The 56,695-nt window shown below is 69.1% G+C and carries 53 protein-coding genes (1 of these 53 cut by a window edge); 31 read left to right on the top strand and 22 right to left on the bottom strand.

Annotation, left to right across the window (positions count from 1 at the left end):
• A protein-coding gene (locus AB0L97_RS17015) for an epoxide hydrolase family protein (RefSeq protein WP_364430289.1) crosses the window boundary here: on the top strand, positions 1-810 show its 3' portion. It extends 378 nt beyond the left edge of the window; only the last 810 of its 1,188 coding nucleotides appear in the window; its start codon lies beyond the left edge, outside the window; its stop codon occupies positions 808-810.
• 160 nt (positions 811-970) lie between these two features.
• On the opposite strand, the gene AB0L97_RS17010 is transcribed toward AB0L97_RS17015, so the two are convergent.
• Positions 971-1,645 (bottom strand): phosphotransferase, encoded by a 675-nt coding sequence (locus AB0L97_RS17010; protein ID WP_364430286.1) that lies wholly within the window; start codon positions 1,643-1,645, stop codon positions 971-973.
• A 76-nt stretch (positions 1,646-1,721) separates the two neighbouring features.
• On the bottom strand, positions 1,722-2,693 hold the full coding sequence (locus tag AB0L97_RS17005; RefSeq protein WP_364430283.1) for a WYL domain-containing protein: 972 nt from the start codon (positions 2,691-2,693) through the stop codon (positions 1,722-1,724).
• Between the two features lie 63 nt (positions 2,694-2,756).
• Here AB0L97_RS17005 and AB0L97_RS17000 point away from each other — a divergent pair, with 63 nt between their 5' ends.
• Positions 2,757-3,248, top strand: a complete 492-nt coding sequence (locus tag AB0L97_RS17000) for a pyridoxamine 5'-phosphate oxidase family protein (protein ID WP_364430280.1) — start codon at positions 2,757-2,759, stop codon at positions 3,246-3,248.
• 15 nt (positions 3,249-3,263) lie between these two features.
• Here the strand turns inward: AB0L97_RS17000 and AB0L97_RS16995 are convergent, their stop codons facing one another.
• On the bottom strand, positions 3,264-4,172 hold the full coding sequence (locus tag AB0L97_RS16995; RefSeq protein ID WP_364430277.1) for a LysR family transcriptional regulator: 909 nt from the start codon (positions 4,170-4,172) through the stop codon (positions 3,264-3,266).
• A gap of 106 nt (positions 4,173-4,278) precedes the next feature.
• Between AB0L97_RS16995 and AB0L97_RS16990 the strand changes: the two genes are divergently transcribed.
• Positions 4,279-5,016, top strand: coding sequence for an SDR family oxidoreductase (locus tag AB0L97_RS16990; protein WP_364430274.1), 738 nt, complete (start codon positions 4,279-4,281; stop codon positions 5,014-5,016).
• A 10-nt stretch (positions 5,017-5,026) separates the two neighbouring features.
• Here AB0L97_RS16990 and AB0L97_RS16985 read toward each other — a convergent pair whose 3' ends face one another.
• The 4 genes from AB0L97_RS16985 to AB0L97_RS16970 all read right to left on the bottom strand — a co-directional run bounded on the left by AB0L97_RS16985 (position 5,027) and on the right by AB0L97_RS16970 (position 8,143).
• A complete protein-coding gene (locus tag AB0L97_RS16985; RefSeq protein ID WP_364430271.1) occupies positions 5,027-6,271 on the bottom strand; it encodes an RNA polymerase sigma factor in 1,245 nt (414 codons plus the stop codon).
• Positions 6,272-6,610 (bottom strand): YciI family protein, encoded by a 339-nt coding sequence (locus AB0L97_RS16980; RefSeq protein WP_364430268.1) that lies wholly within the window; start codon positions 6,608-6,610, stop codon positions 6,272-6,274.
• Positions 6,611-6,624: 14 nt separating this feature from the next.
• Positions 6,625-7,209, bottom strand: coding sequence for a dihydrofolate reductase family protein (locus tag AB0L97_RS16975; protein WP_364430265.1), 585 nt, complete (start codon positions 7,207-7,209; stop codon positions 6,625-6,627).
• A gap of 124 nt (positions 7,210-7,333) precedes the next feature.
• Complete coding sequence (locus AB0L97_RS16970; protein WP_364430262.1) at positions 7,334-8,143, bottom strand: isocitrate lyase/phosphoenolpyruvate mutase family protein; 810 nt, start codon at positions 8,141-8,143, stop codon at positions 7,334-7,336.
• Positions 8,144-8,207: 64 nt separating this feature from the next.
• Between AB0L97_RS16970 and AB0L97_RS16965 the strand changes: the two genes are divergently transcribed.
• The 8 genes from AB0L97_RS16965 (at position 8,208) to AB0L97_RS16930 (ending at position 16,272) form a co-directional block, all read left to right on the top strand.
• Positions 8,208-8,915, top strand: coding sequence for a winged helix-turn-helix domain-containing protein (locus AB0L97_RS16965; RefSeq protein WP_364430259.1), 708 nt, complete (start codon positions 8,208-8,210; stop codon positions 8,913-8,915).
• Between the two features lie 148 nt (positions 8,916-9,063).
• Positions 9,064-10,122 carry an N-acetyl-gamma-glutamyl-phosphate reductase gene (gene argC / locus AB0L97_RS16960; protein ID WP_356968990.1) on the top strand — a complete coding sequence of 353 codons (1,059 nt, stop codon included), beginning with the start codon at positions 9,064-9,066 and terminating at the stop codon, positions 10,120-10,122.
• Positions 10,119-11,336 carry a bifunctional glutamate N-acetyltransferase/amino-acid acetyltransferase ArgJ gene (gene argJ / locus AB0L97_RS16955; RefSeq protein WP_355080694.1) on the top strand — a complete coding sequence of 406 codons (1,218 nt, stop codon included), beginning with the start codon at positions 10,119-10,121 and terminating at the stop codon, positions 11,334-11,336. Before argC ends, argJ begins: the two co-directional genes overlap by 4 nt.
• Positions 11,333-12,268, top strand: coding sequence for an acetylglutamate kinase (gene argB, locus AB0L97_RS16950; protein ID WP_364430254.1), 936 nt, complete (start codon positions 11,333-11,335; stop codon positions 12,266-12,268). The genes argJ and argB overlap by 4 nt, the downstream gene beginning before the upstream one ends.
• Entirely contained in the window at positions 12,265-13,467 is a 1,203-nt protein-coding gene (locus AB0L97_RS16945) for an acetylornithine transaminase (protein ID WP_356968995.1), read from the top strand. Before argB ends, AB0L97_RS16945 begins: the two co-directional genes overlap by 4 nt.
• Positions 13,464-14,408 carry an ornithine carbamoyltransferase gene (argF, locus tag AB0L97_RS16940; protein WP_364430250.1) on the top strand — a complete coding sequence of 315 codons (945 nt, stop codon included), beginning with the start codon at positions 13,464-13,466 and terminating at the stop codon, positions 14,406-14,408. The genes AB0L97_RS16945 and argF overlap by 4 nt, the downstream gene beginning before the upstream one ends.
• The gene (locus AB0L97_RS16935) at positions 14,405-14,905 is read left to right on the top strand and encodes an arginine repressor (protein ID WP_067808221.1); all 501 of its coding nucleotides are present in this window, start codon (positions 14,405-14,407) and stop codon (positions 14,903-14,905) included. Before argF ends, AB0L97_RS16935 begins: the two co-directional genes overlap by 4 nt.
• Before the next feature lie 377 nt (positions 14,906-15,282).
• Positions 15,283-16,272 carry a diacylglycerol kinase family protein gene (locus tag AB0L97_RS16930; protein ID WP_364430246.1) on the top strand — a complete coding sequence of 330 codons (990 nt, stop codon included), beginning with the start codon at positions 15,283-15,285 and terminating at the stop codon, positions 16,270-16,272.
• Here AB0L97_RS16930 and AB0L97_RS16925 read toward each other — a convergent pair.
• On the bottom strand, positions 16,240-16,695 hold the full coding sequence (locus AB0L97_RS16925; protein ID WP_364430243.1) for a phosphatase PAP2 family protein: 456 nt from the start codon (positions 16,693-16,695) through the stop codon (positions 16,240-16,242). The genes AB0L97_RS16930 and AB0L97_RS16925 overlap by 33 nt on opposite strands.
• 128 nt (positions 16,696-16,823) lie before the next feature.
• Here AB0L97_RS16925 and AB0L97_RS16920 point away from each other — a divergent pair, with 128 nt between their 5' ends.
• Both AB0L97_RS16920 and argH read left to right on the top strand, forming a co-directional pair.
• Entirely contained in the window at positions 16,824-18,026 is a 1,203-nt protein-coding gene (locus tag AB0L97_RS16920; RefSeq protein WP_355080705.1) for an argininosuccinate synthase, read from the top strand.
• A 513-nt stretch (positions 18,027-18,539) separates the two neighbouring features.
• Entirely contained in the window at positions 18,540-19,949 is a 1,410-nt protein-coding gene (gene argH, locus AB0L97_RS16915; RefSeq protein ID WP_364430240.1) for an argininosuccinate lyase, read from the top strand.
• A gap of 39 nt (positions 19,950-19,988) precedes the next feature.
• Here argH and AB0L97_RS16910 read toward each other — a convergent pair whose 3' ends face one another.
• Positions 19,989-21,254 (bottom strand): hypothetical protein, encoded by a 1,266-nt coding sequence (locus AB0L97_RS16910; RefSeq protein ID WP_364430237.1) that lies wholly within the window; start codon positions 21,252-21,254, stop codon positions 19,989-19,991.
• A gap of 121 nt (positions 21,255-21,375) precedes the next feature.
• Between AB0L97_RS16910 and AB0L97_RS16905 the strand changes: the two genes are divergently transcribed.
• Positions 21,376-21,699, top strand: a complete 324-nt coding sequence (locus AB0L97_RS16905; RefSeq protein WP_364430234.1) for a multidrug efflux SMR transporter — start codon at positions 21,376-21,378, stop codon at positions 21,697-21,699.
• 35 nt (positions 21,700-21,734) lie between these two features.
• On the opposite strand, the gene ilvA is transcribed toward AB0L97_RS16905, so the two are convergent.
• The gene (gene ilvA, locus AB0L97_RS16900; protein WP_364430231.1) at positions 21,735-22,955 is read right to left on the bottom strand and encodes a threonine ammonia-lyase; all 1,221 of its coding nucleotides are present in this window, start codon (positions 22,953-22,955) and stop codon (positions 21,735-21,737) included.
• Between the two features lie 30 nt (positions 22,956-22,985).
• Positions 22,986-24,155 carry a serine hydrolase domain-containing protein gene (locus AB0L97_RS16895; protein WP_364430228.1) on the bottom strand — a complete coding sequence of 390 codons (1,170 nt, stop codon included), beginning with the start codon at positions 24,153-24,155 and terminating at the stop codon, positions 22,986-22,988.
• 187 nt (positions 24,156-24,342) lie between these two features.
• Between AB0L97_RS16895 and AB0L97_RS16890 the strand changes: the two genes are divergently transcribed.
• The 3 genes from AB0L97_RS16890 to AB0L97_RS16880 all read left to right on the top strand — a co-directional run bounded on the left by AB0L97_RS16890 (position 24,343) and on the right by AB0L97_RS16880 (position 27,367).
• Entirely contained in the window at positions 24,343-25,065 is a 723-nt protein-coding gene (locus AB0L97_RS16890; RefSeq protein ID WP_355080789.1) for a GntR family transcriptional regulator, read from the top strand.
• 86 nt (positions 25,066-25,151) lie between these two features.
• Positions 25,152-26,639 carry an NCS1 family nucleobase:cation symporter-1 gene (locus AB0L97_RS16885; protein ID WP_364430224.1) on the top strand — a complete coding sequence of 496 codons (1,488 nt, stop codon included), beginning with the start codon at positions 25,152-25,154 and terminating at the stop codon, positions 26,637-26,639.
• Positions 26,639-27,367, top strand: a complete 729-nt coding sequence (locus AB0L97_RS16880) for an aspartate/glutamate racemase family protein (RefSeq protein WP_355080793.1) — start codon at positions 26,639-26,641, stop codon at positions 27,365-27,367. The genes AB0L97_RS16885 and AB0L97_RS16880 overlap by 1 nt, the downstream gene beginning before the upstream one ends.
• 7 nt (positions 27,368-27,374) lie before the next feature.
• Here the strand turns inward: AB0L97_RS16880 and AB0L97_RS16875 are convergent, their stop codons facing one another.
• From AB0L97_RS16875 to AB0L97_RS16855, 5 genes are all read right to left on the bottom strand, one after another.
• Positions 27,375-27,725: a hypothetical protein gene (locus AB0L97_RS16875; RefSeq protein WP_355080795.1), complete on the bottom strand. Its 351-nt coding sequence runs from the start codon at positions 27,723-27,725 to the stop codon at positions 27,375-27,377.
• Positions 27,726-28,022: 297 nt separating this feature from the next.
• Positions 28,023-28,598 (bottom strand): isopentenyl-diphosphate Delta-isomerase, encoded by a 576-nt coding sequence (gene idi, locus AB0L97_RS16870; RefSeq protein WP_355080797.1) that lies wholly within the window; start codon positions 28,596-28,598, stop codon positions 28,023-28,025.
• Entirely contained in the window at positions 28,595-29,467 is an 873-nt protein-coding gene (locus AB0L97_RS16865; RefSeq protein WP_355080798.1) for a geranyl diphosphate 2-C-methyltransferase, read from the bottom strand. Before AB0L97_RS16865 ends, idi begins: the two co-directional genes overlap by 4 nt.
• Positions 29,468-29,510: 43 nt before the next feature.
• Positions 29,511-31,079 (bottom strand): family 2 encapsulin nanocompartment cargo protein terpene cyclase, encoded by a 1,569-nt coding sequence (locus AB0L97_RS16860; protein WP_364430217.1) that lies wholly within the window; start codon positions 31,077-31,079, stop codon positions 29,511-29,513.
• A gap of 14 nt (positions 31,080-31,093) precedes the next feature.
• On the bottom strand, positions 31,094-32,500 hold the full coding sequence (locus tag AB0L97_RS16855) for a family 2B encapsulin nanocompartment shell protein (protein WP_364430214.1): 1,407 nt from the start codon (positions 32,498-32,500) through the stop codon (positions 31,094-31,096).
• 803 nt (positions 32,501-33,303) lie between these two features.
• On the opposite strand from AB0L97_RS16855, the gene AB0L97_RS16850 reads away from it, so the two are divergent.
• Positions 33,304-36,255, top strand: a complete 2,952-nt coding sequence (locus AB0L97_RS16850; RefSeq protein ID WP_364430211.1) for an AMP-binding protein — start codon at positions 33,304-33,306, stop codon at positions 36,253-36,255.
• A gap of 56 nt (positions 36,256-36,311) precedes the next feature.
• Complete coding sequence (locus AB0L97_RS16845; protein ID WP_355080806.1) at positions 36,312-36,911, top strand: class I SAM-dependent methyltransferase; 600 nt, start codon at positions 36,312-36,314, stop codon at positions 36,909-36,911.
• Between the two features lie 18 nt (positions 36,912-36,929).
• On the opposite strand, the gene rffA is transcribed toward AB0L97_RS16845, so the two are convergent.
• Positions 36,930-38,069, bottom strand: coding sequence for a dTDP-4-amino-4,6-dideoxygalactose transaminase (gene rffA, locus AB0L97_RS16840; protein WP_356969045.1), 1,140 nt, complete (start codon positions 38,067-38,069; stop codon positions 36,930-36,932).
• Positions 38,059-39,159, bottom strand: coding sequence for a glycosyltransferase family 2 protein (locus AB0L97_RS16835; protein WP_355080809.1), 1,101 nt, complete (start codon positions 39,157-39,159; stop codon positions 38,059-38,061). Before AB0L97_RS16835 ends, rffA begins: the two co-directional genes overlap by 11 nt.
• Before the next feature lie 269 nt (positions 39,160-39,428).
• On the opposite strand from AB0L97_RS16835, the gene AB0L97_RS16830 reads away from it, so the two are divergent.
• The 6 genes from AB0L97_RS16830 to AB0L97_RS16805 all read left to right on the top strand — a co-directional run bounded on the left by AB0L97_RS16830 (position 39,429) and on the right by AB0L97_RS16805 (position 45,924).
• Entirely contained in the window at positions 39,429-41,600 is a 2,172-nt protein-coding gene (locus AB0L97_RS16830) for a hypothetical protein (protein ID WP_364430622.1), read from the top strand.
• Positions 41,601-41,623: 23 nt separating this feature from the next.
• Positions 41,624-42,088 (top strand): GtrA family protein, encoded by a 465-nt coding sequence (locus AB0L97_RS16825; protein WP_364430619.1) that lies wholly within the window; start codon positions 41,624-41,626, stop codon positions 42,086-42,088.
• 71 nt (positions 42,089-42,159) lie between these two features.
• The gene (locus AB0L97_RS16820) at positions 42,160-44,406 is read left to right on the top strand and encodes a hypothetical protein (RefSeq protein ID WP_364430205.1); all 2,247 of its coding nucleotides are present in this window, start codon (positions 42,160-42,162) and stop codon (positions 44,404-44,406) included.
• Positions 44,403-44,957: a GtrA family protein gene (locus tag AB0L97_RS16815; protein WP_355080814.1), complete on the top strand. Its 555-nt coding sequence runs from the start codon at positions 44,403-44,405 to the stop codon at positions 44,955-44,957. The genes AB0L97_RS16820 and AB0L97_RS16815 overlap by 4 nt, the downstream gene beginning before the upstream one ends.
• A gap of 9 nt (positions 44,958-44,966) precedes the next feature.
• Entirely contained in the window at positions 44,967-45,197 is a 231-nt protein-coding gene (locus tag AB0L97_RS16810; protein WP_355080815.1) for a Trm112 family protein, read from the top strand.
• Between the two features lie 208 nt (positions 45,198-45,405).
• Positions 45,406-45,924 carry a L,D-transpeptidase gene (locus AB0L97_RS16805; protein WP_355080817.1) on the top strand — a complete coding sequence of 173 codons (519 nt, stop codon included), beginning with the start codon at positions 45,406-45,408 and terminating at the stop codon, positions 45,922-45,924.
• 25 nt (positions 45,925-45,949) lie between these two features.
• Here the strand turns inward: AB0L97_RS16805 and AB0L97_RS16800 are convergent, their stop codons facing one another.
• The 4 genes from AB0L97_RS16800 to AB0L97_RS16785 all read right to left on the bottom strand — a co-directional run bounded on the left by AB0L97_RS16800 (position 45,950) and on the right by AB0L97_RS16785 (position 49,712).
• A complete protein-coding gene (locus AB0L97_RS16800) occupies positions 45,950-46,585 on the bottom strand; it encodes a TetR family transcriptional regulator (RefSeq protein ID WP_355080819.1) in 636 nt (211 codons plus the stop codon).
• Complete coding sequence (locus AB0L97_RS16795) at positions 46,582-47,376, bottom strand: ABC transporter permease (RefSeq protein ID WP_356969053.1); 795 nt, start codon at positions 47,374-47,376, stop codon at positions 46,582-46,584. Before AB0L97_RS16795 ends, AB0L97_RS16800 begins: the two co-directional genes overlap by 4 nt.
• A complete protein-coding gene (locus tag AB0L97_RS16790; RefSeq protein ID WP_364430198.1) occupies positions 47,373-48,104 on the bottom strand; it encodes an ABC transporter ATP-binding protein in 732 nt (243 codons plus the stop codon). The genes AB0L97_RS16795 and AB0L97_RS16790 overlap by 4 nt, the downstream gene beginning before the upstream one ends.
• An 87-nt stretch (positions 48,105-48,191) precedes the next feature.
• Entirely contained in the window at positions 48,192-49,712 is a 1,521-nt protein-coding gene (locus AB0L97_RS16785; RefSeq protein WP_364430195.1) for a multicopper oxidase domain-containing protein, read from the bottom strand.
• Between the two features lie 244 nt (positions 49,713-49,956).
• Here AB0L97_RS16785 and AB0L97_RS16780 point away from each other — a divergent pair, with 244 nt between their 5' ends.
• The 6 genes from AB0L97_RS16780 to tyrS all read left to right on the top strand — a co-directional run bounded on the left by AB0L97_RS16780 (position 49,957) and on the right by tyrS (position 56,272).
• Positions 49,957-51,135, top strand: coding sequence for an FAD-dependent oxidoreductase (locus tag AB0L97_RS16780; protein ID WP_356969058.1), 1,179 nt, complete (start codon positions 49,957-49,959; stop codon positions 51,133-51,135).
• Positions 51,132-52,022: an RNA polymerase sigma-70 factor gene (locus AB0L97_RS16775; protein ID WP_356969060.1), complete on the top strand. Its 891-nt coding sequence runs from the start codon at positions 51,132-51,134 to the stop codon at positions 52,020-52,022. The genes AB0L97_RS16780 and AB0L97_RS16775 overlap by 4 nt, the downstream gene beginning before the upstream one ends.
• A gap of 25 nt (positions 52,023-52,047) precedes the next feature.
• Positions 52,048-53,193 (top strand): low temperature requirement protein A, encoded by a 1,146-nt coding sequence (locus tag AB0L97_RS16770; RefSeq protein WP_364430190.1) that lies wholly within the window; start codon positions 52,048-52,050, stop codon positions 53,191-53,193.
• Positions 53,194-53,385: 192 nt separating this feature from the next.
• Complete coding sequence (locus tag AB0L97_RS16765) at positions 53,386-54,027, top strand: DNA-3-methyladenine glycosylase (protein WP_364430187.1); 642 nt, start codon at positions 53,386-53,388, stop codon at positions 54,025-54,027.
• A 108-nt stretch (positions 54,028-54,135) separates the two neighbouring features.
• Positions 54,136-54,561 carry a DoxX family protein gene (locus AB0L97_RS16760; RefSeq protein ID WP_364430184.1) on the top strand — a complete coding sequence of 142 codons (426 nt, stop codon included), beginning with the start codon at positions 54,136-54,138 and terminating at the stop codon, positions 54,559-54,561.
• A 421-nt stretch (positions 54,562-54,982) separates the two neighbouring features.
• Positions 54,983-56,272: a tyrosine--tRNA ligase gene (gene tyrS / locus AB0L97_RS16755; RefSeq protein WP_364430181.1), complete on the top strand. Its 1,290-nt coding sequence runs from the start codon at positions 54,983-54,985 to the stop codon at positions 56,270-56,272.
• Positions 56,273-56,695: the final 423 nt, after the last annotated feature.

Genomic DNA, 56,695 nt, shown 5'->3' with positions numbered 1-56,695 from the left:
GGCGACCCGGCCGACGCGTTCCACGTGGTTGTGCCCTCGCTGCCGGGTTTCGCGTTCTCCACGGTGGCCCCGGACCCGGGTGCGGGCTCGACCGAGCGGTTCGCGGAGGTGGTCGCGGCACTTATGGCGCGTCTGGGCTACCACCGCTACGGCGTGCAGGGCGGCGACGCGGGGTACTTCGTCGCCGCCCAACTGGGCCATATCGACCCCGAGCATTTGGTAGGCCTGCACGTGAACGGCCCGATCACGATTCCATCCTGGGACGGCGACGCCGAAAACTCCGGCGGCCCGGACGAATACGTGGCTCAGGCGGAATGGTCCGCGGCGGATCAGGCGAAGCTGGACACGATGACCGGTCCGGACAGCTATGCCCGCTACGACTACGCGACCGTGCAGGCGAACCGTCCGCAGACGCTCGCGATCGGCCTCCAGGACTCACCCGCCGGGCTGCTGGCTTGGATCGCCGACCTGTTCCGGCAGTACACCAACCCGGCGATCGAGCTGCCCGACGACGCGGTGGACCGGGACGCGCTGCTGACCAACGTCAGCCTGTACTGGTTCACCGGAACCTTCGCCTCCTCGCTGCGGCTCTACAGCGAATCCGCGGTCTGGGGCGCGCCGACGCGGAAGTCCGATGTGCCGACCGCGGCGGCGATCTTCCCCGGCGACATGTCCGTCCGCAAACTCGCCGAAGACGCGCACAACATCGTCCGGTGGACCGAGTTCGACCGCGGCGGGCATTTCGCGGCGATGGAGGCGCCGGATCTGCTGCTCGCGGACGTGCGCGAGTTCTTCCGCACGCTGCGCTGATCCGGCCCACTCGTCCACAGGGCTGACCGGGCCGGACACCACCCGGCGGCCGCGCACGGCCGGTGAGTGGTCCATCCGTCGATGGACCTCGGCGGATCCGCTTGTCCCGCCGGGCTTTCCCGGGTCGAATGTCGGTGCGGCGGCACGCTCGAGACCCGGATCATCCGTCGTACCGGAGTGCCGCTTCGAAGGCGGCGCGGTGGGCGCTGGTGTAGGCCTGTTCCCGTTCGGACCAGGCGATGCGGGAGGCGACCTGCTCGGGGCTGGTGCCGCGATGGCCGGGGTCGGCCAGCTGTGCTGTCCACCAGTGGGCGTTGCGGATCTGGCGGTCGAGCATCGCGTCGACGACGTTGGCTCGCTCGGCATTGGTGAGGCCGTAGGCGTCGGCGAGGATTCGCACCTGGGCTGCCTGGGCGGGGGCGGGTGGTGCGTCGGGCTTCGAGGAGACGCACCACGTCCAGGCCAGGTATCCGAAGTCTTCGAGCGGGTCGCCGGGGGCGGCGGTGTCGAAATCGATGAAGGCGACCGGTCGGGCATTCCGGAAGACGGTGTTGTTGGGGCCGGGGTCGTGGTGGCAGACGACCGGCCTGCCTGCCGTGAGGCCGCTGTCGCGGGTCGCGTCGTGGAGCGAACGGAGCAGGGCCCCTGCCGCGGCGACCTGGGTGTCCGTCCAGCGCTGGAACCTGGCGGGCACCCATCCGGGCAGGTAGGTGAAGGTATCGCGGCCGGTGTCGTCGATTCCGAGATAACGCGGTGCGCCGGCGAAACGGACTTGCTGGAGGTGCGTGAGCAGTTCGGCGACGAAGGCCGACGAGGCGGTGGCGGGTCGTCGCACTGTGTCGCCGACGCGGACCACGCCGGGGGTGATTCGTCCTCTGGTCAGGGGATTTCGGCATCAGGTGACATAGGAACTACTTCCCGGAGTAGCGCGCGTGCATGGCGGCGGCGGTCGCCGCGAGTCGCGCGCGCAACTGCGGTGGGTCCAGAACCTCGACGTGCTCGCCGAGCGGCAGCAGGCCGTGGGCGAGCACGTCGTAGGACTCCGACGGAACCACCACCTCGACCCACCCTTCGGCATCGGGCGGTCCCGCCGAGGCCAGTGCCTCCGCGACCGCCGCCGGATCGTTCGTCAGCCGCAGCAGGCGCAGGTGGGTGGCGGCGATCCGGCAGCGCGCCCGCACGCGCAGCATCGAGCGCGCGAATTCGTCGGCGGCCTCGGACCAATGTGTGCGCAGATCGAATTGCGCTGGGCGGGAGAAGGTTTCGCCGGTCGGCTCGGCGGCGAGTATCCGGCCGACCCGGTACGAGCGCGGTGTGGACCCGCTGCGCGCCACCAGATACCAGGTGCCCGCCTTGAGCACCAGACCGAGCGGGTCGAGCAGGCGCTCGACCACTTTGTCGTTGCGGCGGTAGCGCACCCGCAGCCTGCGGTCGTGCCAGAGCGCGTCGGCGATCGTCGCGAGCATCGGCGTCTCGTCCGGCCGGTGGAACCAGCCCGGCGCGTCGACGAGCACACGTTCGGCGATGCGCGTCGCCCGCCCGCGCAGTTCCGGCGGCAGCGCGGCGAGCACCTTCAACTGCGCGGTGGCCAGCACGGTGCCGAGCCCGAGATCGGCGGCTGCACCGGGCAGGCCGGTCAGCAGCACCGCGTCGGCTTCGTCGGTGGTGAGGCCGGTGAGCCGGGTGCGGTAGCCGTCGACCAGCCGCACGCCACCGGCCCGGCCCGGCTCGCTGTAGACCGGGACACCGGCCGACGAGAGGGCCTCGACGTCGCGGTAGACGGTGCGCACCGACACCTCCAGTTCCCTGGCCAGTTCGGGCGCGGTGAGCCTGCCCCGCGTCTGCAACAGCAAGAGCAGCTGCACCAGTCGACTCGCTCGCACGTAGGCGACACTAGCCGGAAACCTGGACAGGAGATGGCAAGTATTCGCCGTACCGTCGCCGGTATGACCACTTGGAGCCGGTTCACCGAAGAAGCGCCGCACATCGCCGAGATCTTCCTGCGCAGGCACCGCGCGGCGGGCAATCTCTGCATGCTCGGCACCATCCGTTCGGACGGATATCCACGGATCAGTCCGATCGAGCCGCGCGTCTTCGATGGGCTCCTGGTGATCGCGGGGATGCCGGGCACGACCAAGTTCCGCGATCTGGCGCGCGATCCGCGCTTCTGCCTGCACACCGCCACGGTGGACACGAACGTTTCCGACGGCGACGCCAAACTCTTCGGCACGGTCGTCGAGCTTCCTGACCGCGACGTGCACGTTCGCTTCGCTCAGCACCTGTTCGACCAGACCGGGTTCGACATCAGGGGCCAACAGTTCGACCACTTCTACGTCGCCGATCTCACCGGCGCGTCGACAGTGGAGGTCGCGGGCGACCACCTCGACATCACCATCTGGAAACCGGGCGAAGGCGAACGCGTGGTGCGCAAGCACTGACCCGGCGCCGCCGCCTCACTCCCGTGCCGTCAACTGGACGGCGATCGGGCTCGGGACCGGGACACCGCGCCGGCGCAGGTCTTCCAGGAATCGGCGGACGAGAGGATCGCCCGGGGTGGCGGTGAGGCAGACGACCTCGCGCACCAGGGGCGGACGCAGGCTGCGGACGGCGCCGGAGAACGTGGCCGTCAGCGCGCTGGTCGGCACGAGTGCGGTGCCGAGTCCGGCGGCGGCCAGCTGGGCGGCGGTGGTGGCCTGCCGGGTCCTGGTGGACGCGGTCAGCGCCACGCCCTGGCCTGCCGCGATTTCGTCGAGCCAGGCGCCGAGACCGTTGTCAGAGTGGTAGTGCACTACGGGTTGCGTGGCGATATCGGCGAAAGTGACCGTTCCCGTGGGCTTTCCGGCAGCCTGCGGCGATACCGCGACGATCTCCTCGGTTCCGATCACCACGAGGTGGCCCTCCCAGCGGGACGGCCGCGGCCCGAGGGCGAGGTCGGCCGTCCCGGCGGACACCATCTCGGCCATGGCGTCCGCGCTGGACAACTCGGCCAGGACGAGGTGTACCTCGGGGCGGCGGCGGTGCCAGGCGCGCAGCACAGGCGCGAGCAGGCTCGCGGACATGCTGTCCGCGCAAGCGATCCGCAGCTGTCCTCGCGCGCCCGCTGCGACGGCGCGGCCTGCCGTGACCACCCGTTCGGCGGCGGACACGGCGGCACGCGCGTCCGCGGCGATCGCGCGGCCCGCCGCGGTGGCCCGCACACCGCGTGGCAGCCGCTCCAGCACCGGCGTGCCGAGTTCGCGTTCCAGCGCGGCGATCTGATGCGACAGCGCGGGCTGCGACAGATGCAGCCGGGCGGCGGCTTCGGTCACCGATCCGGAGTCCAGCACGGCCACCAGGCACTCCAGCGCGCGCAGCGTAGGCATTCGAGAATTTTATGGCAAAGCCACAAAAAATCGATATCACGACGGGATGGCCGATGGTCTCCCTGCTTGTTCCTTCTCGGTGGGGGACCTACCGAGGAGGCAACTCATGACAGGCACGATGCACGGCAAGAAACTCGTCATCGTCGGCGGCGCGTCGGGCATCGCGCGACAGATCGCGCGAGACGGCGCCGCCGAGGGCGCGGACGTGGTGCTCGCGGGGCGGGACGAGAACGCCGTCGCCGCCGCGCGGCGGCAGGTGGCGGACGAGACATGTGGTCGCGCGGCGATCCATGCCATGCGCATCGATCTCGGCGACGAGGACTCCGTCGTCCGGGCGGCCGAGGAAATCGGTGAACTGGACTATCTGGTGTCGGTGGCGGCGGCGCACGCGAACGGTCCCGTGGCCGAGCTGGACCGCGCGGCGGTCGTGCGGGCCTTCGACGCGAAGGTGATCGGTCCGATCCTGCTCGGCAAGCACTTCGCCGCCCGGATCAGGCCGGGCGGTGCGCTGCTGCTGTTCTCCGGGGTCGCCGCATGGCGGCCCGCGCCGGGCCGGACGGTGATGGCCGCGACCAACGGCGCGGTGCGTTTTCTCGCCGAGGCGCTGGCGGTCGAGCTGGCGCCCGTCCGGGTGAACGCGCTGTCGCCGGGCATCGTCGACTCGGGCGCCTGGGACGGTCTGGGCGAGCGGAAAGAGCATTTCTTCGAGGAGGTGGCGGCTCGCAATCCGGCGCGCCGGGTCGGAAGCACCGCCGACATCTCCGCCGCGGCGCTGTCGGCACTGACCAATCCGTTCATGACCGGGACGACCCTGCACGTCGATGGCGGCGGCCGCCTGGCGTGAGCGCGGGCCGTCAATCGCTCCGGCGTGGTTTTCCACCGAGGTCGGCGCGCCGACGCGCCAGGAAACCGCGCTCGGCGGCATTGTCGGTGCGGGCGATGGCGGCGTCGTAGGCGGCGGTGGCCTCCTCGGTGCTGCCGAGCCGGGTCAACAGGTCGGCGCGGATGGCATGGAACAGGTGGTACCCCGCCAGGGGCAGGGCGTTCACCTCAGTCAAGGCCGTTGCCGGACCGTGTATTTCGGCGACCGCCACCGCGCGATTGAGCGCGACGATCGGACTCGGCGCGAGTGCGGCGAGCTGGTCGTAGAGCCGCAGGATCTGGGTCCAGTCGGTGGCCGCGGCGGTGGGTGCGTCGGCATGCACCGCGTTGATCGCCGCCTGCAGCTGGTATTGCCCCGGCTGGTTGCGGCGCAGGCACTGCCGGACGAGTGCGTGTCCTTCGGCGACGAGGTCGCGGTCCCACCGGCTGCGATCCTGCTCCGCGAGTGGGACGAGAGAGCCGTCGGCTCCCGTGCGGGCGGCCCGGCGGGACTCGCTCAGCAGCATCAGCGCGAGCAGTCCGGTCACCTCGGGCTCGTCCGGCATCAGCTCTGCCAGCAAGCGCCCGAGGCGGATCGCCTCGGCGCAGAGGTCGGCCCGGACCAGCCGCGCGCCGGAGGAGGCGGTGTGCCCCTCGGTGAAGATCAGATACACGACGGCGAGTACCGCGCGCAGCCGGGCGGGCAGCTCGGCGTCGGCGGGCACCCGGTAGGGAATGCGAGCATCCCGGATCTTGCCTTTGGCCCGCACCAAGCGTTGCGCCATGGTCGCTTCCGATACCAGGAATGCGCGGGCGATCTCGGCGGTGCCCAACCCGCCGAGCAGCCGCAGGGTCAGTGCCACCCGCGCCTGTTGCGCGAGGGCTGGGTGGCAGCAGGTGAAGATCAACCGGAGGCGGTCGTCGCGCACGGCGCTCACGGGCTCCAATGGTTCGTCCTCGGCATGCAGGAGCCTGGCCTGCGCGTGCCGGTCCGCCCGGGAGGCATCGCGGCGCAGGCGGTCGATCGCCCGGTTGCGCGCGGTGGTGATGATCCAGCCGGGCGGGCTCGGCGGGACACCGTCGGCGGGCCAGCGCTGGACGGCGGCGGCGAACGCGTCCTGCACCGCGTCCTCGGCGACGCCGATGTCTCCGAACACGCGGATCAGGCTCGCCACCGCACGGCCGTAGTGCTCGGCGAACACCGCTTCGATCACCGAGCCGGTCACGGCCTCGCTCATCTATTCGTCTCGGATCGGACGGACTTCGATGGGCAGAGTGACGACGGCGGCGAGCCTGCGGCCCCACTCCATGGCCTCGTCGAGATCGGCGGCGCGGATGACGGTGAACCCGCCGATGTGCTCCTTGCCCTCGACATACGGACCATCGGTGATCAGCATGTCGTCGCCCTTGGCGTGCAGCACGGTGGCGGTGCTCGGCGCGTGCAGGCCCGCCGCGAACACCCAGGCTCCCGCCGCCCGCATCTCGTCGTTCAGTGCCGCGAGATCGCGCATGATCTCGTCCAGGTTGTCCGGCACGCCATCGTCGGGCTGGTAGATGCCGAGCAGATAGTTCTTCATTCCGTCGTCCTCCTTCACGCGCGCCGGTAGGTGGTGATGACGACACCGGTGCCGGTCACGACGGTGTCGACCGACCGCAGGCCGACCGGCCCCACGCCGTCGAACAGGCGGCGACCGGTGCCGAGCACCAGCGGGTGGGTCAGCAATAGGTACTCGTCCACGAGATCGTGACGCATCAGAGAGCGCAACAGGTCACCGCTGCCGAGTACCACCAGGTTCCGGTCCGGCTGCCGCCGCTGTATTCCGGGCACCGCCGTCGCCGCGTCGCCGCCGAGCCAGATCGAATTCTGCCAGGCCAGCGGCCCGCTTCCGGTGCGAGAGGCGACGATCTTCTCGGTCTTGTCCAGCGCCTCGGCCATCGGATCGCCGACCTGTCGCGGCCAGTATCCCGCGAAATCCTCGTAGGTGCGCCTGCCGAGCAGCAGCGCGCCGCGGTTGGCCGCCATATGCCTGCCCATGACCTCCGCCTGCACCGGGTCGTCGTGCCGGTGTGCCCAGCCGCCGTGGGCGAATCCGTCCCTGCTGTCCTCATCCGCCCGGCCGGGCGCCTGCATGACGCCGTCCAAGCTCAGATGCTCCACCGCGATGATCTTGCTCATCTCCGTTCCTTCCGCGACCGGCGCTGCGCCGGTCTCACCACGTACACGAACGGACGACCGGCGGATCGACAGCGAGCGCGGAATATTTTCCGCCCAATTTCCGGCACCGCGGCATCGGGCGGACTCACTTGTCAGGCAGCAGGCGTTGGATGTCGGAATAGCTGACGATGCCCGGCGCGACTGGAGCGTCGTGCCGCACGGCGCGGGCCACGTCCACCGCGGCCGACAGCGCGGCGCGGTAGAGCAGCGATCCGGTGCTGATCCGGCGGACACCCAGGTCTGCCAGCGTCGCGATGCCGGGGCCGGTGGCCGAATAGAGGACGTTCACCGGCAGCTCGGTCGCCGCGACGATCCGCTCGACGCGGGCCGGGTCGGCCACGCCTGGCACGAACACGCCGTCGGCTCCGGCCGCGGCGTAGCGCCGCGCACGCTCATGCGTGGAGCCGTGGTCGAGGCCGAGCCAGTAGGTGTCGACGCGGGCATTGACGAACAGCTGTGGCGTGCGGTCCTTGATCGCGCAGATCAGCGCTGCTTGGTGCCGTGGGTCGGCCAGAGCGGAACCCGCGCGGCCGTCTTCGAGGTTGATACCCGCGATCCCGCAGGCGGCGAGTTGTCCGGCGAAATCGGCGACCGCTTCGGGCCGCTCGTCGAACCCGCCCTCGATGTCGACGGTGATCGGGATGGGCAGCCGGGCCAGGCGCCGGGCGGCATCGAAGGTCTCCGCCTTCGTGACGCCCGCACCGTCGGCGAGCCCCGCCGCGGCGGCCACGCCCAGGCTGGTGGTGCCGATCGCCGGGAATCCCTCGGTCGCCAGCAACGCCGCCGAGGCGAAATCCCAGGCGTTCGGCAGCACCAGGGGCAGGTCGCGGTGGTGCAAAGCGCGGAAGATCTCGAACTTGGTCGGCGCGGGCGCCGCCGGAGAAGACGAAGTCATGCCGCGACCGTAGCCACGGGACGTTTCGGCGCCCGCCGAAACGACGACGCGCCATGATGAGGTGATGTCCGATCGAGGAGCCGAACTGGCGGGCCTGGCCGCTCTGCTCGCCGATCGCACCCGCGCCGACATCTGCCTCGCGCTGCTGGACGGACGGGCCTGGACCGCGGGCGAACTCGCGCGCCATACCGGTGTCGCGCCGTCCACCGCGACACAACACCTGGACCGGCTGCGCGACGGCGGGTTGGTGCTCGAGCATCGGCAGGGCAGGCACCGCTACCTGCGGCTGGCCGGGCCCCGGGTAGCGGACCTGCTCGAGGCCATGGTCGCCCATGTCGGCCCGCCCGCCGCCCCGGCGACCGGACTGCGCACCGCGACCGCCGCCGCCGCGCTGGCCCGTGGCCGCACCTGTTACGACCATCTCGCGGGCCGGTTGGGTGTGGCGGTCACCGACGCCATGACCGCGCAGGGCTTGTTGCGCGGCGACAGCGGGTTCGCGCTGACGGAGCCCGGCTCGGCGTGGCTCACCGGGCCGATGGGCGTCGACCCCGCCGCGCTGCGCGCCACGCGACGGCCGATCGTCCGGCCGTGTCTGGACTGGACCGAGCGCCGCGTTCATCTGGGCGGCGCGGCGGGCGCGCAACTCTGCCGCCGCATGATCGAGCTGGCGTGGATCAAGCGGATCGGTAGCGGGCGCGCCGTGCGCGTGACGGCGCGGGGCGAGGCCGGGCTGGCGGATACGCTGGGCATCGCGCCCGAACTACTGCGCTGACCTGCGGCGGAGCAATGCGCCGTTGCTCGCGGGACCGATACCGCGAGCTCGCCGTTTCGTGTGACGACGCGGCGGGTATCTGGTGGTCGTGAACCGCTCCCGGCGACCAGGCTGTGAATGAGCTTGCATAGTCATGCATAATCATCACATGGTTGATTCCTCGGGCGGACCCGCCGTGCGGGTCGCGGTAGCCGGTGCCAGCGGGTACGCGGGCGGCGAAGTGTTGCGTCTGCTGCTGGGGCATCCGGCCTACCGAACCGGGCGCCTCGTCATCGGGGCGCTGACCGCGGGCTCCAACGCGGGCACCCCGCTGGGGGAGCTGCAACCGCATTTGCTGCCGCTGGCCGATCGGGTGCTCGCGCCGACCACGGCCGCCGAGCTGGCCGGGCACGACGTGGTCTTCCTCGGCCTGCCGCACGGCCAGTCCGCGGCCATCGCCGCCGAGTTGCCCGAGTCCACCGTGATCATCGACTGCGGCGCCGACTTCCGGCTCACCGACCCCGAGGCCTGGGAGAAATACTACGGCAGCCCGCACGCGGGCAGCTGGCCCTACGGTTTGCCCGAGCTGCCCGGCGGCCGGGAGAAGCTGCGGGGCGCGACGCGGATCGCGGTCCCCGGCTGCTATCCGACCGTCGCGAGCCTCGCGCTGGCTCCCGCCGTCGCCGCCGGCATCGTTGAGCCCACCGTGCATGTGGTCGCGGTGAGCGGCACCTCAGGAGCGGGCCGCAAGCTGGACATCGGGCTGTTGGGGTCGGAGGTGATGGGTTCGGCGCGGGCCTACGGGATCGCGGGCGCGCACCGGCACACCCCGGAGATCGCGCAGAACCTCACGGCGGCAGGCGGCACGGACGTCACAGTGTCCTTCACGCCGGTACTCGCGCCGATGCCACGCGGCATCCTGGCCACCTGCACCGCACCGATTCGCGTCGACGCGGCGCAGGCGCGCGCGGTCTACGAAAAAGCCTATGCCGACGAGCCTTTCGTGCACCTGCTGCCGGAGGGCGCGCTGCCGCAGACCGGGTCGGTGCTCGGCTCCAACGCCGTGACCCTGCAGGTGGCCGTGGACGCCGACGCGGGCGTGCTCGTGGTGATCGGCGCGATCGACAACTTGACCAAGGGCACCGCGGGCGCCGCGGTGCAATCGATGAACCTGGCCCTCGGCTTCGAGGAGACCGAAGGACTTTCCACCGTAGGAGTGGCACCGTGACATCGACCGACACCGCCAGCGGCAAGCTGGTCCGCACCCAGGGCGTGACCGCACCGCTCGGCTTCCGCGCGGCGGGCATCGCCGCGGGCATCAAGGTCAGCGGCAAGCCGGATCTGGCGCTGGTGTTCAACGAGGGTCCGGAGTACCCGGCCGCGGGCGTGTTCACCCGCAACAAGGTGAAGGCCGCTCCGGTGCTGTGGTCGCAGCAGGTGCTGACCGGCAAGCGGCTGCGCGCGGTGATCCTGAACTCCGGCGGAGCCAACGCCTGCACCGGCCCGGGCGGATTCCAGGACACGCACAAGACCGCCGAGGAACTCGCCGCCGCGCTGAGCAACTGGGGCACCGAGACCGGAGCGGGGGAGATCGCGGTCTGCTCCACCGGGCTCATCGGTGACCGGCTTCCGATGGACAAACTGATCCCCGCCGTCACCGAGATCGTCCACGAGATGGGCGGCGGCCTGTCCGGCGGCGCTGATGCCGCGTGGGCCATCATGACCACCGACACGGTGCCCAAGGAGGCGGCGTTCCACCACCGCGACAAGTGGAACGTCGGCGGCATGGCGAAGGGCGCGGGCATGCTGGCCCCGTCGCTGGCGACCATGCTGGTCGTGCTCACCACCGACGCGGCGGTGACCGCGGATCAGCTCGACCGCGCGCTGCGCAACGCCACCGCGCGCACCTTCGACCGGCTCGACGTGGACGGCTCCTGCTCCACCAACGACACCGTCCTGCTGCTGGCCAACGGCGCGAGCGAGGTCAGCCCGAGCCAGGAGGAGTTGGACGCCGCCGTGCTCGCGGTCTGCGACGATCTGGCCGCCCAGCTGATGGCCGACGCCGAGGGCGTCACCAAGCGGGTGCTGGTCACCGTCGCAGGCGCGGTCACCGAGGACGAGGCCGTGGCCGCGGCGCGCACCGTCGCCCGCGACAGCTTGGTCAAGACGGCGCTGTTCGGATCCGACCCGAACTGGGGCCGGGTGCTCGCGGCGGTCGGCATGGCGCCGGTGACGTTGGACCCGAATCGGATCTCGGTGTCGTTCAACGGCAAACCGGTGTGCATCGATGGCGTCGGCGCGCCCGGCGCACGCGAGGTCGATCTGTCCGGCGCCGACATCGAGGTGCTGATCGACCTGAACGTGGGCTCCGCGCGTGCGACCATCCGCACCACCGACCTCTCGCACGGTTACGTCGAAGAGAACTCGGCCTACAGCTCATGACCAGCGATGTGCTGCACACGCTTTCGGCGTTGGACAAGGCGCACGTCCTGGCCGACGCCCTGCCGTGGTTGCAGAAGTTCCGGGACAAGATCGTCGTCGTGAAGTACGGCGGCAACGCCATGGTCGACGACGACCTCAAGCGGGCCTTCGCCGCCGACATGGCGTTCCTGCGCACGGTCGGCGTCCACCCGGTGGTGGTGCACGGCGGCGGCCCGCAGATCAGCGCGATGCTGAAAAAGCTCGGGCTGCAAGGCGAATTCCGCGGCGGCTTCCGGGTGACCACACCCGAGGTGATGGACGTGGTGCGGATGGTCCTGTTCGGTCAGGTCGGCCGCGAGCTGGTCGGCCTGATCAACTCGCACGGCCCGTACGCGGTCGGCATCTCCGGTGAGGACGCCCGGCTGTTCACCGCGACCCGCCGCACGGTCGAGGTCGACGGCGAGCCCACCGACATCGGGCTGGTCGGCGACGTCACCGAGGTGAACCCGGATGCCGTGCTGGATCTGATCGGGGCGGGCCGAATTCCCGTGGTGTCGACCATCGCCCCGGACGCGGAGGGCGTGGTGCACAACATCAACGCCGACACCGCCGCCGCGGCGCTCGCCGAGGGCATCGGCGCCGAGAAACTGGTGATGCTCACCGACGTGGAAGGCCTGTACACGAACTGGCCGGACCGTTCGTCGCTCACCTCCAGCATCGATACGAAAGCGTTGGCCGAGTTGCTCCCACGCCTCGATGCGGGCATGGTGCCCAAGATGGAAGCCTGCCTGCGCGCTGTGGCGGCCGGGGTGCCGACCGCGCATGTCATCGACGGCCGGGTCCCGCACGCCGTGCTGCTGGAACTGTTCACCGGAGAAGGAATCGGAACGATGGTGACGCCCGCCCCGCTCATCCCGAACGGGTCCGGCGCGCCGAACGGAACGAAACAATGAGCACAGCTGAACTGCAGCAGCGGTGGTCCGCCGCGCTGATGAACAACTACGGCACACCGAAGGTCGCGCTGGTCCGCGGCGCGGGAGCCGTGGTCTACGACGCGGACGGCAAGCGCTACGTCGATTTCCTCGGCGGCATCGCGGTCAACAGCCTCGGGCACGCGCACCCGGCGATTCTGGAGGCGGTCACCCAGCAGCTCGGCACGCTCGGGCACGTGTCGAATCTGTATGCCAGCGAGCCGGTCGTCGAGCTGGCCGAGCGGCTGCTCGCGCACTTCGGCGACGGCGAAGGCCGGGCGTTCTTCTGCAACTCCGGCACCGAGGCCGTCGAAGCGGCGTTCAAGATCGCACGGCTGACCGGGCGGCCCAAGCTCGTCGCCTGCGAGGAGGCCTTCCACGGCCGCACCATGGGCGCGCTCGCCCTCACCGGGCAGCCGTCCAAGCGCACCCCGTTCGAACCGATGCCGCCCGGCGTCGTGCACGTGCCCTACGGCGACGCCGCGGCGCTGGAGGCCGCGGTCGACGAGGACACCGCCGCGGTGTTCCTCGAGCCGATGATGGGGGAGAGCGGCGTGGTGGTACCGCCGTTCGACTACCTGGCCAAGGCGCGTGAGATCACCGCGCGCAAGGGTGCGCTGCTGGTGCTGGACGAGGTGCAGACCGGCATCGGCCGGACCGGGAAGTTCTACGCCCACCAGGCCGTCGGCATCGTCCCGGACGTGATCACCCTGGCCAAGGGTCTCGGCGGCGGACTGCCGATCGGCGCGGTGCTGGCCACCGGGCGGGCGGCCGATCTGCTCACCCCCGGCATGCACGGCACCACCTTCGGCGGCAATCCCGTGTGCGCCGCGGCGGCGCTCGCGGTGCTGCGCACGATCGATGAGACCGACCTGCTCTCGCACGTCGAGTCGGTCGGCAAGCGACTCAGCGACGGCATCGAACTGCTCGAGCATCCGCTCATCGATCAGGTGCGCGGTGCGGGCCTGTTGCTGGGCATCGTGCTCACCGACGAGGTGTCCGCACAGGTCGAGGCGCGGGCGCGGGAGGCGGGCTACCTGGTCAACCCGGCCAAGCCCGACGTGATCCGGCTGGCGCCGCCGCTGGTGCTCACCGAGACCCAGGCCGACAATTTCGTCGCCGACCTGCCCGGGATCCTCGACGCCGCGCTCGCTGACGCGAAAGGAGCTGCGGCGCAATGACTTCCGTGCGGCATTTCCTGCGTGACGACGATGTCAGCCCGGCCGAGCAGGCCGAGATCCTCGTCCTCGCGGCCGAACTCAAGAAGTCGCCGTTCGCGCGGCGCCCGCTGGAGGGTCCGCGCGGCGTCGGCGTGATCTTCGAGAAGAACTCCACCCGCACCCGGTTCTCCTTCGAGATGGGCATCGCCCAGCTCGGCGGGCACGCGGTGGTCGTCGACGGCCGCGACACCCAGCTGGGCCGGGAGGAGACGCTCGGCGATACCGGCCGGGTGCTGTCTCGGTATGTGGACGCCATCGTGTGGCGCACCTTCGAGCAGTCCCGGCTGGACGAGATGGCCGCCACCGCGACGGTGCCGGTGGTCAACGCGCTGTCCAACGAGTTCCATCCCTGCCAGGTGCTCGCGGACCTGCAGACACTCGCCGAGCACAAGGGCGACCTGACCGGTCGCGAACTGGCCTACTTCGGCGACGGCGCCAACAACATGGCGCACTCGCTGCTGCTCGGCGGCGCTACCGCGGGTCTGAACGTGACCATCGCCGCGCCCGCGGGGTTCGAGCCGCAGCCGTGGGTGGTGGAGGCCGCGCGCAAGCGGGCCGCCGAGACCGGCGCGACCGTCACGGTGACCGGCGACCCGGTCGCCGCCGCGTGGGGCGCCGACGCGCTGGTCACCGATACCTGGACGTCCATGGGGCAGGAGAACGACGGCCTGGACCGGGTGGGTCCGTTCCGCCCGTTCCAGCTCAACGCCGAGCTGCTCGCGCACGCGAAGCCGGACGCGGTCGTGCTGCACTGCCTGCCCGCGCACCGTGGCGAAGAGGTCACCGACGAGGTGCTCGACGGGCCGCACAGCGTGGTGTGGGACGAGGCGGAGAACCGTCTGCACGCGCAGAAGGCGCTGCTGGTCTGGCTGCTGGAGCGACGATACGGGGGAGGGGCGTGACCGAGGTCAGAAGCGGCCCCGCCATCGCGCGCACCCGCGCCGGGCGGCAGTCGCGCATCGTCGAACTGCTGTCGGCGCACGCGGTCCGCAGCCAGACCGAACTGGCGGCGCTCCTGGCGGCCGAGGGCATCGAGACCACCCAGGCGACGCTGTCGCGGGACCTCGACGAACTCGGTGCGGTGAAACTGCGCGCGGCAGACGGCGGCGCGGGCGTCTACGTGGTTCCAGAGGACGGCAGCCCCGTCCGCGGTGTCACCGGCGGCACCGACCGCCTGTCCAAACTGCTCGGCGACCTCTTGGTCTCCACCGACGCCAGCGGCAACATCGCAGTGCTACGCACCCCACCCGGCGCGGCCCACTACCTGGCCAGCGCCCTCGACCGCGCCGCTCTGCCGTACATCGTGGGCACCATCGCGGGCGACGACACCATCGCCGTCATCGCCCGCGAACCCCTGACCGGTGCGGAAGTAGCCGCGAAGATCGAACAACTAGCCTGATCCGTCCCCGACTCCGTGCCTGATTCGTCGAACCGCCAATGACCTTCTCTCGAACTGCGTGAGTAGGTCCATTGGTCCTCCCTCCCGAGGTGGTGGTACGTCGGCAGGGCTTCCGGGCAGCTGCTCGACGACTCCTGCACACGTGAGCTGAGGAATTCGCTGGTCAGGGGCACATTTCTTTCGTCGTCGTACCGGGTCGCCGTGGACCGAGACGTAAGATACGGAAGTGTCAGGGTCAGCAACCGCCAATGGGGACATGACGTGTCAGTCCGATGCCGACGAGCGGCCGACGATCCTTCGCGGAACCCGACCAGTGGAGTCTGCGAAGGCGGCCTGAGGTCGCCATCGGTAGCTGATAACAGTCGGGGGAAAGCTTCATGACCTTCCCCCTGATGCCCCGTCCGAGCAGCGGCCCGTCCGAGCAGGGACGTTGTGGCTGGAGTGCCGTGGACCCGCCGCTACGGCCGGTGTTGTTTGTCAACCCGAAATCGGGCGACGGGGCGGCCGGTCGCGCGAGGGTTGCTGAACGGGCACGGGATCTCGGGATAAAGGTGGTCGTTCTCGATCCCGGCGAGAGCCTCACCGAGTGCGTCGAGGAGGCGGTGAGGCAGGGCGCGGACGCGCTGGGGATGGCTGGTGGCGACGGCTCCCTCGCGGTCGTGGCAGCGGCCGCCGCCGCGCAGGGTGTGCCGTTCATCTGCGTCCCGGCCGGGACACGTAACCACTTCGCGCTCGACCTGGGAGTGAACCGGCAGGACGTGGCGGGCGGGCTCGACGCGTTCACCGATGGGGTCGAGCGCCGGATCGACCTGGCAGAAGTGAACGGCCGCGCATTCGTGAACAACGTTTCACTCGGGATCTACGGTGAGGCGGTCCGCCATCCGGCCTATCGCGACGCCAAGGTGCGCACTCTAATGGAGACGGCCGATCGGGTGGCCGGCCCCGGTGGAAGGACACCGGCGCTGCACCTCGTCGACGACGTAGGCCGGCAGCACGCTCAGCTCGCTGTTGTGCTGGTTTCGAACAACCCCTACGCCTTGGGCCCTCCTGTCCTGGGCAGTCGCCCGTCGCTCGAGAGCGGCCTACTGGGCATCGTCGTTCTCGACGCGCCGGATCCCGGGCGGCATCCTCCAGGGCGCGCTTGGAGCGCACCGGACTTCGAGGTCTTCGCCCCCGCGCCGGTGCACGCGGGTATCGACGGTGAGCCGGTGGTGCTGAACGCGCCGCTCAGGTTCGCCATTCGCCCGGCAGTGCTCCGCGTGCGCATCTCCTCCCGGCATCCTGGCGCCTCGCCCTCCGCTCGTCTGCGACCGGCACGGTCCCCGAGGAGCGCTTCACCGTCTGTCCGCCGGCAGGCGCCGGAGTAGTCGGCCGGGTACGACGCCTCTCCGCCTCGACGACCGATACCTGCGGTCGCGTACGCCCGCCACCATGGCCGACGTTCCGGCTCCGAGGACCGAGCCGAGCACGACGTCACCGGGGTAGTGCACGCCGGTGTGCACCCTCGAATAGGCCACCCCACTGGCGAGCAACCGGATCGGCACTGCCAGCGCCGGATAGCGTCGGCCCACCGAATAGGCGAACGCAAAAGCCGAGGCGGCGTGACCGGACGGGAAGGACGCGGACTCCAGCATCGGAACGAGACGGCCGACAGTGACCTCGATCCAGCTCACTTGTCGGTCGAGCTGAAGATACTGCGGCTGTACATGGGCACGGTTGATGGGTGCCGGCTCTCCAGCGGAGCGCGGAACCCGACCCCCGATTATGAATGAGCTTGCATCATCGTGCATAATCATTTGCAGAATGACGCAGGGCCTTAAGGCTGGTCGCGAGGGCGTCGGGGCCGGGCCGTTCCCACTGCTCGGACACCCGCCATACTGCTGATACACCTACCGAACCATCGAGGAGCACACAGAACATGTCCGAGCGCGTCGTACTCGCCTACTCCGGTGGGCTGGACACCTCCGTCGCGATCAGCTGGATCGGCAAGGAGACCGGCGCCGAAGTGGTGGCCGTGGCCATCGACCTCGGCCAGGGCGGCGAGGACATGAACGTGGTGCGCCAGCGCGCCCTTGACTGCGGCGCCGTCGAGGCGATCGTGGTCGACGCGCGCGACGAGTTCGCCGACCAGTACTGCCTGCCCACCATCCAGGCCAACGCGATGTACATGGGCCAGTACCCGCTGGTGTCGGCGATCAGCCGCCCCCTCATCGTCAAGCACCTGGTCGAGGCCGCCAAGTTCCACGGCGCGAGCACCGTCGCGCACGGCTGCACCGGCAAGGGCAACGACCAGGTCCGCTTCGAGGTCGGCATCGGCGCGCTCGCGCCCGATCTGAACGTGATCGCCCCGGTTCGCGACTACGCCTGGACCAGGGAGAAGGCCATCGCCTTCGCCGAGGAGAACGCGCTGCCGATCAACGTCACCAAGAAGTCGCCGTTCTCCATCGATCAGAACGTCTGGGGCCGCGCGGTGGAGACCGGGTTCCTCGAGGACCTGTGGAACGCCCCGACCAAGGACGTCTACGACTACACCTCCGACCCGACCGTCAACTTCGAGGCTCCCGACGAACTCATCGTCACGTTCGACAAGGGTGTTCCGGTGGCCATCGACGGCCGCCAGGTCAGCGTGCTGGAAGCGATCATCGAGCTGAACCACCGCGCCGGCCGCCAGGGCGTCGGCCGCCTGGACATGGTCGAGGACCGCCTGGTCGGTATCAAGAGCCGGGAGATCTACGAGGCTCCGGGCGCCATCGCGCTGATCACCGCGCACCAGGCCCTGGAGAACGTCACCATCGAGCGCGAGCTGGGCCGGTACAAGCGGCAGGTCGAGCAGCGCTGGGGCGAGCTGGCCTACGACGGCCTGTGGTTCTCCCCGCTCAAGCGCGCGCTGGACGCCTTCATCCTGGACACCCAGCAGCACGTCTCCGGCGACATCCGGATGGTGCTGCACGGCGGCTCCGCCGTGGTCAACGGCCGCCGCTCGGAGCAGTCGCTCTACGACTTCAACCTGGCCACCTACGACGAGGGCGACACCTTCGACCAGTCCCTGGCCAAGGGCTTCGTCCAGATCCACGGCCTGTCCTCCAAGGTCGCCGCCCGCCGCGACCTGAACCAGAAGTAAGCCTCAGGCGTGCCGGTGCCCGACCGAGCACCGGCACGCCGACGGCTCCCACGAGGGTGGCCTCGAACCAGAATTCGCGCTGCACCGCCTCGACTTCGGCGGCGGTGGGGTAGGAGTGTGGCTTCCCGTAGTCTCGAATCGGCGTTCGGAGTGTGCTGACAGGGCAGCAGTGCACCCCGAAAGCAACCTGCGTACGCCTTCGCCCCGGCGCTCGAGGCCCCGGCATATGGTTTCGAGCAACCACCGAAGCTGCGTCGAACAGGAACGACTCGACCTGTGCGCGCCGACGCAACAACTCCAACGGAACGACTGAGCCGCAAGTCGATGCACCAGTTGATCCCGCAAACCAACCCACAACTGTTCTCGCGAATCAACGCACCAACTGATCTCGCAAGAACATGGGTAACTCACCGGGTACGCCCAAAACCCGACCGACACCCAACGCAAGACCTGAACGCAAACCGACCACCCACCCAACTGGTACGGCCTGAATACCCGGAGAGGCGGAACAGCATGAGCACGAACCAAGGTGCGCTCTGGGGCGGGCGATTCGCCTCCGGACCGGCCGAGGCCATGGCCGCGCTGAGCAAGTCGACGCACTTCGACTGGGCGCTGGCCCCCTACGACATCCGCGCGTCGAAGGCGCACGCGCGTGTGCTGCACAAGGCCGGGCTGCTCTCCGACACCGACCTGTCCGGCATGCTCGACGGGCTGGATCGCCTCGCGGCGGACGTAGCGTCCGGCGCGTTCGGCCCCGCCGAGTCGGATGAGGACGTACACGGCGCGCTGGAACGCGGCCTGATCGAACGGGTCGGCGCCGAACTCGGTGGCCGGTTGCGGGCGGGGCGTTCGCGCAACGACCAGGTGGCCACGCTGTTCCGGATGTGGCTGCGCGACGGCGTGCGCCGGGTGGCCGCGGGCGTGCTCGCGGTGGTCGACGCGCTGGTGGAGCAGGCGGCCGCGCATCCGGACGCGGTGATGCCGGGCAAGACCCATTTGCAGGCGGCGCAGCCGGTGCTGCTGGCCCATCACCTGCTCGCGCACGCGCACCCGCTGCTGCGCGACCTCGACCGGCTGCGCGACTTCGATCGCCGCGCGGCGGTGTCGCCCTACGGTTCCGGCGCGCTGGCGGGCTCCTCCCTGGGACTCGACCCCGAGGCCATCGCCGCGGATCTGGATTTCGACGCGGCCGCCGCCAACTCGATCGACGCCACCTCGGCGCGGGACTTCGCCGCCGAGGCCGCGTTCGTGCTCGCCATGATCGGCGTCGACCTGAGCCGGATGGCCGAAGAGGTGATCCTCTGGAGCACACCGGAATTCGGCTATGTCACGCTGGCCGACGCCTGGTCGACCGGCTCGTCGATCATGCCGCAGAAGAAGAACCCCGACGTCTCCGAGCTGACCCGAGGCAAGGCGGGCAGGCTGATCGGCAATCTCACCGGCCTGCTGGCCACCCTCAAGGCGCAGCCGCTGGCCTACAACCGCGACCTCCAAGAGGACAAGGAACCTCTCTTCGACTCGGTGGCGCAACTCGAACTGCTGCTCCCGGCCATCGCGGGCTTGGTCTCGACGCTGACCTTCCACACCGATCGCATGGCCGAACTCGCGCCCGCGGGTTTCACGCTGGCCACCGATATCGCCGAATGGCTCGTCCGCCAGGGTGTTCCGTTCCGGGTCGCGCACGAGGCGGCGGGTGCGTGCGTGCGTGCCGCCGAGTCCAGCGGCGTCGGCTTGGACGAGCTCACCGACGAGGAGTTCGCCGCGATCGACCCGGCGCTGACCGGGAAGGTGCGCGAGGTGCTCACCGTGCAGGGCTCCATCGCGTCCCGCAACGCCCGGGGCGGTACGGCCGGTGTCCAGGTCGCGGCGCAGCTCGCGGAGGTGCGCGAGGCGGCGGCCGCGGCGCGAGCCTGGCTGGACTGAACCCGGGCTCCGCCCGCTGTCCGCGATCCGCGACCCGGCCTATCCGACGACGGTGATGTCGGCTCCGCTGAACAGCAGATCGCTGCGGCGCCGGGGACCCACGTCGAACCCTTGCGCCGGTTCGGCCTCCGGCGTCAGCTCGCGCAACTGCCGGAGAAACACCTCGACCGCCAGCGTGGCCATGCTCTTGCCGGGACAGACATGCCTGCCGAACCCGAAGGTCAACGGCAATTTGCCGGTCCGGTCCAGCGCGAGGCAGTCGGGAAACGCCTCCGGGTCGCGGTTCGCCGCGGCGAACATCACGAGCAACGGTCCGGCGGGCAGCCGCGTGCCGCTGGAGAGTACGACCGGTGTCCTGGCCCGACGCTTCCATGCCACCAGCCCCGGATCGAGTTGAAGGATCTTCGCCGCGACCCGTGCGCCGCCGTTCGGCTCGGTGAGCAGATCCCACCAGACGCGGTCCGGATCCCCGAGCAGTCGCTGGACGCCTTGCTGAATGCTGCCGCTCACCGTGTGCACGCCTGCGCCCAATGAATTCGCCATGGCGGATACCGCGATCCGATGGGACAGCCCGGCGTCGCGCAGTGTGCGGGCGAACCCGGTCGCCTCGCTGCCGCGGCCCGCGCGGACCGCTCTGCCGCTGACGGTGAACAGCCAGCCGAGCGCGCTCACCGCGTCGGCCAGTTCGCGTCCGCGCATCACCCGGCCGAGCAGTCCCGATTGCGCTCCGCTCCAAGCGGCCACGTTCGGCCAGTCCGATGCGGGCAAGCCGACCGCCGCACCGACGGTGCGGGCGGCATAACCGATCGACAACGCAGTCACGTCCAACGGCGAGCCGGGCCGGAATCCCGCGTCCCGCACCGCCGCGTGGAAGTGCTCGGCCATCTCGGCGGCCCGGGCGGCCCGATCGGCGGGGGAGATGGTGAAATGCCCAGAAGGCCCGGCCATGGTATTCCACACCCGCTTGTGCAACAGGTCGTCGGACAGGTTGGCGGTCGCCTTCGCGGGTGGCGGAACCAGGTGCCGGACGAAATGCGGGATGGCGCGGGGCGTCGCCGCGATGCGCGCGTAACCGACGAGGGGATCCAGCGAATTCGCGTTGGAGATGCCCGGTGTCGTCGCGTCCAGCACTTCGCGCACGTCGTCGTACTTCCAGATCACGCGCAGCCCGGACCGATGCGCGTAACTCGGTTCCGGCCACTCGTGCAAACGCCGGTACCTCTCATCGCGCTCGGCATACGGCAACTCGTTGCAGGTCACTTCGTCGAAGGGAAAACCGGTCACCGCAACGTTCGAGCTACGCATCGGCCGAGCGTATCGGCACCTCGGCAACGGTCGCCGGTCCGCGAATCCCCGGCACTGGGAGGGCCGGTGCCCACCGCTGCCGGGGCCGAGGCCGGGTCGCGGCTGTGACTAGGCTGCGAAAATGACCTTGTTGCTGCTCGCCTTGGCCATCGCCTCCGAGGTGACCGCGACCGTTTCACTGAAACTGTCCGACGGATTCACCAAGCTCGTCCCTTCGATCGTGGTGGTCGTCGGCTATTGCACGGCGTTCTTCTTCCTCGCCCGGGCGCTGAAGCGAGGGATGCCGATCGGGGTGGCTTACGGCATCTGGTCGGCGATCGGCGTCGCCGCGATCGCGCTGATCGGCGTGCTGTTCCTCAACGAGCGGCTGACCCTCGTGCAGGTCGGCGGCATCGGGCTCGTGATACTCGGCGTGCTCGCCTTGGAACTCGGTGGCGCGCACTGACTTCGGTTGCGAGGCAGCCCGCGAGTTGTCGCGGGTCAATCCGATACGCGGACCCCGTATCCCGCGTTCCCGAGGGCGGTGAGCACGTCGTCGCGATGAGCGGTACCTCGTGTCTCCAGGGTGAGCGCCACTTCCACCTCGTCCACCGCCAGCCACGTCCCGGTGCGGGAGTGTGCCACGTCGACCACGCTTGCGCCCGTCTTGCCGACCACCGCCAGCAGCGATCCCAGCGCGCCGGGGCGATCGGAAATCGTCACGCGCACGGCGAGATAGCGACCTGCCGCGCTCAGGCCGTGACCTATCACGCGGGTCAGCAGCAACGGGTCGATATTGCCGCCGGACAGGATCGCGCAGACCGGCCCCCGCAGGCCGAGTTCCTCGGGCGAAATACTCATCAGAGCGGCGACCGCCGCGGCGCCCGCGGGTTCGACGATCAGCTTCGCGCGTTCCAGGCACAGCAGCAGCGCCTGCGACAGCGCTTCCTCGTCCACCGTCACGATTCGTGAAACATGCTGGGCCACATGGCCGAACGGCACTTTGCCGGGCTGTCCGACCGCGATGCCGTCGGCCATCGTCGACATCCGCTCGACGCGGACCGGGTGGCCCGCCGCCAGCGAGCCCGGCCAGGCGGCCGCTTCCGCCGCCTGCACCCCGATGACGCGGACGTTCGGCGCCATATGCCGCAGCGCGACCGCGACTCCCGCCAAGAGCCCGCCGCCGCCGGTGGGCACGAGCACCGTGCCGACCTGCGGCAGCTGCTCCGCGATCTCCACGCCGGCGGTGGCCTGGCCTGCCACGATATCGGGATGGTCGAACGGATGGATCAGCGTCGCGTCGGACCGGTCGGCGAAATCCAGTGCGGCGTCCAGCGACTCGTCGATGGTCTCGCCCACCTGGCGGACTTGCGCACCGTATGCCCTGGTCGCCGTCACTTTCGGCAGTGACGCCCCGACCGGCATGAACACCGTCGACGCGATGCCGAGCGAGGCCGCCGACCACGCGACGCCTTGCGCGTGGTTACCGGCGCTCGCGGCCACGACGCCGCGCTCCCGAACCTCCTGCGGCAAATTCGCGATTCGGTTGTAGGCCCCGCGCGGCTTGAACGACCCGGTGCGCTGCAGGTTCTCGCATTTCAGCCACACTTCGGCGCCCACGCGCTCGGACAACACTCGCGAGGCCAGCAGCGGCGTGCGCCGGATCACCGGGTCCAGCAGCCGCGTGGCCGCCGCGATCCGCGGCATGTCGACGGTCTCCATAGCGCCATGCTGCCACTCGGGCAGGCGAGATCAGGCGGCTCTGGCGAGGTTGTGGGCCAGCGTCCCCAAGCGCGCCAGGCGCGCGTCGCCGAGCGGGGTGATCCGGCTGCCCAGGCGATTGGTGACGAAGCCGAGCGACATCCCGGTCGCCGGGTCGGCGAAACCGCCGGAGCCGCCGAGGCCGAAATGGCCGAAAGCCGAGATGGGTTCGGCCTTGGACGGCTTCATCGGCACGCCGTGGTAACCCAGCGCCCAGGGAATACGGAAGGCCAGCACGTAGTCGGGGGTGAACACCTGCCGCCGGGTGATCTGCTCGATGGTGTCCGGGCGCAGCAGCTGATACCCGTCCAGTTGCCCGCCGTTGGCGAGCGCGCCGTACACGCGGGCCAGCGCGCGGGCGGAGAAGACGCCGTTGAGGCCGGGCATCACCGAGTCGTGCAGGCGCGGATCGGCTACCAGCTCGGCGAAACCCACGGGGGTGGTGTCGGCGGCGGCCGCGAAGCGGGTGCGGGCGAGCATCCGCGAGCCACGCTCCCAGCTCATGCCCGCGACCGTCAGGCGCGGGAAATTGGTGGCGATACGCCCGCGCTCGGCTGCCGGGACCCGGAACCACAGTTCCTCGGCCGCGAGCGGTAGCGCGATCTCGGTGCGCAGCGCGTCGGTGAATTCCGTTCCGGTCACCCGGCGCACCAGCTCCGCGGCGAGGTGTCCGTAGGTGATGCCGTGATAGCCGCTGGTCACCTTGTGCCGCGGATCGGGCGCGGCGGCCGCGAGCGCCGCGGTGACCGCGGCGTCGTCGAAGAATCGCTCGACCGGTCCGGGCAGCAGCCCACGCAGCCGGTGCAGCCCGGCCCGGTGGGTCAGCATCGCCCGCACGCTGATGCGCTCCTTGCCCGCCGCCGCGAACTCCGGCCAGTAGGTCGCGAGCGGCTCGTCGTAGTCGATCAGGCCGCGCTCGGCCAGGCGATGCACCAGCGTGCTGGCGATCCCTTTGCCGGTGGAGAACGCCATCGCGACGGTGTCGTGCGCCCACGGGACATCCGGATGCGCGTAACCGGCCCAGACGTCCACCACCGGCTCGCCGTGCAGGTAGACCGCCAGCGCTCCGCCGCCGTCGGACGGACGCCGGAACAGCCGGTCGAACTCCGCCACCAATCGCGCGAAGCGGCGATCTACGAATTGTCCTGCCGAAACTGTCATCGAAACCTGTGCCTGTCTTTCAGCGCCTGCGGCGTCGCGAACAATCCAATGCTAGGTGTCTCGTTTCGCTCGAGACCGGTGGCCGGGACCCGCACCCACCACGCGACCGGTCGGTACTGTGAGAAGACGTTTCCTGACCGTCACACGGGTGACCGGGAACGCAACACGCTGCCCCTAGCGTGTTGTCATGCCCCCGAGACGACGTTCGGCGCTGCTCGCGAGGTTGGTCGTCGACACACCCGGCCGCCCGCAGATCATCCTCGGCGAACTGCGCCGGGTGATCCTCGACGGGGCGGTGCCGCCCCGTACCGTCATCCCGCTGCGCGAGGTGGCGGAACTGTTCGGCGTGAGCCATATTCCGGTGCGCGAGGCGCTCAAGACGCTGATCGGGGAGGGGCTGGTCACCCACGAGCCGCACGCCGGATACACGGTGGCGCAACTGACCGCCGCCGAATTGCGCGAGATGTACATCGTGCGGCAGACCTTGGAGACGGCCTCGCTCGCCGCGGCCGCCATGAACCACTCCGCCGCCGACCGCGCCGAACTGCTGGATGTGAACGAGGCCATGGAACAGGCGATACGCGACGACGACCCGGCCGCCTACCACCGTGGGTCGCGCACCTTCCATGTGGCGCTGACCCGGCCGTCACGCATGTTCCGGCTGCTGCACATGCTCGAAGCGGCGTGGAACGTCACCGAGCCGGTGCAGTCGATGGTGCACATCGGCCGGGCCGACCGAGTGCGGCTGCACACCGACCACGCGTTGATGCTGGACGCGTTCCTGGCCCGGGACGTCGAGCGCCTGCTGCTCGTCGCCGAACATCACCATCGCAGGCTGGAGTCCGTGATCGCGACCTTGCCCACCGATACCGGTCTGCTCGCCCCGGAAGATATATCTGCCGCGCAATAGCCGGGCAATAACCGCGCAATGGACGGGCAATAGCCGATTCCTACCGTCGTTTCGATCACAGTTTCACCCTTCGGATGGGAAACACCATGACCGAAACCATCGCCGCGGCACCCGCTCCCGAGCGGATCGCCCCCGCAGGCTATGACCCACGGCTCACAAACGACGATCTCGCGCCGCTGCGCAAGCAGAACTGGGGCTCTTACAACATCTTCGCGTTCTGGATGTCGGACGTGCACAGCGTCGGCGGCTATGTCACCGCGGGTAGCTTGTTCGCGCTCGGCTTGGCCAGCTGGCAGGTACTGGTGGCCTTGTTGATCGGGATCACTCTGGTGTATTTCTTCTGCAATCTGGTCGCCAAGCCGAGTCAGGCGACCGGCGTGCCGTACCCGGTCATCTGCCGCAGTGCGTTCGGCGTGCTCGGCGCCAATATCCCCGCGATCATCCGCGGGCTGATCGCGGTGGCCTGGTACGGCATTCAGACATTCCTCGCTTCGGCGGCACTGGATGTCGTACTGGTGAAGCTGTTTCCGTCCCTCGCGCCGTACGCGGTGGCAGGCGACTACGGATTCCTCGGTCTGTCGCTGCTCGGCTGGGGCAGCTACCTGACGCTGTGGGTGGTGCAGGCCTGCGTTTTCTGGCAGGGCATGGAGTCCATTCGCCGGTTCATCGACTTCTGTGGGCCCGCGGTGTACGTGGTGATGTTCCTGTTGTGCGGTTACCTGATCGCGAAGGCCGGCTGGGGCGCGATCGATCTGAACCTGGGCGCGGTGCGGTACACCGGATGGGATTCGGTGCCCGTGATGCTGGGCGCCATCGCGCTCGTGGTCTCCTACTTCTCCGGGCCGATGTTGAACTTCGGCGACTTCTCCCGGTACGGCAAGTCCTTCGCCGTGGTGCGCCGGGGCAACCTGCTCGGTCTCCCGCTGAACTTCCTGCTGTTCTCGTTGCTGGTGGTGATCACCGCCTCGCTGACGGTGCCGGTCTACGGCGAGCTGATCACCGACCCGGTCGCCACGGTGGCGCGCATCGACAGCACCTTCGCGATCGTGCTCGGCGCACTGACCTTCACTGTCGCCACCATCGGCATCAACATCGTCGCGAACTTCATCTCGCCCGCCTTCGACTTCTCGCACGTGAGTCCGCAGCGCGTCAGCTGGCGCGCGGGCGGCATGATCGCCGCGGTGGGCTCGGTGCTGATCACGCCGTGGAATCTCTACAACAACCCGGAGGTCATCCACTACACGCTGGAGGTGCTCGGCGCCTTCATCGGCCCGCTGTTCGGGGTGCTCATCGCCGATTACTACCTGGTACGCAAGCAACGCGTGGCGGTGGACGACCTGTTCACGATGTCCAGCAGCGGACGCTATTGGTATCGCGGCGGATACAACCCGGCCGCGGTGATCGCGACGGTCGTCGGCGCGCTGGCCGCGGTGATGCCGGTGCTGGCCAAGGATGTCACCGGTATGTACACCGCGGCACAGTACAGCTGGTTCATCGGTTGCGGCCTCGGCTTCGTGGCCTACTACGTCCTTGCCACACGCACCTGGCCGGCGATGCGGGAGAGCGCGGCCTGATGCATATCCGTGTGGTCAACCCCAATACCTCCCGGGCGATGACCGACACGATCGAGCGGTGTGCCAGGGCCGTCGCTGGTCCTGGCACCCTGCTCGACGCGGTGACCTCGGAGATGGGACCGGCCTCGATCGAAAGTCACTACGACGAAGCGCTCAGCGTTCCCGGCCTGCTCGCCGCGATCCGGCGCGGGGAGGCCGAGGGGGTCGACGGCTACGTGTTGGCCTGCTTCGGCGACCCCGGTCTCGACGCCGCGCGCGAGCTGGCCAGGGGACCGGTGATCGGGATCGCCGAGGCCGCTATGCGTACCGCCGCTCATCTCGGTCGCGGGTTCAGCGTGGTCACCACCCTGGGCCGGACCGTCGGCCGGGCGGCCGATCTGGCGGAGCGCTACGGGATGCGGCACTTCTGCCGCGGTATCCACGCCTGCGAGATTCCTGTGCTCGCCCTCGACACCGATCCGGACGCGCGCAAGATCGTCACCGAAGCGTGCCGGGAAGCGGTCGAGGCGGACCGGTCCGACGCGATCGTCCTCGGCTGCGCGGGGATGGCCGATCTGTCCGCGCACGTGCGCGCCGAGGTCGGCGTGCCGGTGGTGGACGGTGTGGCGGCGGCGACCCTGACCGTCCAATCGCTGCTCACGCTCGGTCTGCGCAAGTCCGGCCGGGGCGAATTCGCCGCGCCGCCGCCGAAGCCTTACACCGGCTCGCTGCGATCGTTCGGGGCCTGAGCGAGGCTCAGGCGGCTACCGCGATGGCGAGCTTGCGCAGTTCGGCGTCCGGGTCGGCCACGTCGACCACGAGCCGTGTGACGTCCGCGCCCGCCAAGTCGATACGGATGGCGTGTCCGTCGAATCGGGTGTCCCAGAATTCCTTGCGGCCCTTGCCGCGGAAGGTCCCCGCCGCGATCACGCCGGGGAAGAAAGTGCCGGGCGTGCGCACCCACGGCGGGCGGCGGTCGACCCCGGCCATGCCGAGCGCGGTGACGGCGGACAGGTCGAAACTCAGCTGGTCGCGCAGCGCCAGCAGCTGATGCGCACCGAGCACGTGCACCGTCACCGTCGTTCCGGTGACCTCGAATTCCACCATCACGCACCTCACTTCACCGAGAACTCGTACCTCTCAACGATGCAGAACGGTCCTGGTCACAGCCTGTGCCGTTCCTATGAGTTCTCTCAGTTTCACTCCATGTTGTTACATGGATATGCGCATCAATCGATGTCACGCACCGTGCCGAGTGTGTCGACCAGCGCGAATGTCGAGCTACAACCGGCTCGGGAGGGAAAGCCGTCGTGAATTCGCCGGCTGGATCGAGGCAGCCGCGCCGCCTGCGCAGTCGGCGAGATGTGTTCGGCTGCCTCGGACCAGGAGAAACGATACGACGAATCAGTGCGCAGAGGTTCCTGTGACGTGCGCGTGTTCCGCGACGTCGAGGACACCGGCCAGCCATGGGGTGTAGGCGTCCGGGTTGTCGGCCAGCGCGTCGCGTAGCGCGTCCGGCTGAATCCACGCGAAGTCGGCGACCTCGGCCGGATCCGGTCGAGGGTTGCCGATGTCGAGGCGCCCGATCAGAACGTGATCCCACTCGGATTCGACGCGGCCGGTGCGCAGGTCCGCCGCGTGGTAGCGGTAGATCCCGGCCTCGGTGAGCGCGATCGTCAGGCCCATTTCCTCGGCCAGCCGCAGCCCCGCCGCGGCAGCGACCGGTTCGCCGGGTGCGGGGTGGCCACAGCAGGTATTGGCCCACAGTGACGGGAACCTGGTCTTGACCGCCGCACGCTGCTGCAAGAGCACCCGGCCCGCCGAGTCGAACAGCAAGACGGAGAACGCGCGGTGCAGTCGTCCCGGGGCCAGGTGTGCCTCGGCGACCGTGCACGCGCCGACCGCGCGGCCCGCGTCGTCGACGAGTTCGACGGGCAGGGCCTCGCGGTCGGTGTACGGCTGGGCGAGGGCGTCGGTCACCTGCCCACCTTATCGGCGGCGATGAGCAGGTAGTGGAAGCTCCCCTCCTGGTACGCGGTCAGGAACGGCTTCTCGACGCCGGTGGCGAGCTCGGAATGCGTGCGCAGCTCCCAGTACGGGATGGTCGCCGCGGTGAGTTCGGTCACGGAGATGGGCACCAGGTTGTTCGCGGCCAGGGCGCGGAAGTACTCGCCGCGCGGATGGATCATGCAGCCGTAGTGCGCGTCGATCCAGCTGACCGAGGACGCGCGACCGCCGGTCACGTCGTTGGAGCAGCCGGTGATGCACACGTAGCGTCCGCCCGGCTCCAGCAGGCGGGAGAACTCGCTGAACAAGTCGAAGAGGTCCACGTACATCGTGGTCTCGTTGGTCCAGATCCCGCGCATGGAACCGGTCTCGAAGCCGGTGTCGAGCATGTTGCGGAAGTGGAACCGCACCTTGTCCGCGACGCCGCGGTGAACAGCCTGGTCATTGGCGAAGCCGACCTGATATTCGGAGATGGTCACGCCGTCGACCTGGCAGCCGAAGCGCTGGTTGGCCATGAAGCTGGTGCCACCGCGCCCCGAGCCGCCGTCGAGCAGCCGGTCGCCGGGCCGGACGTCGCCGAGGTGGTCGAGCAGGAAGTCCGCCTGCGCGGTCTCCAGCCGGTGCAGTTCGGCGACGATGCGTTCCTCCCGGGTGTCCGCCGGGCCGGTCAGCACGGACAGGTCCGGCTCGCCGATGCCGTAGTGGTGGTGGTAGAGCCCGTCGACCTCACCGAGTTTGGTGTTGACCCGGTCGTCGTTCGGGTTGTTGTTCCAGTACGCGGCGACGGATTTCTGGTAGCTGGTACGCAGAACGGTCCCGGTCTCCGGGTTGAGCATGGTCATGCGCGATCATCCTCTCTCGGTGCGGTACTGCTTCGTTGCTCTCTTACAGGTGGCTCTGGTGCGGGTCGCGATAGCGCTTGCTGTCGGCGTGCCAGGCGCGGTTGCCTCCCATCCAGGCCCACAGGCCCGCGAGGAAACGGCGTAGTTCCGGCGAGCCGAGCGCGGCCAGGGGCGCCGCTTCCCGTTCGAACCGGTGCACGAGTTCGTCGTGCACCTCGGCGGTGCGCAGCACGGCCTCGCGGCGCGAGCAGCGCTCCTCGGCGGCCAGGACGGTCGGCAGGTTGAACTCCCTGCCGTTGGAGAGATCCTCGCGCGCCATCGAATACAGGTCGTTGACCATCTGGCTGGCCAGCGCGGCGGTGGTGACCACGCGGCGCACCGCGGGGTCGGTGTACTCGGCGGCCGGTAACTCGTAGCCGCCGACCACATCGGTCGGCGCCATGCACGGCAGGAAGCTGTGCGGTTGCCGATTGGCGAGGTACTCCCACACCGGCGGCATCCGCCCCGCCGAGCGCCAGCCCGCTTCCGCTCCGAGCGCGATGAACCAGCCCGCGATCTCGGTGCGCAGCCGGGCCAGTTGCGCAGGGCGTGCGTAGCGTGCGAGGTGCTCGAAGGACGTGCGAAACGCGCGCAGGATCGGATCGGCTTCGAGAGCGGCCTCGAGCTGGGCGACGTAACGCGCGGGAAGATAGACCGGGTCCATGGCGGCGGCCGCCAATTCGAGCCGGGGACCCAACTCCGCCTCGGCGCTGGAGGGGGTGCCGTCCGGTGCCCGGTCGTCGGCATCCTCCTCGCAGTAGTAGTCGTCCACGGACCATTCCGAGACCGCGCATTTCGCCGCCGCCAGCAGCCGGTCGGCATCGTCGCAGTCCGGGTGGGCGAGCATGATCAGCCGGCCGAAATCGGCGTCGCGCAACTCCTGCAGCCGCCCCTCGTACAACCCGATGTCCCTGGCCCAGTCGACGATGCCGATGTTGACGGCCTCGGCGAGAGCCGGATCGTCACGCAGCGGCGGCGGGCAGTACAGCGGTGGAATCGGATCCTGCCGATCGCGGCACACCTCGGCGGTGCCGGATCCGGTCGGTGTGCGTGGCACGCGTGCGGGACCGCCCGCGGCATCCGACCCGATGCTCGGTTGCGTCCGCGTGCCCGTGCGAGGTGGCCCCGCGAGGCCGTGTAGCAGCGCCGACGGCGTGCCGAGCCCGGTGGGTCCGGTGGGAATGCGTGGCGCTGCGGGCAACGGAGTTCGTCCCGTCACCAGGGGCGGCCCCGGTGCGGTGGCGAGAACTGCGGCTGCCCCTTCGATGGCTGCTCCCGGTGTGCCGGCGCGGACAGCGGTAGGGGAAGTCGCCGCCACGGCGGGCGTCGTGGCAGCGTCCGCGCCGGTACGGGCAAGCAACAGCGCGGCGGCGCCCAGGCCGGACGGACCGAGCAGAGCGCGCGGTGTGACCCCCGCCTGTCCGGCCACCGACGAAATATTCGGCGAATCAGCCGCTTTCGTCGACAACAGGTCGGCCGGAGCGGTTGTCCGGGTATTGGTGAGTAGCGCGACGACGGTGGCGGCCACCTCATCGGTGGCGTGCGCCGCCGCGGCGCGGGAGAGCACCGACATGCCCATCACCCCGGTCAGTCGGCTTGCCGGGCGACCGAGACGTTGTCGAGCACGCCGAGCGCGTCGGGCACCAGCACGGCCGCCGAGTAATAGCAGCTGATCAGGTAGGAGATGATCGACTGGTCGTCGATGCCCTTGAAGCGCACGTTGAGGCTCGGCTCGTATTCGTCCGGAATCCCGGTCTGGTGCAGGCCGATCACGCCCTGGTCCTTCTCGCCGGTGCGCATGGCCAGGATCGAGGTGGTCTGGGTGTCGCTGATCGGGATCTTGCCGCACGGGAAGATCGGTACGCCTCGCCACGCCGGAACCCGGTGCCCGTCCACCTCGACCGGATCCGGGTAGAGCCCGCGCTTGGTGCATTCGCGTCCGAACGCGGCGATCGCCTTCGGATGGGCAAGAAATAGTTTCGTGCTGCGGCGCATGCTGAGCAGTTCGTCGAAGTCGTCCGGGGTGGGCGCGCCGGTCTCGGCGTAGATGCGCTGCTTGAGATCGCAGTTGTGCAGCAGCCCGAAGTCGGGGTTGTTGACCAGGTCGTATTCGCGGCGTTCGTAGAGCGCTTCGATGGTCAGGCGCAGCTGCTGCTCGACCTGATTCATCGGGTCGTTGAACAGGTCGGCGACTCGGGTATGCACCCGCAGCACGCTCTGCGCCAGGCTGAGTTCGTATTGGCGTGGGGCGGCGTCGTAATCGACGAACGTGCCTTCCAACAGCGGCTCGCCCGCGTGGCCGGAGGCGATCGCGATGTCCGCCTCGCCTTTGTTGTTCTGCGGATGGGTGGGTGCGGAAGCCACGCGAGAAAGTTGCTCGCGCAATGCCGAAGTTCTGTCGATGAACTCTGTGAGTGATCGTCGCGGAAGGACCAACATGGTTGTTCGCGTGACCGTCTTGATGGTGACCGGCCAGATCGCCGAAGGTTCGGTCAATATCGTGTCGCCGAAGAAGTCGCCGCCGCCGAGGATGCCGAGCTTCGTCTGCTCGCCGTACTCACCCGACCCGATTTTGCTCAATTTGCCGTGCACGATCAGCAGAATTTGATCCATCGGATTGCCGAATTCCGCTACCACAATGCCCGGTTCGAGATCGCGCTGTTCGAAACGGTCCGCGAGGGCGCGCAGCACGTCCTCGTCATCGAATCCGCGCAGCGCCGGAAGTTCTTGCAATTCCAGGGGAATGACGCGTGCGGTGGAGCCGTCGATGACGAATTCCACTTCGCCGTTGCCCACGGTGTGGGTGAGGCGGCGGTTCACTCGGTATACACCGCCGTTGACCTGCGTCCACGGCAGCGCGCGAGTGAGCCATCGCGAGCTGATGCCCTGCATCTGCGGTTCGGATTTGGTGGTGTGCGCGAGCAGGCCCGCGGTACTGGTGCTCAGGCTCCTGCGCACGTTGTTTTCCGTTTGGACTGGCATTTCAATGGTCATGCGTGGTCCTCACCTCGAGACGGCCACCGAGACGTGGTGACGGGTTGTGGAGCAGGGGATTCGAGATCGTCGATAGTTCAGAGTCGCCGGGTGTTCACATCAAACAGCAGCGGGCGTGCCCGCGGAGAGCTCATCGATCGAATTTGCCTACGCGCCAGGGCGTTCCAGACGTGATCGATGGTAGACGCCGAAAGCGGCTGTGCACAGAAAAATTTCGAAGATCGTTCCGACGCCCGCCGGATGGTCACGACACGCGGTCGATTCCGGTAACGGCGGGTTGCGTCCGGAGGTTCGGTCCGAATTGCGTTCTGGTAGCGGCAGATCAGCTATGTGAGCGTTCGACTGCCTCGGCACAAGCGGTGCCCGGCGCTCTCTCGATGTGGGCGAATCGGGCGGCTGGAGTGGCCATCGCGGCCATGCCGTGGCATCCACCGGTCGCGAGCGATGTCCCTACCCGCTGTGCTGCCGGACGTAAGCCATGTCCGAGCCGGGGCGTGGGTGCCGCCGGGATACGGTCGAGTAGGTGACCCCTCGATCGATGTGCGCCCGTATTCCGGCGCGGCGTGAAAACGGTGGCGGGCGCCCGGGCACACCGATGGCGCTGACCTATCCGGGTTGCCGGTGGCCGGGGCTGCCGCGATGGAATGTTTCCGCGTCGATACGTGACCGTCAGGGAGCCGACTGCGGCAACCTGGCATGTGACGTGTCACAGCGGACACATAATGGACAAGTGGTGTGGGAAGCTCGTCTGAACACGTCGCCGTGTGTGATGCGGGTCACGTTCTAGGGTAGGGCCAGGAGCGATGGTGAAGTTGAATGCGAAGGTTGTGGTGGGCTCGGTACAGCGGTTGATGGCGACCGCGCAGAACGGCCTGGAGGTCATCCGCTTCGGCGGACTGACCCCTGACGTGGCGTCCTCGCCGTTCGAGGTCGTGGAACGCAGACGCATGTACCGGCTGCGGCATTACTTCCCCGACGACACGACGCCGGGGCGCCCGGTGGCCGTGCTGGTCCCGCCGCTCATGGTGAACGCCGACATCTGGGATGTGAACGCCGAAGAGGGCGCCGTCGGGATCCTGCACCGCGGCGGCATCGACTGCTGGGTGGTGGACTTCGGCTCGCCCGCCAGCGAGGAGGGCGGCTGGCAGCGCGATCTCGCCGACCACGTGCTGGCCGTCAACAGCGCGATCGACACCGTCAACGAGGCCACCGGCAGCGGCGTGCACCTGATGGGCTACTCGCAGGGCGGCATGTTCGCCTACCAGACCGCCGCCTACCGGTACGGCAAGGGCGTGGACAGCATCGTCACCTTCGGCAGCCCGGTCGACATCGTCGCGGGCATGCCGTTCGGGCTGCCCTACGGCATGGTCTCCGACGTCGCGGACTTCCTGGCCGATCATGTGGTCACCCGGTTGCCGATCACCGACTCCATGGTGCGCATCGGCTTCCAGTTGCTCGATCCGGTGAAGACGGCCAAGTCGAGGATCGACTTCCTGCTTCAGCTGCACGACCGCGAGGCGTTGTTGCCGAAGGAGCGCCAGCGCCGATTCCTCAACAGTGAAGGCTGGGTCGGTTACGCGGGCCCGGCCGCGGCGGATCTGCTCAAGCAATTCGTCGCGCACAACCGACTGATGCTCGGCGGTTTCGTGATTCGCGATCACCCGATCTCGCTGGCCGAACTGAAATGCCCGATCCTGGCGTTCGTCGGCGAGGTCGACGACATCGGACAGCCCGCCGCGGTGCGCGGCATCGTGCGGGCCGCGCCGAACGCGGAGGTCTACGAGGCGACATTGGTCGCGGGCCACTTCGGCCTGGTGGCCGGAAGCATGGCCAGCAAACACACCTGGCCGCTGGTGCGGCAGTGGGTGGAATGGATGAACGGCGACAAGCCGCTGCCCCCTGAGATCGTGCCGATGACCGAGCACGTGCCCAGCAATCGCCCCCGCTCGGCGGCCACCCGGGTGGTGCACACCGCCGCGACGCTGGCCGAGGCGGGCACCGGCGTCGGCAAGGCCCTCGAAGGCATCGCGAGCAACACGGTGCGCGGATCGATCGAACTGGCGGGAGAGGCCGCGCGGGCTCTGCCCAGGCTGACCCGCCTCGGCATGATCCAGCCGCACACCCGTATATCGCTCGGCCGTTTGCTGACCGAGCAGACGCGCCGCGCGCCGCAGCGGGACCTCTTCCTGTTCGACGACCGCGTGCACACCAACGCGGCGGTCAACGAGCGCATCGACAACGTGGTGCGCGGCCTGATCTCGGTGGGCGTGCGCCCGGCCATGCGGGTCGGCGTGGTGATGGAGACCCGGCCCAGCGCGCTGGCCTCGGTCGCGGCGCTGTCGCGGCTGGGCGCGGTGGCGGTGCTGCTCGCCCCGCACAGCGACCTGCGCCGCGCGATCGAGCTCACCGGCGTCGAGACGCTGATCTCCGATCCGGAGAACCTGCGGCAGGCCGCCGCGACCGACGCCAGGGTGCTGGTGCTCGGCGGTGGTAGCACGCGCGAGCTGGCGCTGCCCACGACCGACCGCCTGATCGACCTCGAGCAGATCGACCCGGCGCGGGTGCGGGTGCCCGCCTGGTACCGGCCGGACCCCGGTCTGGCGCGCGAGCTGGCGTTCGTGCTCGTCACCGGCACCGGTGACCGGCTGGAGACGAAGTACATCACCAACCACCGCTGGGCGCTGTCGGCGTTCGGCACCGCGACCACGGCCGATCTCAATCGCAGGGACACGGTGTACTGCCTTGCGCCGCTGCATCATTCGTCCGGGCTGCTGGTCAGTCTCGGCGGGGCGATCGCGGGTGGCAGCCGGGTCTCGCTGGCCCGGTCGCTCGACCCGGCGCGCTTCGCCGAGGAGGTGCACCGCTACGGCGTCACCGTGGTGACCTACACCTGGACCATGCTGCGCGACATCCTCGACGCGGAGGTGTTCCCGGACGGCCACAGCCACCCGATCCGTTTGTTCATCGGCTCCGGAATGCCCGCCGGACTGTGGCGGCGCACCGTGGAGCAGTTCGAGCCCGCCCGCGTGCTCGAGTACTACGCCTCGATCGAGGGTGACGTGGTGCTGGCCAACGTGGCCGGGGTGAAACGCGGATGCAAGGGGAGGTCGGTTCCCGGCACCGCGAAGGTGGAACTGGTCGCCTACGACCCGCTCACCGAACGCATCCTGGTCGACGGATCCGGCTACGCCCGCCGTTGCGCGGACAACGAGGTGGGTCTGCTGATCGGCAAGGCGTCCGACGGCGTCGACATCTCCGCGGGCGGCCTGCGCGGGGTCTTCACGGCGGGCGACTCCTGGATGCCGACGGAGAATCTGTTCCGCCGCGACAGCGACGGCGACTACTGGCTGATGGACCGCACGGACACGGTGATCCACACCCGGCGCGGGCCGGTCTTCGGTCAGCCGATCGTCGACGTGCTCAACGACATCACCGCTGTGGACATGGAAGTCACCTACGGACTGAACGTCGACGACCATTGCATCGCGGTGGCCGCGGTGAGCGTGCGCGAAGGTCTCCGCCTGGACCCGAAGGATGTCACCGAGGCGTTGCGGGTGCTGGACCCGGACCAGCGGCCCGACCTGGTGTACGTGGTGGACGACATCCCGCGCAGCCCGTCGTTCCGTCCGTCCGCCCGCGCCGTGCAGGCGGCGGGCAGGCCGGAGCCGGGGCCGGATACCTGGTGGTACAACCGGGCATCGGACGCCTACGAGATCCTCACCGACGACCAAGCGCGCGCGCTGCTCGGTGGCTGACGCGATACATGTTGCCGAAGAGCCGGATTCATCGACCGATGGCATAGTGAGTGCCTGTGGGAACGAGCCTCATTTACCGCAACGGGACTGTCTACGAGGTCCTGATGCGCGGGTTGTACGGCAAGCACTACACGGCTCGGTATCGCGCTATCGCGGAACTCGTCCCGGAAGGGGCGAGCGTGGTCGATCTGTGCTGCGGGCCCGCGACGCTCTACACCCGCTACTTGCGCCACAAGTCGGTCGACTACACCGGGCTCGATCTGAACGAGCGCTTCGTCGCGCGCGTGAACGAAGCGGGCGGGCGGGGCAAGGTGTGGAATTTGCATTCCGGCGACGCGCTGCCCACGGCCGATTACGTCATCATGCAGGCCAGCCTCTACCACTTCCTGCCCGAGCCGCGCCCGCTGCTCGATCGGATGCTCGCTGCGGCCACCGACCGGGTGATCGTCGCCGAACCGGTCCGCAACCTGGCCACCAGTGACAATCCGGTCCTCGCCACGATCGGCAAGCGGTTCACCGACGCGGGCGACGGCGAGCAGGCACACCGCTTCACCGAGCGGACGCTGGACGAGTTCTTCACGGCGTACGGCCCGCGGGTGGCGCGGCAGTCCCTCATCGCGGGCGGGCGGGAGAAGCTCTACATACTCACCGCGTGAACCGGCGTGCGGGCCGGTTCACACGGTGAACGCGGTGACCGCGTCCACGACGCGGGCCACCTGCGCGTCGGTGAGATCCGGCCAGAGCGGCAGACGCACGACGGTTCCGGAGAACTCCGCGCTGCGGGCGCAGGCCCGCGGCGTGCGGCCGAGCTTGAACCCGGCCGGGCTGGAATCCAATGGGATGTAGTGGAACGGTGCGGAGATACCCCGCGCCGCGAGGTGCGCGATCAGGTCGTCGCGGCGGCGCTCGTTCGGGGTCCGCAGGTAGTACAGATGCGCGGTGTGCCCGCGATCGGCGGGCACGGACATCAGACGGACATCGTTGCGCTCGGCCCAATCCGGCAGGGCGGCGGCGTAGGCGTCCCACACCCGGTGGCGTCCGGCCTGGATGGTGTCGAACTCGTCCAACTGCGCGTCGAGCACGGCCGCGTTCAGCTCGCTGGGCAGGTAGCTGGAGCCGATGTCCTGCCAGGAGTACTTGTCCACGGCGCCGCGCAGGAACCGGGCCCGGTCGGTGCCCTTCTCCCGGATGATCTCGGCGCGCGCCATCAGGATTTCGTCGGTGAGCAGCAGCGCGCCGCCCTCACCGCAGTGCACGTTCTTGGTGTCGTGGAAGCTCAGCGTGCCCATCGTGCCGATGGTGCCGAGCTTCCGGTCACGCCAGGTGCCGCCGAGTCCGTGCGCGTTGTCCTCCACGACGGCGAAGCCGTGCGTGTTCGCCAGGTCGAGCAGTCCGGCCATGTCGGCGGCGACGCCACCGTAGTGGATGACCACCACGGCCTTCGTCCGCTCGGTGACCACGGCCGCCACCGACTCAGGGTCCAGATTCCCGGTGGCCGGATCGATGTCGGCGAAGACGCACGTGGCGCCACGCAGCGCCATCGAGGTGGCGGTGGAGGTGAAGGCGAAGCTGGGCACGATCACTTCGTCGTCGGGCCCCAACTCCAGCAGCAGGCCCGCCATTTCCAGCGCGGATGTGCAGGAGGTGGTGAGCAGGGCGTGTGGAGCGCCCGTGATCGCCTTCAGCTTCGCGGTGGCCGACGCGGTGAACTGTCCGTCGCCGTGGCTGTGGTCGGAGGCCAGCACGGCCTCCAGATTCGCTAATTCCCGGCGCGCCCGGTACGGACGGCTGAAGATGACGCGGTCAGTGCTCAACCCGGTCGGTCCCCCTGCTGGCGGTGGTCGCGGTCATTTCCGAAGTGTCCGCCGGACGCGGTGTCGGCGTCTCGACGGTCAGATAGAGCGGTTTGCCCACCAGGATGTGCAGCGCCACGCCCAGGTACTCGGCGATGAGTCCGAGTGAGAACAGGATGGCGCCGGAGCACAGCAGCAGCACCACGATGGTGGATGCCCAGCCTTCCGGCGCCCAGCCGTCGGTGGTCAGCGCTTCGATCACGACGACCGCGGCCATCACGCCGCCGGCCAGCGCCAGGGTGACGCCGAGCAGGCTGACCAGCCGCAACCCGCGGGTCCCGCTGCACAGCACCATCTTCCAGAACAGCGAGAACAGGCGGCGGTAGTTGTAGCCGGACTCCTCCCTGCCCTCGGCGCGCAGCACCACCGGCGCCTGCGCGACGGCGCCGACCACCCAGGTCAGCGCGACGTCCAGGTAGACGCCGTTGGACGCGACCTCGGCCAGTTGCCTGCCGATGTCCCCGCGGATCAGCCGGTAGCTCTCGAACCGGGTGGAATCCGGGAACGCGAACAGCGTCGCGAGCACCAGCTTGGCTCCGCGCGAGGTCAGATTGCGCAGGAAGCCGTGCGGCCTGGTGTTGCTCGGCTTGGAGTAGACCAGATCGGCGCGCTGCGCCAGCGCCGTGTCCAGGAACGTGCTGATGAAGCGGGGATCGTGCTGGCCGTCCTCGTCCATGGTGACGATCCAGTCACCGGCCGCGGCCGACATCCCGGCGATCGTCGCAGCGTCCTGGCCGAAGTTGCGGCTGAGCCAGACGGTGCGCACGGTCGGATAGGTCCGTTGCAGTTCTTGCAGCACCACGTCGGAGCGGTCCGGGCCGTGGTCGTGCACCAGGATGATCTCGGAGACGACGAACGGGGTACCGCCGGGAGTCTCGGTGGTGCGCGTGAGATCGTGCAGTTCGGCGACCAGACCGGCGATCGTGTCCTCGCCCCGGTACACCGGCACGACCACCGACACCGTGTGCGGCCGGTCCACGCCGGGCCGTGCCGGGTCACCGTTCGTCGCGGGGGCGCCGGAACGGAGTGTGCGGGCGGGTGGGATCGGCATCAGCTGGATCGACTTTCGATGACGGTGCGTGCCGGTACTCGTGGCAGAACTGCGGAGCCCGAACCGGTGTGGACTCTAGCACGGTGCGCCGGGTGGCCAGCGGAGCAGCTGATCATGCCCTCATCTTGGTGGCGTCCGCGACCGATGCCAAGCCGGGAGCCGCCCTGTAGGGTTTGGAACTCGTGACGGACAGTGCAGTGCTCGACTCGCCGCCGGACGCGTATTCGCGGCGAGATGTCTACCGGTGGGGGGTCATCACCGCGCTCGGAGTGGTCGCGGGTTACCTCGCTGTCCTGCTCGCCAACGCCCGGCATTTCTTCACCGACGACACCGAGTCCCAGTACACCTCGTTGTGGGTCGGCCTCGGCCGTGCGCTGCGCGCAGGCGATTTTCCGGTCATGGTGCCCGAGCACTGGATGGCGGGCAACAACACCATGGACGACGCGGGCCTGTTCAACCCGCCGCAACTGCTGATCGATCTGATCGCGCCCTCGGTGGACAACGTCGCGCTGTACGCCACCGTCGTGAAGCTGATCTTCTCGATCATCGCCGCGCTCGGCGTGTACCGCGTCTGCCTCGTCTACGGCGGGCGGCCCGCCTGGTCGGCGGTGGCGGGTATCGCGCTGCCGCTGTCAGGCTTCTTCCTGTTCTTCGACGAAGCCAGCTGGATGACCGCGCTCACCGGCACAGCGTGGATGGTGCACGCCTGGGCGGCCTCGGTCCGCTACACGCGCGGTCGAGGCGGGCCCGTTCCGGTTTTCGTCTACCTGTACCTGACCATCTCGACGCAGTACATCTTCCCCGCGGTCGAAGCGGTGCTGATGCTGCTGGCCGTGGCCGTGGGCGAGCTCGTGTACCAGCGCAAGTGGCAGCCGGTGCTGCGGCTGACGCTGGCGGCGGGCTGCGCCGGGCTCGCGGGCCTGCTGACCTTCCTGCCGAGCATGCTGTCGGCCAAGGTGACCTGGCGCGGCACCGCGCAGATCAACAACGACCAGTTCCTGACGGTGCCGTGGTCGGAGTCGCTGAACGCCAGCCTGCCCAGTTCGATGCCCGCCTTCACGTCGTGGTGGGGTTACGTGCAGCCGCTGCCGGTCACCTACATCGCCTGGTTCCTGATCCCCGCCCTGGCGTTCGTCGACTGGCGGCGAGCCAAGGAGGCGTGGCGGGAGCTCAGCGCGATCGCGATCTTCGCGATCATGATGCTGATGTGGACGGCGGGCCCCGGTTCCGTCGGGCCGCTGCGCTGGCCCGCACGCGTGCTGCCGATGCTGGCCATCGGGCTGCTGGTCCTGGTGTGCGTGCTGCTGGGGCGTTTCGGGACGTTCCGCGATCCGAAGAACCGCGGCATCGCGGCGGGCGTGCTGATCCTGCTGCTGTGGGTGCGCTCCTTCTCCGCCGACCCGCACGACGCCATCTGGCACGTCATCGCGGCCTTGGCGCTGGCGGCGCTGGTGGCGGCGGTGGTGTGGCTCGGGCGCGCCAAGGGCACCGCGGCGGCGTGCGCCCTGACCATCGTCGCGATGTTCCCGATCGCCTATTTCCAGGTCGATGCCGCGCAACCCACGCCGATGTCGTGGAATCTGCCGACGAAGCGTTCGGAGGCGATGGCCGCGTTCCCGGACTTCGCGGGCAACACCATCCAGCTGGGCGACCGTGGACTGCTGCAGCCGCAGGACAAGAGCATCGAGGCGGCCTACGGCTCGCTCGTCTTCGGTAACTACGCCCGCGGACTCGAGTTGAACTACGTCAACGGGTACACCCCCAGCGGCCATTTCTACTTCGGTGAGCTGCTGTGCATGCGCTGGGACGGCAGTGTCTGCCCGGACGCCTACCGGCGCATGTTCGCGCCGGAGCCGACCACCGGGCGGCCGTTGGTCGATCTGATGAACCTGGACCGCGTGGTGGTGCAGCGGGCGCTGTTCCCGGACGCGCCCGGCCAGCCCGCACCCGAGGGCTGGACGTGGGTCGAGTATCCCGGGCACGAGCGCTACATCGCGGTGCTGGAACGCGTCGGCGGACCGATCTCGACGACGAACGGCCGCGTGACGGCGACCCAGAAAGCGACCGCGACATCGATCTCCGAGACCGACACCACCAGCCGGGTGCGCGTGTCCTCGGCCGAAGGCGGCCGGGTCGTGTTCGCTCGGCTGGGCTGGCCGGGGTACCGAGTCACGTTGAACGGCAAGTCGCTTCCGATCACGACGGTCGCCAAGTCCTTCATCGCCGTCGATGTTCCCGCGGGCACCCAGGACGCCGAACTGGTGCTGACCTGGCGTCCGCCCGGCTGGAAGATCGGCATCGCCGCCGTGGTGGCGGGTGTGCTCGGCATCGGCGTCCTGCAGTGGCTGTTCGTCCGGTCCCGGCGCCGCGAGGAGCCGGAGGAGAGCGCCGCCGCCGAGCCCGCCGAACCGGATCGCCAGTTGGCGGACGTCGTTTCGTGACGACGAACCCGCCTCCGGTCGCCGTGGGCGCCGACGCGGTGGGCGACGGGCCCGCGGCCGGACTCCTGGTGCGGGTGGTCCGGCGGCAGGAGGTCGCCTTCGCGCTGGTCGGCGCGTGCAACACCCTGCTCGGGATCGCGCTGACCGTGGTGTGGCTGGCGGTGCTGGGTGACGCGTGGCCGCCCGCCGTGGCGGTCGTGCTGGCCTACGCCGTCGGCATCGTCGTCGCTTTCGTCCTGCACCGGACGCTCGTGTTCCGGGTGCGCGGCCGGGTGCTGCGCGACTTCGCGGGCTTCGTCGTGGTGAATTCCGGTGGGCTGCTGATGAACACGGTGCTGCTGTCGCTGGCGGTCTCGATGCTGCATCTGCCGCGGATTCCGTCGGCCGTCGTGGTGATGGGCCTGGTCGCCGTCGTCAGTTTCTTCGGCCATCGCTACATTTCGTTCCGCCGCAAGCCGGAGGCGCGGACCGAGAACGCGACCGGATGACGCGTCACCGAATGGCATCCCGGTACTGGCTTGCCGGAGCGGCAACGCGGTGACGGTAGGGTCTGGAACTCGTGGCCGAACGTAGCACCTTTCCTTCGCGCGAAGTCTGCACATGGGGCGTCATCACGGCGCTCGGGGTCATCGCGGGATACGGTGCGGTGCTACTCGCCAACGTCCGGCATTTCTATACCGACGACACCGAATCGCAGTACGCGCCGCTGTGGGTGATGCTCGGCCGGTACCTGCGCGAGGGACGATTGCCCGGCATGATCCCCGAGCACTGGATGGCGGGCAACTACACCATCGAAGAGGCCGGGCTGCTCAATCCGCCGCAACTGCTGATCGATCTGATCGCGCCCTCGGTCGACAACCTCGCGCTGTACGCCACCGTGGTGAAACTGATCTTCGCGATCATCCTGGCGCTCGGGGTGTACCGGATCTGCCTGGCCTACGGAGCGAAGGCGCCGTGGGCGGCGGTCGCGGGGGCCGCCATTCCGTTCACCGGATGGCTGCTGTTCTTCGACGAGTCCAGCTGGATGACCGCGTTCACCGGCACCGCCTGGATGGCTCACGCCTGGGCCTCCGGCGTGCGCTACGCCCGCGGGCGCAGCGGGCCGATTCCCACCTTCGTCTTCTTGTATCTGGCCATCTCGGTGCAGTACATCTTCCCGGCGGTCGAGGCCGGGCTGATGGTGGTCGCGGTCGCGATCGGCGAACTCGTGTACCAGAAGGCGTGGCGTCCGTCGGTGCGTCTGCTCACCGTCGCCGCCGGTGCGGCGCTGGCCGGACTGGCCACCTACCTGCCGAGCATGCTGTCGGCGAAGGTGACCTGGCGCGGCACCGCGCAGATCAACAACGACCAGTTCCTGACGGTGCCGTGGTCGGAGTCGCTGAACGCCAGCCTGCCCAGCACGCTGCCCGCGTTCAGTTCCTGGTGGGGCTACGTGCAGCCGATGCCGGTGGTCTACATCGCGTGGTTCCTGATTCCCGCGCTGGCGTTCGTCGACTGGCGCAAGGCGCTCGGCGCGGCGCGTGAGCTCGTCGCGCCCGGGCTGTTCGCGGTGATGGCGCTGATGTGGACGGCCGGTCCCGGCGCGGTCGGACCGTTGCGCTGGCCCGCGCGGGTGTTGCCGATGATCGCGCTCGGCCTGCTGGTGCTGGTGTGCGTGCTGCTCGGCCGTTTCGCGACCGTGCGGGACTGGCGGCGGCGTGGCACAGCGGCCGCGGTGCTGATCGGCCTGCTGTGGGTGCGCACTTTCTCGGCCGCGCCGCACGAGGTGATCCGGCACGTCGTCGCGGCGCTCGGGGTGGCCGCGCTCGGCGCCGTCGCGGTATGGCTCGGGCGCAGCCGGGGCGTGGCCGCGGCGTGCGCGCTGATCGTCGTTTCGGTCTTCCCCGTCGCGTACGTCCAGGTGCGGGACGCGCAACCGACGCCGATGGGCTGGAATCTGCCGGAGAACCGCTCGGAGATGAAAGCCGCGTTCCCCGACTTCCCCGGCACCACATTGCAACTCGGCGACCGCATGCTCATCCCGCCGCAGGAACGGAATCTGCCCGGCGCGTACGGATCGCTGGTATTCGGCAACTACGCCAAAGACCTCGAGCTGACCTACGTCAGCGGATACACCCCCAACGGGCACTACTGGTTCGGCGAGACGTTGTGCATGCGCTGGGACACCAGCGTCTGTCCCGATGCCTACCGGCGCGCGTTCGCGACCGAGCCGACCACCGGCCGGACCATCGTCGACCTGATGAAAGTCGACCGGGTGGTACTGCATCGCGCTCTGTACCCGGACGCGCGCGACCAGCCCGCGCCGCCCGGCTGGCGCTGGGTCGACTACCCCGGGCACGAGAAGTACATCTCGGTGCTGGAGCGCACCGACGGCTCGATCTCGGCGCGGGACGGCCGGATCGCCGCCACCCAGGGCGTGACTGCCACCTCGGTCGGGGAGTCGGACACGACCAGCCGGGTGCGGGTGAGTTCCACGGAGGGCGGCCGAATCGTCTTCGCGCGGCTCGGCTGGCCCGGTTACCGCGTGACGCTCGACGGTCGCGAGACACCCTCCACGTTGGTGGCGAAAACCTTTGTCGCCGTGGATCTTCCGGCTGGCAGCTCCGGTGACCTGGTCGTGTCGTGGCAGCCGCCGGGGTGGCGGATCGGCGTCGCCGCGGCACTGCTCGGCCTGCTCATCGTCGGCCTGTCGCAGTGGGCGTATCTGCGCGGCAGGCGGCGGCTCGACGAAGGTTCCGGTGCCGAGCCGTCCCCGCTCGACGCGGCCGTGACGCCGGAAACCCACCTGGCCGACGCCGCCCGATGAGCGCGGATGCGGCGGACGACGTCGGCGCGCCTGCATCGGACGCGCGGCGCTTCGATGCCGCGGGGGTCACGGCCGAGACGGGTTCCGGAGCCAAGAGCGCGGACCCGGGTCCGCTGCTGCGCCTGGTGCGTCGGCAAGAGATCGCGTTCGCCATCGTCGGCATGGTGAACACGGGTCTCGGCATGGCCCTGACGGTGCTGTGGCTGGCGGTACTCGGCGACCGGGCGCCCGCCGCGCTCGCGCCCGCCCTGGCCTACTCGATCAGCGTGTTCGTGGCGTTCGTCCTGCACCGGACCCTGGTGTTCCGGGTGCGCGGGCGCACGGTGCGGGATTTCGTCGCGTTCGTCGCGGTGAACTCCGGCGGACTGGTGCTGAACATGGTGCTGCTCCAATTGGGCGTCTCGGTGCTGCACCTGCCGAGCATTCCGTCGGCGATCGCGGTGATGGCGCTGGTGGCGGGCGCCAGCTTCTTCGGTCATCGCCACATCTCGTTCCGCCGGACGCCCGCCCCCGATGCGGACGGTTCTCGTTCCGGCCCGGCCGGAAGGTAGGTTCCTGATATGCCTGAGCACACCACCCTGGACGCCACACTGCTGAGCCTGCTGGCCTGCCCGCAGGACAAGGGCCCGCTGCGGCTGGTCCGCGCCGCCGACGACAGCGCGTTGCTCTACAACCCGCGCCTGCGGCGGGCATACCCGATCGAGAACGGCATCCCGGTGCTGCTCGTCGACGAAGCCAGGGACGTCACCGACGCCGAGCACGAAGCGTTCACCGCTCAGGGCGACGCCTGACCCTCCGCGCGGCCGTCCCCTTTCTCTCACGACTCGCCCACTGCGCGGCAACGGATGCGTCACGGTCGTTTCGCGTCCATTGACCGTTCGAAGCCGGCTCCGCCATGATCATTTGCACTTCGAGACGGTCATCTCGCTCCAGCACAGGGGCGTTGCGACCGACCTGATCAGCGCACAGGTGGCGTATGAGAGAGAGGTCGGGAACGTCATGAGCGATTCGCGTTTACGTAATTGGACGGCTCGATGCGCGATGGCCTGCGCAGTCGCGGCGGCGGGATTCGCCATGGCGACGCCCGCGCAGGCCGAGCCACTGTGGCCGGGTGGCCCGGACATCCCCGGTTTGCCCGCGCTCATTCCACCTCCGCCGCCCCCTCCGGCCGTGGCGCCGTGTTCCACCGCGGCCCGTGCGTGCATGAGGCTGTCCACCAATGAGGCGTGGCTGATGGACGACGGCAAGGTGGTCTACGGCCCGACGCCGATTTCGCACGGCATGCCGGGATACGAGACGCCGCCCGGCGTCTTCCACGTCTCGTTCAAGAAGGAGTTCCACTGGAGCACCATGCACAACGCTCCGATGGAGTACGCGACCTTCTTCAACGGCGACATCGCCTTCCATGTCGGTCCGATCGAGAAGAAGTCGCACGGCTGCGTCCGGATGACCTACGAGGGTGCCAAGGCGTTCTACGAGTACCTGTGGCCCGGTGACGTCGTCGAAGTCGTGGAGTGACGGCCCCGGCGTCCCCTCGTCGCGGTCACCGGGACACCGGTTCCTGGCCGATGTCACCGGTCAGATAGCGCTGCAGCGTCGGGCCCACGGCGGCGACCAGGTCGGCGGCGGACATCGAGGCCAGCGGTTCCACTCCGATGACCTTGCGGCCGACCAGCACGCCGATCATCTGCGAGGCGACCAGGCTGATCCGGGCGCGGCCGTCGTCCTGCGGGGTGGCGATCCGCCTGCGGACGCGTTCCAGCACGACCTCCAAGAGGAACGCCCTGGCCAGGGACGGATCGTGACTGCCGGCCAGGACACTGCGCACCATCGCGACCACGCCGGGACCCGCGGGCGAATCCCACACGGCGACCACCGTGCGAAGAATGGTCTCGCCCAACCGGTCCAGCGGTGCGGCCTCGATGACGCGCAAGGTCGCCTCGGGATCCACCGGCAACTCCACCACCGCGGCGAAGAGCTGTTGCTTGGTGCCGAAGTAGTGATGCACCAGAGCGGGATCGACCCCGGCGTCGGTGGCGACCGCGCGCACGGAGGTCTTGTCGAAGCCGATATCCGCGAACCGGGCGCGGGCGGCCGCGAGGATGGCCTCGCGGGCGCCCGATTGCCCGGGTCGGCGGCCGGTGCGAGCGGGACGCTCGGCGCCGTTGCCTGCCGTCACGCGGTCCGCCGTCGTAGCGTGGCCGCGCCGAGGCACAGGGCGACGATCGCGAACCCGGCGACGATGGCCAGATCGCGCCACATCTGGCCGGTGACCTCCGGATGCGTCGATACCTGTTGCAGCGCGTCGACCGCGTAGCTCAACGGCATCACGTTGCTGATCACCTCCAGCCAATCGGGCAGTTGGCCGCGGGGAACGAGCAAGCCGCACAAGAAGATCTGCGGGGCGACCACGACCGGCATGAACTGTACGGCCTGGAATTCGGTGCGGGCGAACGCGCTCGCCAGCAGACCCAGCGCCACCCCGCACACCGCGTCGACGACGGCGATCAGCACCACCCACGCGGGGCTGCCCGCCGAGCCCAGTCCGAGCAAACCGAACGAGACCAAGCAGGCGACGATCGCCTGCGCGGCGGCGGCCAGCGAGAACGCGGTGCCGTATCCGGCGAGCAGGTCGAGTTTCGTCAGCGGCGTCGACAGCAGTCGCTCCAACGTGCCCGAGGTGCGTTCCCGCTGCATGGCGATCGCGGTGATCAGGAACATCACGATGAACGGCAGGATGCCGAGCATGCTGATGCCGACCCGGTCGAACAGCGGCACCGGATTCAGCGGGTTGGTCGGAGTGTCCTTGTAGATGAAATACAGCAGCGCCATCAGCAGGGCGGGGACCACCAGGATCATGGCGACGGTGCGGTGGTCGTTGCGCAGTTGCCGCAGGATGCGGCCGGTGGTCGCGGCGTAGGGGCGCAGCGTCGGCGTCCGCTTCGGCGCGGCTTCCGAGATGGCGGTCATGCGTTCTGTCCCATCGTGATAAGGGTGAGGAAGGCGGTTTCCAAGTTCTGCTCGCCGGTCTGCGCGCGCAGTTCGTCGGGGCTGAGCTGGGCCAGCAACTGACCGTCGCGCATCAGCAGCAGCCGGTCGCAGTGCTCGGCCTCGTCCATGACATGACTGGAGACCAGCAGTGTCGTCCCGTTCGCGGCCAGTTCGTGGAACTGCTTCCACAACTCGACGCGCAGCACGGGATCCAGGCCGACGGTCGGTTCGTCCAACACCAGCAGTTCGGGCTGGGCGACCAGCGCGCACGCGAGCGATGCTCGCGTCAGTTGGCCGCCCGAGAGTTCGTCGCCGCGTTGCTGGGCGTGATCGGCCAGGCCCACCGCTGTGATCGCGTCGTCCACGTCGGCGCGATCGCGGCCGTAGAGCGCGGCGAAGTACGCGACGTTCTCCCGGACGCTGATGTCGTTGTAGATGCTGGGCGCCTGCGTGACATACCCGATCAGATGGCGAAGCGTCGGGGAGCCCGCCGGGTGGCCGAGCGCGGTGACCTCGCCCGATTCGATGATCTGGGTGCCGACGATGCTGCGCATCAGCGTCGTCTTGCCGCATCCGGACGGACCGAGCAGCCCGGTGATCGAGCCGCGCGGGATGGTCAGCGAGACGTCGTGCAGGACTTCACGGCCGCCGCGGTGGACCCGCAGATCTCGTACCTCGACGGCGGGGGAGGGGCTGGCTTGCGACACGGTCGCCTCAATTCATCGAGTGTTGAATTCACTGTACGATGAATTTAGCGCGCTCGCGCTCGACCGGCAAGAGTGCTTTTCCCGGAATCAGTGGCCGTGCCGCATCGGCGGTGTTCCCGCCGCCTGGCCCGGGTTCACGACCACGAACTGGCCCATCATCCCGAGGTCCTCGTGCCAGAGCAGATGGCAGTGGTACATGTACGGCGCGTCCGGATCGGCCGGGCCGTCGAAGCGCATCGCCAGCCGGACCGTGCTGTTCGGCGGCAGGAAGACGGTGTCCTTCGGGCCGGTCAGTGCCGGGGGCGGCGGCTCGTCGTCCACCGCGAGCACGCGGAATCGCACGTCGTGGATGTGGAAGTTGTGCGGCATGCCGTCGTTGTTGCGCACCACCCAGGTCTCCGCCGTGCCGCGCGTGACCGCGAAATCGATGCGGTCCATGGCCATCGGCCTGCCGTTGATCCCGGCCAGGTTCAGGTCGAAATGCCGTTCCAGCACCGAATCACCGCCGTCCGGGGTGGTCGGAGACGCCAGGACCGCGGGGAGTTCCGGCGCGGGCCGCAACGTGCTTGCCGCGCGTAGTTCGAGGATGTCGAAAGTGTCGTCGCCGCCGGAGAACCGCTGAGTCCAGAAATCCAGCCCGGCGTCGAGTTCGCTGCCGCGCAGCACGGTGCGCTCGCCCGGCCGCATCCGGACCACGATCTCCGCCCGCTCGCCCGGTGACAGCCGAAGCCGGTCCACGGTGCTCGGTCTTTCGATCAGCCCGCTGTCGGTCGCGACGAGCGAGAACGGCCGCCCGTCGGCGAAGACGAAGGTGTAGATCCGCGCGGTCGAGGCGTTGAGCAGACGCAACCGGACGAGTTCGTCACCGACGTCGCGGTACGGCGCGAGCGTGCCGTTGACCATCGTCCGATCGCCGAGAAACCCGACGTCGCGGAACATCGCATGCGCGGAGTCGAACGCCGCGCCGTCGAACCGCACGTCCTGGACGATCAACGGCAGATCGTTCACCCCGTAGTCGGAGGGGAGGGGCAAGGCGGTGGACACCTCGTCGTCGAGCAGGAACATACCCGCCAGTCCGCGGCGCACGTGCTTTTCGGTCGCACCGTGCGGATGGGGGTGATACCAGAGCGTCGCGGCCGGTTGATCGATGGTCCACTGCGGCGTCCACGCCGCGCCGGGAGCCACCATCTGGTGCGGCCCGCCATCCATTGCCGCGGGCAGGTGCATGCCGTGCCAGTGCACGGTGGAGGCCTCCGACAACGTGTTGCGCACGGTGACGGCCACGTTCTCCCCGCGCCGCGCCCGCAGCGTCGGCCCGAGGTAGTCGCCGTTGAATCCCCACGTCTCCGTAGTCCGGCCGGGCTGGAATTCCCTTCGCCCGGCGCGCATGTCGAGTTCGAACGTGCGCGTCCCGTCGGCGCCCACCCGCGACGGCGCCAGCGGAGGAATGGCGAGTTCGTTCCGGAATTCCGTCTTCCCGACCGTGGACACGTCCGCTCGGGCGTAGACCCAGGCGACCCCACCGACCACGAGGACCGGCAACGCCGCGACGCAGACGACAACGATGAGCAACCACCGCCGCTTGCGCGGCCGGAAATCCGAAAGCATGGACCGACGGTAGAAATGGCAAGTGCCCCAACGCATCCGGGAGCATCCCTATTTCCACCCCCGGTCCACCCCTGATGCCCGCGTCCGGACTTTCCGGGTGCGGGATCACGCACCGATCGGAAGCGGCTCGCGTACTGTGACCCAGAACACAGCCCGGGGTGTCACGTCCGGGTCCGGTCATTTGTCCCATGGTCGTCACCATCCGCCATTCCTGCCCCGGTGACCCGACCATTGGAGCACTGCCATGAACACCGAACATCGCATCGTCGTCCTCGGCGGCGGCTACACCGGCATGCTCGCCGCCGTGCGGCTGGCCCGGCGCACCCGAGCGCTCGACGTCCGGATCACGCTGGTCAACCCCTCGGCCCGATTCACCGAGCGTCTGCGCATGCATCAGGTTGCCGCCGGTCAGCAACTCGCGGACCACCGGATTCCCGCGCTGCTGGAAGGCACCGGGGTCGCCTTCGTCCAGGGCTGGGCCACGGCCATCGATCCGGTGAACCAAGAGGTGACCGTCGACGAGACGACTCGTCTTCCCTACGACGAATTGATCTACGCCCTGGGCAGCACCGCGGACACGACCATCGTGCCCGGCGCCGCAGACCATGCGTGGACCCTCGACAACCCCGCCACCGCACACCGGTTCGCCGAGCGCCTCACCGAGGTCGCGGCGCGCGGCGGCGCCGTCGCGGTCTGCGGCGGCGGCCTCACCGGCATCGAGGCGGCGGCCGAGATCGCCGAGAGTCATCCCGGCGCGCGCGTCACCCTGATCAGCACCGGCGAGCTCGGGGCCATGATGGGGACGAACGCCCGCGCGTACCTGCATCGTGCGCTCGATCGCCTCGGCGTCACCCGCGAGACCGGCCGGGCCGTGGTGAAGGTGCTGCCCGACGCCGTCGAACTGGCCGGTGGCGAGTTGGTGCCCACCGACCTGACGCTGTGGACGGCGGGTGTTCGCGTGTCACCGCTGGCCGCGCGGGCGGGCATCGAGACCGACGCGCACGGGCTGATCGTGGTCGACCCGACCCTGAGGTCGGTGTCGCATCCGGCCGTCCACGCCATCGGCGACGCCGCCGCGGTCCGTCAAGCGTGGGGGCAGATCCACGGCACCTGCCAGAGCGGGATGCCTACCGCCGCCTACACCGCCGACGTCATCGCGCGGCAACTGCGCGGCAAGCGCGTGCGGCCGTTCCGCTTCGGGTATTTCCACCAGCCGGTCAGCCTCGGCCGCAAGGACGCGGTCATCCAGTTCACCAAAGCCGACGACCGCCCGCGCCGCGGCTACCTGGCCGGACGCGCCGCGGTCATCTACAAGGAGACCGTCAGCAGCAGCCCGATACCGACCTTCGCGCTGAGCAAGCGGATGACGGTGTCGGTCGCGCTGTCGAAAGGTGGCCGAGCCACCAGGAGAATTCAGCCATGACCGACCGGACAACCGAGCAGGACCCGTTTCTCGAACACCGACGTCTGCTGTTCGCCACCGCGTACCGGATGCTGGGGACCGTCACCGATACGGAGGACGTCCTCCAAGACGCCTGGCTGAAGTGGAACGACACCGATCGGTCGACGGTGCGGCAACCCAAGTCCTACCTCGTGCGCACGGTCACCAACCTGTCGCTCAACCGGCTCACCTCGGCCAAGGCCACCCGCGAGAACTACGTGGGCCCCTGGCTGCCCGAGCCGTTGCTCACCGCACCGAACATCGCCGAGGAGACCGACTTGGCCGACACCGTCTCCACGGCGATGCTGGTGGTTCTCGAAACGCTCAGTCCTGTCGAACGCGCGGTCTTCCTGCTGCGCGAGGTCTTCGGCTACACGCACGCCGAGATCGCCGAGACCCTGGACCGGCCGGAACCCGCGATCCGGCAGATCGCGCACCGCGCCAAGCAGCACGTGCAATCCCGCAGGCCGCGGTTCGACACCGACAAGGCGCAGCGCGACCATGTCACCGCCCGATTCATGGCCGCCTGCTCCGGCGGCGATCTCAACGCGCTGATGGATCTGCTCGCCCCGGACGTCACGTCGTGGTCGGACGGCGGCGGCGTGGTCACCGCGGCGCGCCGACCGTTGTACGGACCCGATCACGTGGCCCGCTGGATCCTCGGCGTGCTGGCCAAGCCGGTCGTCGCGGGCTTCGTGTTCGAATCCGCCTGCATCAACGGTGAACTCGGCGCGCTCGTATTCATCGGCGGCTCCCCGGTGGCCGCGTTCACCTACGACATCGTCGACGGACGAATCCAGAACCTCCGGTTCCAGGTCAACCCGTACAAGCTGAAGGGCCTTTCCATGGGCACCGACGCGCTCGGGTGATCTTCCGCCGTTCTAGGCTCCAGCCGTGACCAACCAGAGTGCCCTGTCCGCTGACGGCGGACAGGTACGGGCCTCGACGCTCGAGCTGTTCTTCGATCTCGTCTTCGTTCTCACCATCACCCAGCTGTCGCACGTCTACACACACCATCCAGGCTGGCAGGCACTCGCGCAGGTGGCGCTGCTGTTCGGGGTGATCTGGTGGATGTATTCCGGTTACGTGTGGCTCACCAACGAGGTCGCGCCGAACAGTTCCGCCCGGCGGACCTGGCTGCTGGTCGGCATGTTCGCCTTCTTCGTCCTCGCTCTGGCCATCCCGGACGCGTTCCACGGCACCGGCATCGCCTTCGGGTTCGGATACGTCCTGGTCACCGCCGTGCATACCGCGCTGTTCGCCTCGGCGGGCGGCACGTCGGCGACCACCGCGATCCGCCGGATCGCCCCGCTCAACGCCCTGGCCGCCGCCCTCGTGCTGGCGGGTGGGTTCGTGCACGACTGGGTGCAGTACGCCTGCTGGATATCGGCGTTCGCGGTGCAGGTGATCAGCCCCTATCTGGTCGACACGGGCGACTTCGTGGTCCGAGCCAGTCATTTCTGCGAGCGGCACGGGCTGGTCGTGATCGTCGCGATCGGCGAATCCCTCGTCGCCATCGGCGCCGGGCTGGCCGGAGAGCGGATCACGCCGGAGTTGATCGCCACCGTCGGCCTCGGCCTCTGCCTGGCCTACGTCCTGTGGTGGGCGTACTTCGGCGTCGACGACGAGCGCGGCGAGCACGCGCTGGCCGCGGTGCCGGACCGGGAACGGTCCCGGCCGGCCGTACTGGCCTACGGCTACGCCCTGTACCCACTGCTGATCGGCGTCATCGTGGCCGCGGCGGGTATCCAGATGAGCATCGCCCGGGGCGGCGTGGCGAGCCCGGTCGCCGTGGCCGCCGCGCTCTCCGGCGGCGTCGCGCTGTACTTCCTCGGTCAGTTCTTCTTCCGCCTGGCACTGCGGTTGACGCGTCCCTGGGCGCGCCTGCTCGCGGCGCTCGCGGTGGCGGCCACCACCCCGATCGGCGTCTACTGGGTCTCCTGGGCGCAACTTGCCGCGATCGTGATCGTGGCGTACGCCGCCGTGATCGCCGACGACTTGCTCACACTGCGGTCCGGCGAGCACAGCGCGTATATCTGAATGCGCACACTGTCTGCTCCGGTCGGCCGGGTCAACGATTTCCGCCGGTCGTCGAGGGTCGGGTCGGTCTGTGCGCATCGGCGCTCACGCCACATGGCACGCCGTCATGTCCTCGTCGCGATCGTTCGTGCCGAGGCGGTACGCGTGCCGAGCGGCTGCGCTGCCCCGCCTCCGTTGTCGCCGTCGAGGACAATGGCGGCTGTGTGTGCCCAATATGTCGAGGAACTTGCCGTCGAACCTCCCGCCGCCGCCCGCCGTCTGCTCGGGGCTACCTTGTGGTCGGGCCCGGTCGGTGTCCGGATCGTCGAAGTCGAGGCCTACGGGGGAGACCCGGCCGGGCCGTGGCCGGATCCGGCATCGCATTCCGGTCGCGGCCGGACCAAGCGCAACGGCGTCATGTTCGGCCCCGCCGGTGTGCTGTACGTGTACCTCAGCTACGGCATGCACACCTGCATCAACGTGACGAGCGGACCGGACGGCATCGCCAGCGCCGCGCTCATCCGCTCCGGCGAGGTCGTCGCGGGACTGGAGACGGCGCGCGCGCGACGTCCCGGCGCCCGATCCGATCTCGACTTGGCCCGTGGCCCGGGCAATCTCGGCGGTGCGCTGGGAATCACTCTGAGCGACTACGGAACTCCGCTGCTCGATCCGTCGTCGCCGATCCGGCTGGAACTGGACAGCCCCGTCGACGCCGCCGAGATCGCGAGTGGCCCACGGGTCGGCGTCAGCAGCGCGGCGGATGTGCCGTGGCGTTTCTGGCTTCCGGGTTCGCGGGCGGTGTCGGTGTACCGGCGCAGTCCGCGCGCTCCCTTGTCCGCCGCGCAGTCGGTCTGACGGCTCGTCGAGACTTTTCGCCGCGGCGCGATGAGTTTTCGCGAAGGTTCCCGTCCTATCAGGTGAACGCGCCACCAACCCGGCGCCACCGACCCGAAGGACAGAACCATGACCGCCATCACCACCACCGGCACCGTCGCCGTAGCCCGCCCCGGCAAGGTGCTCAACCGCACCCTGTGGACCCTGCAGATCCTGCTCGGCCTGTTCCTGATCGTCGCCTCGGGCATGCCGAAACTGGTGGGTCAGTCCGACGCGGTGCGGATCTTCCACGAGATCGGATTCGGCGACTGGTTCCGGTACCTCACCGGCCTGGTCGAGGTCGCGGGCGGCGCAGGTCTGCTCGTGCCGCGGCTGAGTGGACTGGCCGCCTCCGGCCTTTCGGTCACCATGGTGCTGGCGGCCGCCACCCAGGCATTCCTCTTGGGCGCTCCCGCGCTGGCTCCGTTCCCGCTGGTGCTGGCCGTCGTGTTCGCCTGGATCGCCTACCAGCGCCGCGACAGCATCGCCGCGGTCCGGGAAATGCTGCCGCGCTGAGTGCACGCGTAGTGGACGGTCGGTGGACTCCGGTCCACCGACCGTCGATGCGCATTACGGGGTAATACGTCGCGGTGGACGCCTGGGGCGCTCTGGGTCGGTGCGCTCACCAGGTGCTCGCTACCGTCGATCACTCTGCCGGGCTCGTCGTCGAACGACCGTCTCGACCGCGAGCCTCGGCCATCCACCACGAACTCTCGCGCGAGTGCGGCGAGCGCCGCGTAGCGGTCCGATGCGGCACGGAACCTCGCACCTGTGCTCGTTCACCGAACGCGGCGAGACCGGACGGCGATCCGTCTCCGCGAACGGGTCGGGCGGACACCTCGACCGCTCGCATGTAAATCATTCGACCGACACCGCCGCGCGCCCGAGACCGAGGTGCACACGTGGCCCCGAACCTCGTGCGGAAAGATAGGACATCGTGAGCGGCGACATCATCGACGAACTGACCTGGCGCGGTCTGATCGCGCAGTCCACCGACCTGGATGCCTTGCGTGCGGCGGCGGCCGCCGGGCCGCTGACCCTCTACGCCGGCTTCGATCCCACCGCGGCCAGCCTGCACGCGGGCCATCTGGTGCCGTTGCTCGCGCTGAAGCGTTTCCAGCGCGCCGGACATCGACCCATCGTGCTGGCCGGTGGCGCCACCGGGTTGATCGGTGACCCGCGCGACGTCGGCGAGCGGACCATGAACTCCGCCGACACCGTCGCGAGCTGGGCCGAGCGGATCCGCTCCCAGCTCGAGCGTTTCGTCGACCTGGACGACTCCCCGACCGGAGCGGTCATCGCCGACAACATGGACTGGACCGGGCCGCTGTCCGCCGTCGACTTCCTGCGCGATATCGGCAAGCACTTCTCGGTGAACGTCATGCTGGCGCGCGACACCGTCAAGCGACGACTGGACGGCGAGGGCATCTCCTACACCGAGTTCAGCTACATGCTCCTGCAGGCCAACGACTACCTGCAGCTGCGCCGCAACTACGGCTGCACGCTGCAGGTCGGCGGCTCCGACCAGTGGGGCAACATCATCGCGGGCGTCGAACTCAACCGCCGGGTCGACGGCGCGGCCGTGCACGCCTTGACCGTTCCGCTGGTGACCTCGGCGGACGGCAAGAAGTTCGGCAAGTCCACCGGCGGCGGCAGCCTGTGGCTCGATCCCGAGATGACCAGCCCGTACGCCTGGTACCAGTACTTCGTGAACACGGCGGACGCCGACGTGGTGCGCTACCTGCGTTGGTTCACCTTCTTGTCCCGCGAGGAACTCGACGAACTCGAGCGTGCGACCGCCGAGCGTCCGCACGCCAGGGAGGCGCAGCGCAGGCTGGCCGCCGAGATGACCACCCTGGTCCATGGCGAGGCCCACACCCATGCGGTGCAACTGGCCAGCCAGGCGCTGTTCGGCCGAGGTGAACTGCGTGAGCTCGACGAGGCGACGCTCGGCGCGGCCCTGCGCGAAGCCGCCGTCGACGGTGAGGTCGCGCAGATCAAGGCGGGTGAATCGAACACCATTGTGGATCTGCTCGTCGCGACCGGCCTGTGCGAGAGCCGCGGCGCCGCCAGGCGTGCGGTGAACGAGGGTGGCGCCGCCGTGAACAACGCGAAGATCTCCGACATCGAATGGACGCCTGCCGAGGCCGACTACCTGCACGGACGCTGGCTCGTGCTGCGGCGCGGCAAGAAGAACCTGGCGGGGGTTCTTCGGGCAGGTGCATGACAGTCGCGGTGGCTTGAATCACATCCGTGTGATTCAAGCCGCCGATCACTCCGATCGCGCACCGTTGACCTGCGGAAACGCCAAGTTGTTCAGGCGATTTGACGTAGCGTTATCCGCCGCGTAACTTAGTCCAAGTCAGAGCGACACGGACTCCGACCCGGAGCCAAGCGAAGCGGAAACGCCGAGCAGGACCGGGAAACGAGGTAGTACGAGGAGCGCCTGTCAGCCCAGTATGACGCAGATCGGCCGATGGTCTTGACTTCGGTTGGTTGCTTGGTTAGGCTGGGAAAGTTGCCTCACGGAAGGTCCGGTCGAGACTGGCCCGGATGTGTGTGCGTGTGTTCTTTGAGAACTCAATAGTGTGTCGATGAATGTCAGTGCCAAATATTTTTTGGTTCCGGCCTTTTCACCCCCCGTGTGGAG

Origin of the sequence: Nocardia sp. NPDC051911 (assembly GCF_040681035.1) — a bacterium.
Lineage (GTDB): Bacteria > Actinomycetota > Actinomycetes > Mycobacteriales > Mycobacteriaceae > Nocardia > Nocardia sichangensis.
Note: the sequence above shows the minus strand (reverse complement) of the source record. Positions and strands in the feature narration are given on the sequence as shown.

Bases quoted from the DNA above. Each gene is read 5' to 3' on its own strand.
- AB0L97_RS16865 (WP_355080798.1), bottom strand. From the start codon at position 29,467: ATGACCATGCTCAACCCGGAGACCGGGACCGTTCTGCGTACCAGCTAC.
- AB0L97_RS16885 (WP_364430224.1), top strand. From the start codon at position 25,152: ATGACCGAAACCATCGCCGCGGCACCCGCTCCCGAGCGGATCGCCCCC.
- AB0L97_RS16895 (WP_364430228.1), bottom strand. From the start codon at position 24,155: ATGACAGTTTCGGCAGGACAATTCGTAGATCGCCGCTTCGCGCGATTG.
- AB0L97_RS16765 (WP_364430187.1), top strand. From the start codon at position 53,386: ATGGCGGCTGTGTGTGCCCAATATGTCGAGGAACTTGCCGTCGAACCT.
- AB0L97_RS16780 (WP_356969058.1), top strand. From the start codon at position 49,957: ATGAACACCGAACATCGCATCGTCGTCCTCGGCGGCGGCTACACCGGC.
- AB0L97_RS16815 (WP_355080814.1), top strand. From the start codon at position 44,403: ATGAGCGCGGATGCGGCGGACGACGTCGGCGCGCCTGCATCGGACGCG.
- AB0L97_RS16890 (WP_355080789.1), top strand. From the start codon at position 24,343: ATGCCCCCGAGACGACGTTCGGCGCTGCTCGCGAGGTTGGTCGTCGAC.
- AB0L97_RS16920 (WP_355080705.1), top strand. From the start codon at position 16,824: ATGTCCGAGCGCGTCGTACTCGCCTACTCCGGTGGGCTGGACACCTCC.
- AB0L97_RS16985 (WP_364430271.1), bottom strand. From the start codon at position 6,271: ATGAGCGAGGCCGTGACCGGCTCGGTGATCGAAGCGGTGTTCGCCGAG.
- AB0L97_RS16945 (WP_356968995.1), top strand. From the start codon at position 12,265: ATGAGCACAGCTGAACTGCAGCAGCGGTGGTCCGCCGCGCTGATGAAC.
- AB0L97_RS16850 (WP_364430211.1), top strand. From the start codon at position 33,304: ATGGTGAAGTTGAATGCGAAGGTTGTGGTGGGCTCGGTACAGCGGTTG.
- AB0L97_RS16930 (WP_364430246.1), top strand. From the start codon at position 15,283: ATGACCTTCCCCCTGATGCCCCGTCCGAGCAGCGGCCCGTCCGAGCAG.
- AB0L97_RS16980 (WP_364430268.1), bottom strand. From the start codon at position 6,610: ATGAAGAACTATCTGCTCGGCATCTACCAGCCCGACGATGGCGTGCCG.
- AB0L97_RS16860 (WP_364430217.1), bottom strand. From the start codon at position 31,079: ATGTCGGTGCTCTCCCGCGCCGCGGCGGCGCACGCCACCGATGAGGTG.
- AB0L97_RS16795 (WP_356969053.1), bottom strand. From the start codon at position 47,376: ATGACCGCCATCTCGGAAGCCGCGCCGAAGCGGACGCCGACGCTGCGC.
- AB0L97_RS16785 (WP_364430195.1), bottom strand. From the start codon at position 49,712: ATGCTTTCGGATTTCCGGCCGCGCAAGCGGCGGTGGTTGCTCATCGTT.
- argF (WP_364430250.1), top strand. From the start codon at position 13,464: ATGACTTCCGTGCGGCATTTCCTGCGTGACGACGATGTCAGCCCGGCC.
- AB0L97_RS16995 (WP_364430277.1), bottom strand. From the start codon at position 4,172: ATGCCTACGCTGCGCGCGCTGGAGTGCCTGGTGGCCGTGCTGGACTCC.
- AB0L97_RS16975 (WP_364430265.1), bottom strand. From the start codon at position 7,209: ATGAGCAAGATCATCGCGGTGGAGCATCTGAGCTTGGACGGCGTCATG.
- ilvA (WP_364430231.1), bottom strand. From the start codon at position 22,955: ATGGAGACCGTCGACATGCCGCGGATCGCGGCGGCCACGCGGCTGCTG.
- AB0L97_RS16855 (WP_364430214.1), bottom strand. From the start codon at position 32,500: ATGACCATTGAAATGCCAGTCCAAACGGAAAACAACGTGCGCAGGAGC.
- AB0L97_RS16905 (WP_364430234.1), top strand. From the start codon at position 21,376: ATGACCTTGTTGCTGCTCGCCTTGGCCATCGCCTCCGAGGTGACCGCG.
- AB0L97_RS16880 (WP_355080793.1), top strand. From the start codon at position 26,639: ATGCATATCCGTGTGGTCAACCCCAATACCTCCCGGGCGATGACCGAC.
- AB0L97_RS16970 (WP_364430262.1), bottom strand. From the start codon at position 8,143: ATGACTTCGTCTTCTCCGGCGGCGCCCGCGCCGACCAAGTTCGAGATC.
- AB0L97_RS16965 (WP_364430259.1), top strand. From the start codon at position 8,208: ATGTCCGATCGAGGAGCCGAACTGGCGGGCCTGGCCGCTCTGCTCGCC.
- AB0L97_RS16990 (WP_364430274.1), top strand. From the start codon at position 4,279: ATGACAGGCACGATGCACGGCAAGAAACTCGTCATCGTCGGCGGCGCG.
- AB0L97_RS16760 (WP_364430184.1), top strand. From the start codon at position 54,136: ATGACCGCCATCACCACCACCGGCACCGTCGCCGTAGCCCGCCCCGGC.
- AB0L97_RS16925 (WP_364430243.1), bottom strand. From the start codon at position 16,695: ATGCACGATGATGCAAGCTCATTCATAATCGGGGGTCGGGTTCCGCGC.
- argC (WP_356968990.1), top strand. From the start codon at position 9,064: ATGGTTGATTCCTCGGGCGGACCCGCCGTGCGGGTCGCGGTAGCCGGT.
- AB0L97_RS16805 (WP_355080817.1), top strand. From the start codon at position 45,406: ATGAGCGATTCGCGTTTACGTAATTGGACGGCTCGATGCGCGATGGCC.
- argB (WP_364430254.1), top strand. From the start codon at position 11,333: ATGACCAGCGATGTGCTGCACACGCTTTCGGCGTTGGACAAGGCGCAC.
- AB0L97_RS16875 (WP_355080795.1), bottom strand. From the start codon at position 27,725: ATGGTGGAATTCGAGGTCACCGGAACGACGGTGACGGTGCACGTGCTC.
- AB0L97_RS17000 (WP_364430280.1), top strand. From the start codon at position 2,757: ATGACCACTTGGAGCCGGTTCACCGAAGAAGCGCCGCACATCGCCGAG.
- argH (WP_364430240.1), top strand. From the start codon at position 18,540: ATGAGCACGAACCAAGGTGCGCTCTGGGGCGGGCGATTCGCCTCCGGA.
- AB0L97_RS16910 (WP_364430237.1), bottom strand. From the start codon at position 21,254: ATGCGTAGCTCGAACGTTGCGGTGACCGGTTTTCCCTTCGACGAAGTG.
- AB0L97_RS16775 (WP_356969060.1), top strand. From the start codon at position 51,132: ATGACCGACCGGACAACCGAGCAGGACCCGTTTCTCGAACACCGACGT.
- AB0L97_RS16810 (WP_355080815.1), top strand. From the start codon at position 44,967: ATGCCTGAGCACACCACCCTGGACGCCACACTGCTGAGCCTGCTGGCC.
- AB0L97_RS16835 (WP_355080809.1), bottom strand. From the start codon at position 39,159: ATGCCGATCCCACCCGCCCGCACACTCCGTTCCGGCGCCCCCGCGACG.